48 protein-coding genes and 1 pseudogene (2 of these 49 cut by a window edge) are annotated in these 57,671 nt (G+C 55.4%); 28 read left to right on the top strand and 21 right to left on the bottom strand.

Annotated elements, in window-relative coordinates; all coding sequences use genetic code 11:
- The 4 genes in view from J1D76_RS13405 to J1D76_RS13390 are tightly spaced (at most 34 nt apart) and all read right to left on the bottom strand, a layout consistent with a single transcriptional unit that may run on beyond the window.
- A protein-coding gene (locus J1D76_RS13405) for a thiolase family protein (RefSeq protein WP_421138767.1) crosses the window boundary here: on the bottom strand, positions 1-837 show its 5' portion. It extends 345 nt beyond the left edge of the window; the window shows 837 of its 1,182 coding nt (coding positions 1-837); the start codon lies at positions 835-837; the stop codon falls past the left edge of the window.
- Positions 834-1,286: a Zn-ribbon domain-containing OB-fold protein gene (locus tag J1D76_RS13400; protein ID WP_421138766.1), complete on the bottom strand. Its 453-nt coding sequence runs from the start codon at positions 1,284-1,286 to the stop codon at positions 834-836. The genes J1D76_RS13405 and J1D76_RS13400 overlap by 4 nt, the downstream gene beginning before the upstream one ends.
- Positions 1,267-2,214, bottom strand: coding sequence for an NAD(P)H-dependent flavin oxidoreductase (locus J1D76_RS13395; protein ID WP_421138765.1), 948 nt, complete (start codon positions 2,212-2,214; stop codon positions 1,267-1,269). Before J1D76_RS13395 ends, J1D76_RS13400 begins: the two co-directional genes overlap by 20 nt.
- 34 nt (positions 2,215-2,248) lie before the next feature.
- Positions 2,249-3,448 carry a CaiB/BaiF CoA transferase family protein gene (locus J1D76_RS13390; RefSeq protein WP_421138764.1) on the bottom strand — a complete coding sequence of 400 codons (1,200 nt, stop codon included), beginning with the start codon at positions 3,446-3,448 and terminating at the stop codon, positions 2,249-2,251.
- 291 nt (positions 3,449-3,739) lie between these two features.
- Here J1D76_RS13390 and J1D76_RS13385 point away from each other — a divergent pair, with 291 nt between their 5' ends.
- Positions 3,740-4,651 carry a LysR family transcriptional regulator gene (locus tag J1D76_RS13385; protein ID WP_421138763.1) on the top strand — a complete coding sequence of 304 codons (912 nt, stop codon included), beginning with the start codon at positions 3,740-3,742 and terminating at the stop codon, positions 4,649-4,651.
- Between the two features lie 85 nt (positions 4,652-4,736).
- On the opposite strand, the gene J1D76_RS13380 is transcribed toward J1D76_RS13385, so the two are convergent.
- The 7 genes from J1D76_RS13380 to J1D76_RS13350 all read right to left on the bottom strand — a co-directional run bounded on the left by J1D76_RS13380 (position 4,737) and on the right by J1D76_RS13350 (position 14,880).
- Positions 4,737-7,214 carry an efflux RND transporter permease subunit gene (locus J1D76_RS13380; RefSeq protein WP_421138762.1) on the bottom strand — a complete coding sequence of 826 codons (2,478 nt, stop codon included), beginning with the start codon at positions 7,212-7,214 and terminating at the stop codon, positions 4,737-4,739.
- A 36-nt stretch (positions 7,215-7,250) separates the two neighbouring features.
- Positions 7,251-8,321: a WD40/YVTN/BNR-like repeat-containing protein gene (locus J1D76_RS13375; protein ID WP_421138761.1), complete on the bottom strand. Its 1,071-nt coding sequence runs from the start codon at positions 8,319-8,321 to the stop codon at positions 7,251-7,253.
- A 90-nt stretch (positions 8,322-8,411) separates the two neighbouring features.
- The gene (locus J1D76_RS13370; protein WP_421138760.1) at positions 8,412-10,133 is read right to left on the bottom strand and encodes a DUF1302 domain-containing protein; all 1,722 of its coding nucleotides are present in this window, start codon (positions 10,131-10,133) and stop codon (positions 8,412-8,414) included.
- Positions 10,134-10,410: 277 nt separating this feature from the next.
- The gene (locus J1D76_RS13365; protein WP_421138759.1) at positions 10,411-11,118 is read right to left on the bottom strand and encodes an SDR family NAD(P)-dependent oxidoreductase; all 708 of its coding nucleotides are present in this window, start codon (positions 11,116-11,118) and stop codon (positions 10,411-10,413) included.
- 61 nt (positions 11,119-11,179) lie between these two features.
- Complete coding sequence (locus tag J1D76_RS13360) at positions 11,180-12,133, bottom strand: DUF7065 domain-containing protein (RefSeq protein WP_421138758.1); 954 nt, start codon at positions 12,131-12,133, stop codon at positions 11,180-11,182.
- A 14-nt stretch (positions 12,134-12,147) separates the two neighbouring features.
- Positions 12,148-13,536, bottom strand: a complete 1,389-nt coding sequence (locus tag J1D76_RS13355; RefSeq protein WP_421138757.1) for a phosphotransferase family protein — start codon at positions 13,534-13,536, stop codon at positions 12,148-12,150.
- Entirely contained in the window at positions 13,537-14,880 is a 1,344-nt protein-coding gene (locus tag J1D76_RS13350) for a spinster family MFS transporter (protein WP_421138756.1), read from the bottom strand.
- A gap of 344 nt (positions 14,881-15,224) precedes the next feature.
- Here J1D76_RS13350 and J1D76_RS13345 point away from each other — a divergent pair, with 344 nt between their 5' ends.
- The 5 genes from J1D76_RS13345 (at position 15,225) to J1D76_RS13325 (ending at position 20,909) form a co-directional block, all read left to right on the top strand.
- On the top strand, positions 15,225-16,700 hold the full coding sequence (locus J1D76_RS13345) for an aldehyde dehydrogenase family protein (RefSeq protein ID WP_421138755.1): 1,476 nt from the start codon (positions 15,225-15,227) through the stop codon (positions 16,698-16,700).
- Positions 16,701-16,805: 105 nt separating this feature from the next.
- Positions 16,806-18,911: an acetate--CoA ligase family protein gene (locus tag J1D76_RS13340; protein ID WP_421138754.1), complete on the top strand. Its 2,106-nt coding sequence runs from the start codon at positions 16,806-16,808 to the stop codon at positions 18,909-18,911.
- A 47-nt stretch (positions 18,912-18,958) separates the two neighbouring features.
- A complete protein-coding gene (locus J1D76_RS13335) occupies positions 18,959-19,708 on the top strand; it encodes an SDR family oxidoreductase (protein WP_421138753.1) in 750 nt (249 codons plus the stop codon).
- Positions 19,709-19,725: 17 nt separating this feature from the next.
- Positions 19,726-20,157 carry a Zn-ribbon domain-containing OB-fold protein gene (locus J1D76_RS13330; protein WP_421138752.1) on the top strand — a complete coding sequence of 144 codons (432 nt, stop codon included), beginning with the start codon at positions 19,726-19,728 and terminating at the stop codon, positions 20,155-20,157.
- 2 nt (positions 20,158-20,159) lie between these two features.
- Positions 20,160-20,909, top strand: coding sequence for an SDR family oxidoreductase (locus J1D76_RS13325; RefSeq protein ID WP_421138751.1), 750 nt, complete (start codon positions 20,160-20,162; stop codon positions 20,907-20,909).
- Positions 20,910-21,112: 203 nt separating this feature from the next.
- On the opposite strand, the gene J1D76_RS13320 is transcribed toward J1D76_RS13325, so the two are convergent.
- Complete coding sequence (locus tag J1D76_RS13320; protein ID WP_421138750.1) at positions 21,113-22,732, bottom strand: AMP-binding protein; 1,620 nt, start codon at positions 22,730-22,732, stop codon at positions 21,113-21,115.
- A gap of 196 nt (positions 22,733-22,928) precedes the next feature.
- Positions 22,929-23,582, bottom strand: coding sequence for a TetR/AcrR family transcriptional regulator (locus J1D76_RS13315; RefSeq protein ID WP_421138749.1), 654 nt, complete (start codon positions 23,580-23,582; stop codon positions 22,929-22,931).
- A gap of 288 nt (positions 23,583-23,870) precedes the next feature.
- On the opposite strand from J1D76_RS13315, the gene J1D76_RS13310 reads away from it, so the two are divergent.
- Genes J1D76_RS13310 through J1D76_RS13300 form a run of 3 tightly spaced genes read left to right on the top strand, consistent with a single transcriptional unit; the run spans position 23,871 to position 27,114 of the window.
- The gene (locus J1D76_RS13310) at positions 23,871-24,743 is read left to right on the top strand and encodes an acyl-CoA dehydrogenase family protein (RefSeq protein WP_421138748.1); all 873 of its coding nucleotides are present in this window, start codon (positions 23,871-23,873) and stop codon (positions 24,741-24,743) included.
- A 27-nt stretch (positions 24,744-24,770) separates the two neighbouring features.
- Positions 24,771-25,961, top strand: a complete 1,191-nt coding sequence (locus tag J1D76_RS13305) for an acyl-CoA dehydrogenase family protein (RefSeq protein WP_421138747.1) — start codon at positions 24,771-24,773, stop codon at positions 25,959-25,961.
- 34 nt (positions 25,962-25,995) lie between these two features.
- Positions 25,996-27,114 carry a nitronate monooxygenase gene (locus J1D76_RS13300; protein ID WP_421138746.1) on the top strand — a complete coding sequence of 373 codons (1,119 nt, stop codon included), beginning with the start codon at positions 25,996-25,998 and terminating at the stop codon, positions 27,112-27,114.
- A 171-nt stretch (positions 27,115-27,285) separates the two neighbouring features.
- On the opposite strand, the gene J1D76_RS13295 is transcribed toward J1D76_RS13300, so the two are convergent.
- From J1D76_RS13295 to J1D76_RS13285, 3 genes are all read right to left on the bottom strand, one after another.
- Positions 27,286-28,617, bottom strand: coding sequence for an amidohydrolase family protein (locus J1D76_RS13295; RefSeq protein WP_421138837.1), 1,332 nt, complete (start codon positions 28,615-28,617; stop codon positions 27,286-27,288).
- A gap of 174 nt (positions 28,618-28,791) precedes the next feature.
- Positions 28,792-29,973, bottom strand: coding sequence for a thiolase family protein (locus J1D76_RS13290; RefSeq protein ID WP_421138745.1), 1,182 nt, complete (start codon positions 29,971-29,973; stop codon positions 28,792-28,794).
- Positions 29,974-30,049: 76 nt separating this feature from the next.
- Positions 30,050-30,745 carry a TetR/AcrR family transcriptional regulator gene (locus tag J1D76_RS13285; RefSeq protein ID WP_421138744.1) on the bottom strand — a complete coding sequence of 232 codons (696 nt, stop codon included), beginning with the start codon at positions 30,743-30,745 and terminating at the stop codon, positions 30,050-30,052.
- A 118-nt stretch (positions 30,746-30,863) separates the two neighbouring features.
- Here J1D76_RS13285 and J1D76_RS13280 point away from each other — a divergent pair, with 118 nt between their 5' ends.
- The 3 genes from J1D76_RS13280 to J1D76_RS13270 all read left to right on the top strand — a co-directional run bounded on the left by J1D76_RS13280 (position 30,864) and on the right by J1D76_RS13270 (position 34,036).
- Complete coding sequence (locus J1D76_RS13280; RefSeq protein ID WP_421138743.1) at positions 30,864-32,093, top strand: cytochrome P450; 1,230 nt, start codon at positions 30,864-30,866, stop codon at positions 32,091-32,093.
- Between the two features lie 84 nt (positions 32,094-32,177).
- The gene (locus J1D76_RS13275) at positions 32,178-33,134 is read left to right on the top strand and encodes a PDR/VanB family oxidoreductase (RefSeq protein WP_421138742.1); all 957 of its coding nucleotides are present in this window, start codon (positions 32,178-32,180) and stop codon (positions 33,132-33,134) included.
- 131 nt (positions 33,135-33,265) lie between these two features.
- The gene (locus J1D76_RS13270; RefSeq protein ID WP_421138836.1) at positions 33,266-34,036 is read left to right on the top strand and encodes an SDR family NAD(P)-dependent oxidoreductase; all 771 of its coding nucleotides are present in this window, start codon (positions 33,266-33,268) and stop codon (positions 34,034-34,036) included.
- Positions 34,037-34,073: 37 nt separating this feature from the next.
- Here J1D76_RS13270 and J1D76_RS13265 read toward each other — a convergent pair whose 3' ends face one another.
- From J1D76_RS13265 to J1D76_RS13250, 4 genes are read right to left on the bottom strand one after another with little or no spacing between them, the layout of a single operon-like run.
- Positions 34,074-35,282: an acyl-CoA dehydrogenase family protein gene (locus J1D76_RS13265; RefSeq protein WP_421138741.1), complete on the bottom strand. Its 1,209-nt coding sequence runs from the start codon at positions 35,280-35,282 to the stop codon at positions 34,074-34,076.
- A 22-nt stretch (positions 35,283-35,304) separates the two neighbouring features.
- Complete coding sequence (locus J1D76_RS13260) at positions 35,305-36,429, bottom strand: acyl-CoA dehydrogenase family protein (RefSeq protein ID WP_421138740.1); 1,125 nt, start codon at positions 36,427-36,429, stop codon at positions 35,305-35,307.
- Between the two features lie 13 nt (positions 36,430-36,442).
- Complete coding sequence (locus tag J1D76_RS13255) at positions 36,443-38,593, bottom strand: 3-hydroxyacyl-CoA dehydrogenase NAD-binding domain-containing protein (protein WP_421138739.1); 2,151 nt, start codon at positions 38,591-38,593, stop codon at positions 36,443-36,445.
- A gap of 28 nt (positions 38,594-38,621) precedes the next feature.
- Positions 38,622-39,830 carry an acetyl-CoA C-acetyltransferase gene (locus J1D76_RS13250; RefSeq protein ID WP_421138738.1) on the bottom strand — a complete coding sequence of 403 codons (1,209 nt, stop codon included), beginning with the start codon at positions 39,828-39,830 and terminating at the stop codon, positions 38,622-38,624.
- A gap of 136 nt (positions 39,831-39,966) precedes the next feature.
- Between J1D76_RS13250 and J1D76_RS13245 the strand changes: the two genes are divergently transcribed.
- From J1D76_RS13245 to J1D76_RS13170, 16 genes and pseudogenes are all read left to right on the top strand, one after another.
- Positions 39,967-40,794: an enoyl-CoA hydratase/isomerase family protein gene (locus J1D76_RS13245; protein WP_340053210.1), complete on the top strand. Its 828-nt coding sequence runs from the start codon at positions 39,967-39,969 to the stop codon at positions 40,792-40,794.
- Entirely contained in the window at positions 40,791-41,657 is an 867-nt protein-coding gene (locus J1D76_RS13240; RefSeq protein WP_421138737.1) for an alpha/beta fold hydrolase, read from the top strand. The genes J1D76_RS13245 and J1D76_RS13240 overlap by 4 nt, the downstream gene beginning before the upstream one ends.
- A 155-nt stretch (positions 41,658-41,812) precedes the next feature.
- Entirely contained in the window at positions 41,813-43,021 is a 1,209-nt protein-coding gene (locus tag J1D76_RS13235) for an acetyl-CoA C-acetyltransferase (protein ID WP_421138736.1), read from the top strand.
- A 32-nt stretch (positions 43,022-43,053) separates the two neighbouring features.
- Positions 43,054-45,201 carry a 3-hydroxyacyl-CoA dehydrogenase NAD-binding domain-containing protein gene (locus J1D76_RS13230; protein ID WP_421138735.1) on the top strand — a complete coding sequence of 716 codons (2,148 nt, stop codon included), beginning with the start codon at positions 43,054-43,056 and terminating at the stop codon, positions 45,199-45,201.
- A 10-nt stretch (positions 45,202-45,211) separates the two neighbouring features.
- Positions 45,212-46,369: an acyl-CoA dehydrogenase family protein gene (locus tag J1D76_RS13225; RefSeq protein WP_421138835.1), complete on the top strand. Its 1,158-nt coding sequence runs from the start codon at positions 45,212-45,214 to the stop codon at positions 46,367-46,369.
- A gap of 8 nt (positions 46,370-46,377) precedes the next feature.
- Positions 46,378-47,349, top strand: coding sequence for an NAD(P)H-dependent flavin oxidoreductase (locus J1D76_RS13220; protein WP_421138734.1), 972 nt, complete (start codon positions 46,378-46,380; stop codon positions 47,347-47,349).
- Between the two features lie 12 nt (positions 47,350-47,361).
- Positions 47,362-48,540 carry a lipid-transfer protein gene (locus tag J1D76_RS13215; RefSeq protein ID WP_421138733.1) on the top strand — a complete coding sequence of 393 codons (1,179 nt, stop codon included), beginning with the start codon at positions 47,362-47,364 and terminating at the stop codon, positions 48,538-48,540.
- A gap of 13 nt (positions 48,541-48,553) precedes the next feature.
- The gene (gene fadB, locus J1D76_RS13210; RefSeq protein WP_421138732.1) at positions 48,554-50,722 is read left to right on the top strand and encodes a fatty acid oxidation complex subunit alpha FadB; all 2,169 of its coding nucleotides are present in this window, start codon (positions 48,554-48,556) and stop codon (positions 50,720-50,722) included.
- Between the two features lie 66 nt (positions 50,723-50,788).
- Positions 50,789-51,640 (top strand): alpha/beta fold hydrolase, encoded by an 852-nt coding sequence (locus tag J1D76_RS13205; protein ID WP_421138731.1) that lies wholly within the window; start codon positions 50,789-50,791, stop codon positions 51,638-51,640.
- Between the two features lie 15 nt (positions 51,641-51,655).
- A complete protein-coding gene (locus J1D76_RS13200) occupies positions 51,656-52,423 on the top strand; it encodes an enoyl-CoA hydratase/isomerase family protein (RefSeq protein ID WP_421138730.1) in 768 nt (255 codons plus the stop codon).
- A 42-nt stretch (positions 52,424-52,465) separates the two neighbouring features.
- A pseudogene (locus J1D76_RS13195) lies at positions 52,466-53,251 on the top strand (HAMP domain-containing protein); the annotation flags it as partial.
- Complete coding sequence (locus J1D76_RS13190) at positions 53,231-54,109, top strand: methyl-accepting chemotaxis protein (RefSeq protein WP_421138834.1); 879 nt, start codon at positions 53,231-53,233, stop codon at positions 54,107-54,109. The pseudogene J1D76_RS13195 and the gene J1D76_RS13190, both read left to right, overlap by 21 nt.
- Positions 54,110-54,132: 23 nt before the next feature.
- Positions 54,133-55,194, top strand: a complete 1,062-nt coding sequence (locus tag J1D76_RS13185) for a phosphotransferase family protein (RefSeq protein WP_421138729.1) — start codon at positions 54,133-54,135, stop codon at positions 55,192-55,194.
- Positions 55,187-55,585: a DUF6285 domain-containing protein gene (locus J1D76_RS13180; RefSeq protein WP_421138728.1), complete on the top strand. Its 399-nt coding sequence runs from the start codon at positions 55,187-55,189 to the stop codon at positions 55,583-55,585. The genes J1D76_RS13185 and J1D76_RS13180 overlap by 8 nt, the downstream gene beginning before the upstream one ends.
- Before the next feature lie 2 nt (positions 55,586-55,587).
- Positions 55,588-56,361, top strand: coding sequence for a 2-phosphosulfolactate phosphatase (locus J1D76_RS13175; protein WP_421138727.1), 774 nt, complete (start codon positions 55,588-55,590; stop codon positions 56,359-56,361).
- Positions 56,361-57,518, top strand: coding sequence for an acyl-CoA dehydrogenase family protein (locus J1D76_RS13170; protein WP_421138726.1), 1,158 nt, complete (start codon positions 56,361-56,363; stop codon positions 57,516-57,518). Before J1D76_RS13175 ends, J1D76_RS13170 begins: the two co-directional genes overlap by 1 nt.
- Positions 57,519-57,603: 85 nt before the next feature.
- Here J1D76_RS13170 and J1D76_RS13165 read toward each other — a convergent pair whose 3' ends face one another.
- Positions 57,604-57,671, bottom strand: the final stretch of a protein-coding gene (locus tag J1D76_RS13165) for an acyl-CoA thioesterase (protein WP_421138725.1). The gene runs 814 nt beyond the window's last position; the window shows 68 of its 882 coding nt (coding positions 815-882); the start codon falls outside the window, past its right edge; the stop codon is at positions 57,604-57,606.

Raw genomic sequence — 57,671 nt, 5'->3', positions numbered from 1 at the left:
CCACATCGAGTCACACGCCCCGCGAATTAGCGGCTCATGATCAAGGTTACCCTGATCCCAGCTCCAGCGCTCGCTGGTCGCTGTTCCGATCGCCTCGATCTTTAAGGGATTGGGGCGTCGGGTGTCTAGAGCCGCATCAGCCCGTGACAACACGAGTGCCACGGCACCATCACAAGGCACATCGCAATCATAAAGTCCAAAAGGAGAGGAAATCATCCGTGCAGATAGATAGTCGTCCATCGACATTGGGTTACGGTAAATTGCTGATTCATTCAGTTGCGCATTAGCACGAGCGTTTAGAGCAATCGCGCCCAGTTGTTCACGCGTCGTGCCATAACGATGAAAATGTCGCGTTGCGTAGAGACTGATCCAGTTTGCCGCTGAGAATGCGCCGAAAGGCGCTCGCCATCGGTCATCTCCACAGATAATGCGGCTTGCGCTCTGCCCATCTCCGGCTCGTTGCAGACTTTGGGCGGTCGACTCCCAGGTCGCACGAAAAATAAGCGCATGTCGACACAAACCCGCCGCTAACGCGAGCGTTGCCTGTACCAGCGCGCCCGTATGACCAGCCATTTCATGGCCAGAGTTAAACCATCGGGGTTGAAAGCGAAACAGTTCTTCAATGTCGGAAATCCCGGCACCGCTATACCCATCAGCGCTAAGCGGCCCAGGGTGCGAAGACAACCCGTCAATATCCTTGCGCTCAAGTCCGGCGTCGCTGATGGCATTGAGACATGCCTGCGCTGCGAGCGCGCGGGGATCGCCACCCAGCCGGCGGCCGATTTTCGACATGCCGATTCCGGTGAGCCGGACCTCGCTTTCGACTTTTGCGCTCATTCGACCTCCGGCGTGAACAACGGGAGCCAGGTTGGCCCGACCTGTTCAAAGCAAACTCGCACGGGAAGCCCGATGCGAACCTCGGAAATTTCAACGCCAATCAATCGTGTGGTCAGACGCACGCCTGGCGCGTCATCAAACTCCACGATCGCGAGGATGTAGGGTGGAGTGAATGCAGGATGCCAAAGGTGGTGATTAACAGTGAAAGTGGCAACGTGGGCCCGGCCACTTACAGTAGTGAGTTCAACTTCATCACTCAAGCAGCGCGGACACAGCGGCGCGGGGGGATGGATGAAACAGCTGCAAGACTGACACCGTTGCAGCTTCAGTAGCCCCAGCGCGCCGGCGCTCCAGAACTCTTCTGTTCCAGCAGTGATCTGCGGGTAGGGACGTAATACGCTAATATCTTGATCACAGTGGGCCACGGGTTCAAAGGGTGGCTTGGTCATACTCACCTCGCAGACGCTCAACCAAACTCGCGACAGCTGGCACATCGTCGATTGAGCCAACTCCGTGCCCCGCGCTCCAGACATCCCGCCAGGCCTTGATTGGCTCAGGCAAATCAGGCTGAAACAAGCCTTTGCGCGGCGGCAGACTGTCCGGATCGAGCCCGGCAGCAATGATCGAGCCGCGCATGAATGTGGCGTTGAAGCCAGAAATGCATTCAGTGACCATCACATCTGCAGCTTGCTGTGAAACCAACAGCGCTTTGTATTCGGCTGACGCCAGCGATTCCTCAGTAGCGCTGAAACGCGTGCCCATGTAGGCATAGTCGGCGCCCATTATCTCGGCCGCTCGGATAGAGCGACCTTCGCTGATGCCGCCCGCGAGGACAATCACGCCCTGCCAGATACGCCTGACTTGCTCGACAAACGCGAAGGGATTCATTGTACCCGTGTGCCCACCCGCGCCCGCTGTCAACAAAATGAGCCCGTCAACCCCCGCCTCAATGGCTTTACGCGCGTGTTTCAGATTGGCAACGTCGTGAAACACCAGTCCCCCATAGGCATGTATTTTAGCGACGACATTTTTTGGGTCACCGACACTGGTGATGACAAGCGGTACTTTATGGCGTTGCACTGTTTCGAAATCAGCAATAAATCGCGGTTTGCTTTCATCGTGAACGACCAGGTTTACCGCATAGGGCGCAGAGGGTCGTTGTGGATGTTCACGTCGCTCTTGCTCCAGCGCGTGACGGATGTCCAGGATTGCTTGCTCGGCGTCTTCTGCAGAGCGCGCATTGGCGACTGGGTAAGAGCCGATGACACCTGCCTTGCAGGCGGCAATAGTCAGCTCGGTGCCAGAAACCAGAAACATAGGGGCGACGATGAGCGGAAGGCCCACGCTACCCCGCAGTGTTTGAGTATTTAAATTCATGATGATGCTCACGCCTAAGAGATCAGAAAATTGATCAGCGAATGGCCGAACGCGCCCGCAGCGCAGCAAGTTCAGCCTCATCAACCCCAAGTTCACGAAGTATTTCGTCGGTATGCTGCGCAAAACGGGGGCCGGCGCGTAATTCACCAATATGGCACTCATCAAATTGTGCGGGCGAGACTGCCGCCCGATAGCTCGCCCCATCGGAGCGGTCCACGGTACCAATGAATCCATTGACCAAAGACTGGGGATCATTCAGTGCTTCTAATGGCGTTCTGACTGGCGACCAAACTCCTTTGAGAGTACGTAGCCGGACGCACCAATCGTCCAGATCGCGACGCGCAAATATTGTGTTGAGTTCTGCCGTCAGTGCGTCCCGATGCGTGTGCCGCGCTTCGCTGTCAGCGAAGCGCGAATCATCGAGCAAATACAAGCTTTCTAAATGCGCCACCAAATCAGGCCACCAACTATCAAAAAGTACGCATAAAGATAACCAGCGCCCATCACGCGTTCGGTAATTGTTGGCAAGCGCCAGTGTTGGTGTCGCTTGTGGGCGAGTCGCCATAGGGGGCGCTCCAATTCCGGTCGCCAATAATGGCTGAGACATCAGGAACGTCCCCACCATGAGCAACGCGTTGTCAACAACAGCACCGCACCCGGTGCGCTCTCTTCGGAAAAGTGCAGCTGCGATAGCGCCAGCCAATGTCACGCCCCCTGTCAGGTCGCCGATGGAGCCAGGTTGCCAAGGTGGCGCCTCCCCCGAGTGAGTTTGCAAATGCGCCGCACCCACTCTGCACCAGGCACTGGGGTAGTCAAATCCCCCCGCATCCTTTAGCTCCCCGCGCAGCCCGTACGCCGTGCCGCGGGCATAGATAAGTCGGGGATAACGAGCCATCAGTGTGCCCGCTTCAATACCAAGTTTGAGACGCGCAGCTGTACGCATGTTTGTTAGAAAGACGTCTGCACCATCGAGCAGACGATGCAGTTGCTCCCGGCCTTCCGCCTGAGTCAGATCGAGCGCGATGCTACGCTTGCCTCGGTTGCCAACTTCGAAGTACGGGTTCACCTCACTGTCGGTGCCAGGCAGCTTGATGTAACGAGAAGCGTCGCCCCCCTGAGCTCTTTCGACCTTTATTACATCAGCCCCCCAGTCTGCCAGCACCATACCAGCAACAGGCACAAAGGTATGTTCGGCCACTTCGACAACTTTGATCCCTTTCATAACATCGTACATTTCATCCTCCTTCAGCTCGCCAGGCGTACGGCCACAGACCGCTGATTTTTATTGGTGGGGTCAGGATGATTTTCTCGGGGTTGGGGGAAACAGGCGAATAATTAGAGTGGATAAACTATAAGGATTTATTATGCGGGCCGGGTGCAGCCGCTTTTATGATTGACCCTCAATGAAATAACATGCAGCCTGCTTGAGATCCGTCGCAGTCACTTCGAACCAGCAATGCCCGCATTTAATTTTCTGATTTCCCACATAAACTGAACGCCCAAGTCATCATCAGGCACATTTCAAATGATTAAAGATGCACGCCTGCTTGTAGAGTTTGCCGCAGTTGCCGAAGCCGGGTCATTTACGTTAGCCGCTCGGGAGTTAGGCGTCGCTCAGCCTTGGTTATCGGCGCAAGTACGAAAATTGGAAGACCAGCTCGGTGTTCGCTTGTTTGATCGAACAAGCCGCCAATTAAAGTTGACTTCTTGGGGCGAAGAACTCCTGCAGGCGGCGGCGCCTCTGCGTCGGCAGACAGATATTACACTCGCCCAAGTTACAGCGTTGTGCAATCGGGCCAGAGACTCGTTATACGTCGGCTTGCCACCAAGCGGCGTAGACGAAGTGATTCTGGCAATTTTGCAGAGTGCACGACTCGGAGATCGATACGATGTGTCCGTGGAGCACGGAGTTTCAGAGAGTCTGATCTCGCGATTGCAACAAGGCGTTTTGGATCTGATATTTTTTATCGGCAGCTTCGACCTTGATGAAACCATCATCGAGAAGTTACCGATCTGCCAGGTCTACGTTCACTTAATCCTGGATCAGCGGGATCCCCTCGCCGCTGCGCCGCACGTTCGCATAGCGCAGTTGCGTGGACGTACACTCTCGGTATTTCCCCGGCGCCTGAATCCTGAACTCTATGACGATATCGCAAATCAGACATCGGCAGCGAACGTCGTCATTGGGCAGTTCCCCGAGGTTGATCTCCAGGAACCGGCCTCGAGCCCGGCCAGCAACTCGCCCATACGAATTGCTTTGGCTACTGTATTGGGAGGCTCGTCAGTTCCTCCCGGCTACAAGAGCGTACGTGTTATCGATATCGACGACTGCTGGTTACAGGTCGCACGCATGAAGAGCAATTCGTCCGGCCCTGTTCGGCGTACTTTCTGGCAAGCCGCACAGGCGTTAGTTCAAAGGCTGGACGATGAACGCTAGCACCGACAGCAGATGCACTCTGCTTTCCAGTTCACCAATATCGCCCGACTTGGCGTTGACTCAAAACGTAGTTCGGTCCGAAATTTTATGCCGTGCGAACCCTTCGCTGAATTTCTGTTGGCTTGACCTCCTCCAAGGAAGCAGGTGCTAAACATTCCGGTGGATTATCACCTACTCCTTTAAGCAAAAAATGCGAAAGAGCAGGAATAAGGATCAGTGCTCCAATCATGTTCCAAAGGAACATAAAGGTCAGAAGAATTCCCATATCTGCCTGAAATTTGATAGGCGACCATGCCCAGGTCACAACGCCCGCAGCCATGGTCAACCCCACCAGAGCTACGACCTTCCCTGTAAAATCCAGAGCTCCCCGGTATGAGTCGGCCAAGCTGACACCCCGTCGTTGGAGCATCAGCTGAACACCCAGCAGATAAAGGGCATAGTCCACACCCACACCCACGCCAAGCGCAATGACTGGCAATGTCGCGACTTTGATGCCAATGCCCAGTACGACCATCAAGGCTTCACATAAGAGTGATGTCAACACCAAAGGAATCAACGCCACAAGCGTTGCCCGCCAGGACCGGAAGGTTAAGAGACATAGAAGCGTCACAGCACCATAAAGGAAGAAATGCATCGTCCAGAACGAGTGTTTAACCACCATGTTGGTCACCACCTCGATCCCTGCCGAACCCGCTACCGGCAGAAACTGAATTTTGTCGCTGTCATGTTCGGCCGCGAACTTTTCTACCGTATCCAATACCCGAGTCAACGTATCGGCCTTGTGATCTGTGAGGTAGGCCACCAATGGGGTAATCGAACATCCCAAGTTAGTGATGCCAGGATCGGCCACGATTGCTGCAGATACTGCAGAATCATTGATACGTTGGTCACGACTGATGGTGAACCATTTCGGATTTCCCTCAAAAGACGCCGATGTTATAAGGCGTGTCATCCCAGCCAAAGACTGCGTCGTCTGAACACCAGGCGTCTGCCGCAGCAGCATCTCCAGTCGATTGATCTCTAACAGGTTCTCGTAAATTCGGCACCCTTCTTCCTGGGTTTTGATAATTACTGCGAACTGGTCGCTGGAAAGCCCAAAATGTTGGGTGATGAAGGCAATGTCCCCGTTGTAACGTGAATCCGACCTGAGTTCTGGGGCTCCTGCATCAAGGTCCCCAACGCGCAGCTCGGAACGGATTAGAAGCGCACCACTGCCCAGGCACGCGGCGACAACAATGGCCACGATTGCAAAGCGCCTTTCGGTAAAACGCGTCAGGATTGTCCAAAGCTTGCCTACCGGGTCACGTTCCCCTTGCTCTCTATGTTCCTGCCTTACAGCGCGCGCAGCAGCTTTCTCACTCACGCCGGTGTATGACAGGGCAACAGGAATTAGCACCAACTTTGTAAAAATCAACACCGTGACGCCAAGACTCGTCGTAATCGCCAAGTCCCGAATGACTGGGATATCGATGACCATCATGACGGCGAAACCGACAATATTGACCAACAAGGCTGTCAGTCCAGTGAAGAACAAGCGCCGAAATGTATAGCGAGCAGCTATGTATCTATGCGTCCCCCGCCCGACATCCTGAAGTATCCCGTTCATTTTCTGAGCACCATGGGATAGGCCTATGGCAAAAATCAGAAATGGCCCCAGGATCGAATAGGGATCCAGATCGAATCCAAAGAGCCGCATCAGGCCAAGCATCCAAACGACGCCTAGTAACGAAACTACCACCAACAGTACGGTACTGCGAACGCAACGCGTGTAGGCATAAACAAAAGCGCTGGCTATTGCAGTCGAAATGGCGAAAAAAGTCAAAACCTGAAAAAGACCATCAATCAAGTCACCCACCAACTTGGCAAATCCAACAATGTGAATCTTCACAGTGTCAGTTTCCAGCGAGCGAACCCGCTGTTCCAGCAGAGTAGAATACTTGCTGTAATCCAGGGGTTGACCTGTAGTAGGATCACGTTCCAACAAAGGAACAATGACCATGCTGGAACGGCTGTCATTAGAAATCAGCGAACCAATCAGTCCTGCATTTTCGACGTTTCGACGCAAACTATCGATGCTTTTCGCATCGCCCTTGTAAGTGGCCGGCATCACTGGACCACCGGAAATGCCTTCCTCAGTCACTTTGCGCCAACGGACGATTGGGGTCCAGATGGATCGCATCCATGAACGATCCGAACCAGGTGTCAGGAAAATGCTGTCATTGACCTGTCGCAAGACATCCAGATATTCGGCGTTATAAATATCACCGGCACGGTTTTCCACCACTACCCGAATATTGTTTCCCAAGCCGGGAAGCTCGCCTCGGTTATTGAGATAGTTTTGGATGTAAGGATGTGAGCTAGGGATAACACGTTCGAAACTGGCATTGAGTTGAATTTGCGTTGCGAAATAGCCGAGGAGACCACTGACCACAACGCAGAGGAATATCACCACCGGTCGGTGGTTGAAGACTAATCGTTCAAACCAGCTGCCGCTGTTGACATTGAATGCTGCCAAATTTTCAAGCACTGGAAAGGTATTGGTGTCTTTCGTTCCGAGAGCCACGCTGATTTCCTCAAGACAATTGGTTCAAGTAATCGCTCAGCTATCGCTAAACGGAAACGCAATGGCACCCGCAGGGCCGACGATGACGACGCTTGATGCTCCAGGGATTAGCGTCATTGAAAACGCGGGAATGGAGCCCAGCGATGGCAACTTCGACAATTCACTAGCGACTGCACGGTTCGAGAGCAGTTTTCCGTCCTGATCCATTAGCAGAGCCGAACCATCCGCCAGATATTGTCCAGCCACTAGGCTGGTCTCTGAAGGATTAATCAATTTTTGCCAGTTCCGCCCAGCATCATCGCTTTCGTAAGCATTGCCACGCAGGCCGAAAGCGAGAACTTGTTGATCTTTCACGATCAGCCCAAAGAAGCTTCCTTTGTAGGGAGACTCCAGCGCAGTAAAACGCTGGGTGTTCTGATCGAGCCGTAGAAGCAATCCAAGCTCACCTGCGATATATAACTCATGCCCGTCGCCCCGAATGGAATACAGATGGTAGCGCTGCGGATTGTCGGTCCGCTCCATCCAAGGCTCCCAGCTCACCCCACCATTTTGAGTATGTAGAATGAGGTTGAATGCTCCGACGATAAAACCCTCTTGATCGTTGCGAAACCAGACGTCCAAAAGTGGAAACGCCGGGGGCTCTGAAGCCAGCGCGGTCATCTCGTCGATTACCCGAACCGACGAGTCGTCACCGTCATTAGCTCGCGCTTGATAATAAGGCACTAATAATGTCGCGATAGCGCGTCCATCCAACTGCTGTTTCCATGTTAGGCCACCATCGGCGGTATGAAGTACCACACCATCGTGACCCACAGCCCACCCCGTTTTAGCAGTAGGAAATGACACAGCGGTCAAATCACTACTAACGGGACTATCGACTTGGCGCCACTTTATCCCTTGGTCCTCGGACAGCAGAATCCGCCCCGCTGGACCAACAGCCACCACCGTCGAACCAGCGACCGTAACGCCCATGAGCATGTCCGTCGACGCGGTTCTGCTGGAGGAGGAAGGAAGATCCAATGGATCGACAAAACGAGCAGTTTCGGCTACTGCCGGAACAGCAACGAGTCCCGCCAAGCAAAATGCTAATGCTAGCCGCAGCGTCATGGGAGATCTCCGATTCTAATTATTGTAATTTTCATGGCGAATGTGACTGGAGCGTTAAAAGCCTCGTTCCAGCCACATGGGCCAAACCGATCAGAAACCAGTTTTCAGCGTCAGCGAGACATAACCCCGGTCAGTCAGGCCCACGCTGCCATTACCTCCAGTCACATAGCCCGTGGTGTCGTCATATTTCGTGTGGGCGTACTGATCGGTGTAGCGCAATGTCACTTCATGACGTTGATCGTAAATTGCGCGAATCCCGCTAGACCAGGTCAGCGCTCCCTGGTTGCCACCGCCCGCGGCGGCGTTGCCGTATATGCCGTAATTCACAGTCAATGGTAGTTCAATGTCGACGCGAGGAAATACCTGAAGCCATTGTGGGGTGAAATTGCTAGCCACTGCGACGAAATTCCGGGTGGCACAGCCGTCCCATTTGTCCTTTCCAGCACAGCTGGCATAACCGTCGCCATTGAACAGATTCTTGTTTTCGGTAACTTTGTCTAGGTGGCTAACTGCAAGTTCGGTTTGCCAAGTACCTGTGTCATACAAGGCGGAACGGGATAACAGCTGGATGGCACTCAATGACATGTGCCAGGTATTACCAATCGCCGGTTTGTTGTCAGGCGAAATACCCGAGCTAACCAACCCCGTACCCTGACGGTACGAAAGATCCAAACCTACCGAAGTTGAGCCGATCTGCTTGGCCGCACTGATCCCGTAAAGCTTGGTGTTTTCCACATAAACGAAACGATAGCCTTCCGGGATACCTAAACCGAGAAAATTCCCCACCGTTTGCAGGCCACCTGGGTTGTAATCATCGAATACCCGATAGTAGAAGCCAAGCGTCGTGTCGATCGCTTCTGCGTTCCAACGCAACGCCACACCCCAGTTGCCTGCGTTGCTTGGCTCTTTAGGATCTAACCGACGAGCACTATATGCACCTAACGGTGAGCCTGAAGGAACCAAAGGAAAGCGATCAGGACCAGCTAACGCAAAGTCAGTACCACCAAGGTAGGTTCCGCCCTCGGGTGCGCGAGTAGACTCCCATTCATAAAAATATTGTGCGGCCACCGAAACGTTGCTGGTTAGCTGAGCCTGCGTGGAGATCTGCCCGACAGGCAGGAAAACTTCTTTGGTTTCGGAGCCCGGGGTAGCTGCCGCCTTACGACCATCAATTGGAGCTTGCGAGTAAGAAATCGCGTGCCCTGGAAACAGGAGACCTTCCCCCCAATAAATGGTATGACGGCCAGCTTTGACGTTCACAGGAACATCCCCAGCGTTGAAGCCACCGAATACAAATGCGTCCAAGATCTCCCCTGAGACACCCCGGTAGTACCGCTCGGTCGTACCTGAATAGTTATTGTTGTCGTAGCTAGTTTGCAGGCCATTACCCGAATAGGCTTTGACGTTGTCATTCTTGTAGGCATCGTCATACCAGCTGGCGGCGCTCACGCGAAACCCCAAATTATTTTTGTAGACCATGTCCATTTCTGTCAGAACGTCGACGCGATTCTGGACCATGTCACCACGGTCAAACTTCAGATCGCCCTCGTCATAGAGACCTGCCCTGTTCCTGACAATATCCTTGTCCTGCTTTTCGACACGTACGCTGGCGTTATAACGAATCGTATTGTCGAGTCGCAGACTAATATCGGGACTGCCTGTATCGATCGTGAACGCCAAGGCTTGGCCAGAGCCTACCGCAGCAATAGTCATTGCCAGCAGAGAAGGCAAGGAAGCGACCGAGCGGTTTGGGCACAGAAGATTACGACGCATAGGAACCTCATTGTTTTTTTTATTGAGGATAAGGAGCAACCGTTCGCTCCGTTTCGTTCCGCCCCGGGTCACCAGAGCAACAAGCCAAAACATATATACGATTTAGATAATTATCATGATTAAACCCAGCTGGCAACCTGTCAGCTAGAAATCCTGACAATGTTTAATTACTGCTCGCTCAGCGAAACGGTGACTCAACGAAATGCCTACGGAAATGCGCTGCCCGCCCCTTTTGGAAAACGAGCTGGGCAGATATTTCACGAAAAAAAGCGGACGAGCTTTGAACGCGTTTCAAGATCGATTAGGGGCCGGATGCTTAGACCCGGCCAGAAACAGGAATTAGCGCGCCGGTGACGGCGCTTGCTTGAGGGGAAAGCAAAAATGATATTACTGCCGCAAGATCGTTGGGCTTAACCCAGCGATCAAATTCGGCGTCAGGCATATCAGCACGATTTTGTGGAGTGTCGATGATGCTTGGCAACACGGCGTTGACGGTGATGCCCTTATCTTTCAATTCTTCGGACAAACTCTCGGTCAAACGAGCCACGCCCGCTTTGGAGGCTGCGTAGGCGCCCATCCCCATGCCGGACTTCAACGCGGCGCCCGCACCTATATTGACGATTCGCCCAGCGCTCGACTTAAGCAGCGCTCCAAGAGCGGCCTTACTTGCCGTCGCGGCGGTCCGCAAGTTGATTGCGTAGAGAAAATCCCAGCTGGCGAGATCCCCATCAGCCAAGGTTTCCCAGCGAAAACCACCGGCGATATTGACCAAAGCATCCAAGGCGCCTAGCTCCGAGACAATTTGACCTATGGCTTTCTGCGCTGACTCGTAGGAAGTTAAATCGATATTTCCTAGTAGAAGCGCATCGGCCAATAGTGCTGGCAATATCCCGGCAGGTTCGACCGCTCGGTCAATCATGGCTACCCGGCCACCTTGCCTGACTATTTCCTCAGCAACTGCCATACCGAGTATGCCGAAGGCCCCTGTGACTGCCACGATTTGCCCATCCAACTTCAAACTCATAAGTCCTCCTGCTCACATTTTCTCGAGGGTAATGCTCAGGGTTTTCACCGCTGGCAACAGATCACTTGCGCAAGGCGCCTATCGCAGTTCGCCATTGGTCATAGCGCCAGACATCCTGATCCTCGCCGTGCCCATGCTGGCTCACTCCGTCAATGCTCCAGGACAGGAATGTATTCAGGGTGGTGCCACGCGGCACGCTCATCATCATTCGCGATAATGCGGTGCCATGCGCAACGAGCTCCCTGCCCTCCTCGTCCAGCGCACGGATATGCATGGCGGTAATGTGATTAGTCGAGGGGTCGCGCTGAACCGAGCGCGACCCGCTGACTATTCTGGTGCGACGCCCATCGCGTAACAGGTAACCGTGGTAGATGACCTCGAATCCATCTGCGTCCAGCTTTGCAGGCAGCACAAATACGCAGAAACCTTCGCGTTCGGAAATGGTGCCGAAGGAATAACCGAGTCTGCTGCCTCGGTGATCAAGGCGCGGCCCCCACGAGCGATCTCGAACGCCAATGCAATCAATCGCGATTCGCTCGCCGCGCAGCATCATTTCTCCTGTCACGCGGCCGGCCTGGTCGAAATGAGAAGAGCTGACGAAAGGCGGGTCCCCCATAGGGAACGGATGGGGCTCCATGATCGCGTCAAATTGAAGATCCAGACGGATATGTTCGCGATCCTGATAGTGCAGCTCATAGCGCTTGAGCGGCTCGATCATCTTCACCGAATAGTTTTGCGGAAACGTAAAGTCGCGCAAATCCCTCTCTTCTTTCAACGGCTGACAGTGCTGATACTGGAAGTAAGGCAACTCCCAGGGGCTGACGCCACTGGGATCATAGACGAACACTCCGCCGCCACTATTTTTCATATTTGGACGGATCCAGGCGTACATCCACCCGGCCATCGCGCGCTCAGGAACGTTAAACGAAAACCAGCAGGTTTCGGTCTGCCAAGGGTCATCGCCTGGCGCATGGAAATCGTCATCGAGCGCCGTAACGAGGTTCTGATCGTTCATACAGTCTCCGAAATTCAGGTCAGTGTGGCGAATTGGCGGGTTGAAAGTGCACCCATGGCCGGAGCCATCAGGGCGGTATCACGCTGCACACGCAAAGCCAGAAGACGAACGATGCGAGCCTCATCAATAGTCCGTGCGCGGATAGCTTCGACAAATGCTTGGCGAGCTTCACGCAAGTCTGAGAATGGAGTGTCGAGTGCTTCGGCCAACTCGTTCATCTCGGCACGTTCAAACTGAGCCCCAAAGCGGTCGCAGGCTTGCCAGAACTTGACCAGCCGGGCCATTGATTTGATGCGATGGGCTGCAACTTCGTCAGTGACCCGCGGAACCACTTGCTCCCTGAGCTCAAGCAACGCGACAGCATAAGAACGGTCATGCTGACCCGGTGGGCAGTCCGGCAGTACCAAGGCCGGCAGATCAAGACCGAGCGCCTCGGCAATACCCTCAACCAGCACACGACAATGCAGCGTGTAATACATAAGGTAATTGCCATAGATGCCGGTGAAAGCACCTTGGTTTTGCACAAGATCGGCGTGAGTGTCGATCACCAGATTAATCAGCGCATATGCACGGTGATACCGAACACGAGGAATATCCATAGCCGCATCCGAGGCGCGTACGTACTCGGCGAAACACTCTGGAAGCGCTACAAATGGTTGGAAAAGATCACGGACGGCAATCCAGGCGAGATCCTCCATAGGATCGCCAAGATGGGTCATTTCCCAATCAAGGATCGCAGTCACTTCACCTTCATGGTGCAGGAAGTTGGCCGGCCCGGCATCTCCGTGAACCAGCACGGTGCGCGTCGGCTCTTGCGGTACATTGTCCTCAAGCCAACGCAGCCCAAAGACCAGTAATGGATCCTCAGCTCCCTCAGCGTGCTTGGCTGCCAGAGCCTTGAGCCGTTCGCGGATCTGAATCGACACTGACGCAGGTTCGACAAACCCTCGCAGTGGTAATTGTGTGACGTCCATGGCGTGGAGAGCCGCTAGTTGACGCATGAAGTCAAAGGCAACCTGGCGACGGGATGCCTCATCAATTAGCACATCAAAGCGCGCCTCTCCCGGCACTCGCGCCGTCAGCATTGCCCGACGCCCCACATCGTAGGCCAGCAACTGCGGCACAGTGACGGCCGTGCCTTGCATGGCACTGATGGCGGAAGCCTCCGCTTCAAAGCCGGCGAGCCGGGCAGCGTTTTCCGGGTCTCGGAGATCATAAGTCAGGTAGCAATCTGTTTCGCCGGTTTGCGCGAACGAAACGCGCAGCATGGCACCTTCACGGGATGCCCCGCCGCCCGCCCGCGGTGCTACCGACAAGATTCGCGCTCCCAGGTCTTCCTCTATCCACTGCACAATGCTGATCGGCAGGAGGTCTTTTTGGTTCGATTCAGTACTCGCGGGCATTTAATGCGCTCCTTGAAATTGTTGCTGCTCACCCAACTCTCGCTCTACTGTGCGGCCAGCTCGATAAAAGTGAAACATTGCCCATAGGTGCCCTATAGCCATGATGGACATACCGTAGGCAAGGGACTGGCTACCAAACTGAGGTGCGAGCACGTCGCTCAGTAAACCCACCACTTGCGGGCCAAGCCCGGCACCGATCAGGTTTGTGAGCAGATATAGAACACTGGCCACCGTTGCGCGCTGGCGCACGCCGACCAATGATTGGGTAAGCGCATAGGCAGGCCCGTACCAGAGGGAAGATAGAATCGCCCAGGCGGCGAAAGAGGCGAGCATCAAAAAGGTGTCGCGAAACAGCAGAGTTCCCAGCAAGGTCGGAATAGAGAACAACGCCGCCAGGGAAAGAAGTCGCGTGCGCCACACTTGACCAAGCCGTGACAGCCGGTCAGCAATGAACCCACCCCCTAGTACCCCCAGAACACTCACGGCACCATAGAATAAACCGACCACCAGGCCCGCGTGAGCGACCGGCATTCCGTGTGAGCGCAATAAAAAGGGTGCGCACCAAATGAGAATCGCCGCTGAAACCATCGCATTCAGTGTAATACCCAGCGTGAGGTTGCGTAGCGCTGGCGCTCGTGACATCCGCACCACGACGGCCCAAAGGTGAACAGCGGGCGCATTACGGGTGATGACGGTCGAGTCTTCCTCGCGCTCGCGCACAGGCTCGCGCATCAGAATCAGCACTGCGATCGCCAGCACCACGCCTGGCAGCCCCGCAGCCAAGAAGGTCATGCGCCAGCCAAAATGGCCTACCAGATAGCCGCCGACAACGAATGTAAGAATGATGCCAACCGGCGTTGCCAGGTAATAACAGGACAAGGCTCTGGCACGCTGTCGGTCCGGAAATAGATCGGAAATCATCGACATACCGGCGGGGCCACTGCCGGCCTCCCCTGCTCCGACGCCGATCCGCGCCAATAAAAGATGTACAAAGCTTTGCGCGGCACCGCACAAGGCAGTCGCGAGGCTGAAGGCCAGCAGACTGCCGGCTATAATGCTGCGTCGGTTAATGCGATCGGCCAAAATCCCCAGCGGAATGCCAGCGGCGACGAAGAAAAGCGAAAAGGCCAGAGGCAGCATGCCCAGTTGTGAATCGCTGAGCGCAAACTCAAGCTTGATCGGTTGGAGAACGACCGAGATGATCGCTCTATCCAAGGCGACACAGGTGTAAGCAAGCGTCAACAGAATAAGCGTGATGACGGCGCGGCGACTTTCGAAACCGCGCCCTGTATCCAGGCTGGCCGCGGCTAAGCCGCCTGAGGCTGCACTGCTTTTTTCAGACATGATCCGTCCTTTTCGCGCTCATATTTTTGTTTGAAGCCGAGCTAGCGATAGCTAAAGCTATGCATATCGACTTAAGCTTTGCGCAATCATAATAATCATATAGATGTATTGTTCGCTTTGCCAGCGGTCAGTTCACACCGGAGCGCGCAGCGGACATTCGCTCAAATCACCGGCGGCAGGCGGGTATTACTGCAGCCCTCTTTGAGGTCGCGGCGCAAAAGTGCAGCTCAAGTTTTTAGCTGCCGCCCCTTGCAATCATACTAATCATTTATATACTTTCACCACCGCCTGCGGCAACGTATCTGCCATCCACTAATTTCAAGAACAAGAGAGTCGGGGTTCATATGGTTCAGCCACTAAGCGCATCGCTTTATATTGGAGGGGACTGGGTTCACGAAACCGCATCCCGGATCGAGATCATCAACCCTGCAACTGAAGGGGTGATCGGCCATGCAGCGGTCGCCGATAAGGTCATCTGTAACCAAGCCATCGGAGCTGCCCGGGAAGCTTTTGACAGCGGGATCTGGCCGCGCATGAGCACTCGTGAACGGGTCGATGTGTTGCAGAAGATGCACGACTATCTGATGAGCAAACGCAGCGAAATTGTAGACTTGGTCATCCGCGAAGCTGGTGCCACCCAAATGCTCGCTGATTTCCTGCACTTCGGCATCGCAATGAAGCACGCTTCCCATCTCATGGGTGAGGCGCTGCGCATCCAACCGAGCCTTACGCCTATCGAGCTCACCCCGTCCATGGACGGCACGACGGTGATGGGGACTTCGGTCACTGTTTACGAACCCATTGGCGTGGTAACGGCAATCACCGCGTACAATTTTCCGTTTTTTCTGAACGTGACAAAAATTTTCCATGTGTTGACCATGGGCAACACTGTCGTCCTCAAGCCTTCCCCCTATACCCCGATGCAAGCCAGTATTCTGGGTGAAGCGGCCGAAGCTGCGGGCCTGCCCAAGGGTGTCCTGAATATCGTCAATGGCGATGTGGAGACCGGCGAACAGCTCACAACCGACAAGCGTGTCGACATGGTCACGTTCACGGGTTCCGATAAAGTGGGCGCTATGATCATGGCGCAGGCAGCCCCAACCTTGAAAAAGGTACATATGGAGCTGGGTGGCAAGTCTGCCCTCATCGTCCGGGCTGATGCCGACCTCAAGAAAGCAGCACAAACCGGCTTGGGCAGTTTCACTGTGCAAGCGGGTCAGGGATGTGCCCTGACAACCCGCCACCTCGTACACAATTCTGTGCGTAAAGCGTATGTGGAAACGCTGGCTGCGATGGCCGCACACATCAAAGTGGGTGACCCTGCTGATCCAGCCACTCAAATGGGACCACTGATTCGCGAAGCTGCACGTCAACGCACCGAGCAATTTGTCGGTTATGGACTGGACGCCGGTGCTCGCCTGGTTTTTGGTGGCCGCCGTCCACAGGGGCTTGATCGCGGATTTTTCCATGAGCCAACGCTGTTTGACGATGTGCACAACGACATGCAAATAGCCCAGCAGGAAATTTTTGGCCCGGTGGGAGTCGTCATTGGCTATGACACCGATGAGGAAGCGATCAGTATTGCCAACAATTCGGACTTTGGCCTGCACGGCAGCATCTATTCTGCGGATGCTGGCAAGGCCTACCAGATAGCTCTGCAAATTCGCACAGGCGGCATGTCAATTAACGGAGGCGGAGGGACCATGCTTTCGGATGCCCCGTTTGGCGGCTACAAACGGTCCGGTCTGGGTCGCGAATATGGCCGGGAAGGTCTTCTGGAGTTTACTCAAATCAAATCGGTGAGCTTCCACGCAGGGTAATAGTGTTTCAGCCGGCCGCCGCGAGTGTTGCAATTCCCCCGACACTTGCGGGTCGGCCGGCGCCTGTCAAATAGTGTTCTTGCTTATCCGTTGAAAGGAAATCTCATGCCTTCCCAGCGACTGAACAACTTCTTTTCTCCCCGCAACGTCGCGCTTGTTGGCGCATCGGAACGCTCCATGTGGTCGCAAGGCATCGTTGCGCGGTTCAAGGAATACGAATACGAAGGCCAGGTCTATGCGGTCAACCGCACGGGTGCGCCAGCCCATGGCTACCCAGGCTTTACCCGCTGCCAGGACATTGGTGAGCAGATTGATGCAGCGTACATCTTCGTCCCAGCGGCCAGCGTATACGAAGCCCTGGTAGACGTTGCGGCAGCGGGCATCAAAGCAGTCGTCATTCTAACCTCCGGTTTTGCTGAAGCAGGCGAAGATGGCAAGCGATTGCAGGATCAGATCTGCGCCTATGCTGATGCGAAAGGTATCGCGCTCCTTGGCCCCAATTCCTTGGGATTCGCCAACATTGTCCAACGTAGAGTCCTTTCGGTTGTACCTGCACGGCTACCCATCATTGATGGTGGAATGGGCGTAGTTTCACAAAGCGGCGCAGCACTCGGCGACATAACGCGATTCGCTCAACAGCAGGGTATTGGCATCTGCTTCCAGGCCGCCACGGGCAACGAAGCTCAACTGAGTGTCGCCGACATTATCGATTACCTGGTGGATATGCCCGAGTGCAGAGTCATCGCCGTATTTGCCGAGTCAATATGCCACCCACAAAGGCTGCGTGAAGCGGCGCTTCGTGCAAGAGCGATAAAAAAGCCGATTGTTATCTTGAAGGTGGGAAGGAGCGAAGTCAGCGCCAAAGTAGCCCAAGCCCACACAGGCTCTTTGGTCGGCGACGACATTGTCTTCGACGCCGTTTGCAAACAACTCGGAATAATCCGGGTGAACTCCATTGAAGAGCTCCTGATCACTGCAGCGCTCCTGGAAAAAACCGGGCCGCTGAGTGTGCCGGGGGTGGCTCTGGTATCGCTCTCTGGAGGTGCATGCGGCATGTTTGCCGACCATGCACAAGCGTGCGGTTTGGACCTGCCAACGCTCAGCGATGCCACCCAGGCAGCGCTGCGCAAGGTGCTGCCAGAGTACGCCTCGACGCTGAATCCGTTGGATATCACTGGGGGCGCCATTCGCGAACCTGAACTCTGGGAAAAAGCTCTTCCTCTCGTGGGAGCCGATCCGTCCGTTGGTCTCGTACTGGTGTCCAGCGCAGTGCCCGCACAGCCATCGGAGAAGCACACCCAAATTGCACAAGGCACCAGCATCGCGCGTGGTCTCGCCCTCAGCCCTGTTCCTGGGCTCTTGATGAGCCAGACGCTTCAACCGTTCACTGTCACCACGGGTGAATTCCTTGAAGAAACCGGCGTACCGGGGCTGTCGTACAGCATTGAGTATACCGCTCTCGCAGTCAGCCACTTGTGCCGATGGTCCAAGCAGCTCGCCAAAGGTGGCGCAGCCCCCACCCCTGCGACTTGTCAGGCGAGTGAAACGCCGCGCTCTGAAAGCGAAGTGCTGCGGTTTCTGCACAGCCAAGGAGTTCCAGTGATTCCTTCGGTTATCGCCTCCGTACGACAAGACGCCGTAGATTACGCCCGTACACTGAACAGCCGTGTAGCCATGAAGATTGCATCGCGCGACATTGCACACAAAACCGAGGTCGGTGGCGTGAAGCTCAATGTTGAAGGCGATGACAACGTCTCTGCTGCTTACGACAGCATTCTGAACAGTGCCCGGCGCAACGCACCCCACGCTCAAATTGACGGTGTGCTGGTAGCCCCGATGCGTGATGCCGGAATCGAACTCTTCATAGGCACCACGCTTGACCCTCAATGGGGGCCCGTTATCGCTGTCGGCCTCGGTGGCATCTGGGTTGAACTGCTGAAAGACACCAGTGTTCGCTTGCTGCCCGTAAACCATGAGGATGCATTGGACATGCTCATCAGTCTGCGAGGAGCCAAGTTACTTCAGGGATTTCGCGGCAGTCAGGCGGCAGATTTGGAGCGCATTGCCGATGTCATCGTAAAGGTCGGAAATGCTGCCGTCGCTCTGGGCCCGGATTTGCAAGCGCTGGAAATCAATCCTTTGCTAGTTAATGGCGCTGATGTGGAGGCCCTCGACGGTCTTGCGATATGGCGTGATCAGGTACCAGCGTAAATCCAGGAATTACTACTTTTGCGCTTTAAACCAGCGAGAACAATAATATGAAAACGCTAGAAGGCAAGGTCGCATTCGTTACCGGCGGCTCAAGGAGCCTGGGCCTTAGCATCGCCCGCGTCTTGATAGATCAGGGCGCCCATGTAGTTATCACCGCCCGCAACCATGCAGCACTGAATCGTGCCCGCATTGACCTGGGTGACAAGGCGCTGGCGCTGCAAATGGATGTGCGCGATTCTGCATCCATAAAGGCGGCTTTCGCGGCGACCCATGAACGCTTCGGACGACTCGACATTCTGGTAAATAACGCAGCAGTTGGCTGCTTGCACCGTATCGATCAAGCCAGCGATGAGGACCTCAAAACTCAACTCGAGACCAATCTGCTGGGTGTGATTTATGCCATCCGTGAGGCTGTCCCGCTTATGCGCCAATCCGGAGGTGGAGACATCGTGAACGTTTCATCGGAATCCGTTCGATTGCCGTTCCCGATGCTCAGTGTTTACGCCGCGACCAAGGCGGCCGTTGAATGTCTGACCGCCGGCTTGCGCGACGAATTACGTCCGGATCATATCCGGATCGGCACGCTGCGCTGCGGCAACATTGCGGAAAACAGCGGGTTCGGCGACAGCTGGTCACCCGAAGTGAAAGCCGATGCCTTCGAACTGTGGCAAAAGACCGGGCACCTTGCATTCGCGGGGCAACCCATACCGCAAGAAGTCGCAGCCAATGCGTTGCTCGCCATGATCAACACACCCGCCAGCGGCGGCCTCGACCTGGTAGAAATACGAGGGCGGTAACCCGAAAGGAAAACGTCATGAACGAGACCACGTTCCAACGCATCCTGCCGCAAGTGACGGCGCTGAATCAGCATTTCTGGGGCGGCGGCGAGGACGGGAAACTTCACCTATTGCAGTGTCAGGCGTGTAAAAAACACGTGCACCCGCCCCTGCCCATCTGCAATCGCTGCCGCTCCCGCAACCTTCAAGTTGTGACCGTCAGTGGCAAAGCGCAGGTGGCCAGCTTCACGATCAACCATCAGCCGTGGTTTCCAGGCCTGGCAGTGCCATATTGCGTGGCCATCGTCGAGCTTAATGAAGAACCAGGTTTGCGCCTGACCACGAACATCGTGCACTGCGCGCCAGAAGAAGTGCGAATCGGAATGCCCGTATGCGTCACCTTTGAACAACACGAAGATGTCTGGCTGCCGATGTTCGAGCCAGACACAAACCCTACCTCTGGAGAATAATAATGCGCTTTAACAACAAAGTTGCCGTCGTGACCGGTGCCGGGCAAGGCATCGGCGAAGCCTACGCGAAAGCCCTGGCCGCAGAAGGCGCCACGGTGGTCGTAGCCGAGCTCAACGAAGAGCAAGGCCGCCGCGTGGTGAGTGAAATCGAAACCTCCGGCGGCAAGTCGATATTCGTCAAAACTGATGTCTCATCGCAAGAGTCGTGCGCTGCTCTGGCCGCTGCAGTCAAGGAAAGTGTGGGTGGTGTCGACTATCTGGTCAACAACGCCGCCATCTTTGCCGGCATGCGCTTTGATTCGCTGACCAATGTGGATCTGGACTACTACTTCAAGTTTTTCGCAGTGAACTTGCACGGCGTACTGTTGGTAACACGTGCGCTCCTCCCGCTCATTGAACAGCAAGGGGGGGGCAGTATCGTTAACCAGTCCTCCACCGCCGCGTACTTGGCGGGCAGTTATTACGAGATCAGTAAACTGGGTGTCAATGGGATGACTATTGGTCTTGCCAAAGAACTGGGACCCAAGAACATCCGTGTCAACGCTATCGCCCCGGGTCCGACGGATACAGAGGCTATGCGCGCAGTCCCGAAGGCCATTATCGATAGCATCACCAGTGCTTTGCCACTTGCGCGCCTCGGCACTACAGATGACATTGTCAACGCCCTGCTCTTTCTGCTTTCAGACCAGGCGAGTTGGATCACTGGCCAGATCCTGTGCGTGGATGGCGGCATGATCCTGCGCGGTGCTTGATCGCACGGCTGACTGAACAAAGCGGCGCTTAGGCGCCGCTTTTTTTCACCGGTAAAAAAAATCAAGTCTTGCTGCTGTATCAACTCGGACCATATCGTTTGTGTAGATGCAAAAAAATCGCCTCCTGGAGACGATTATTCAGCCTGAACCAGCCGCAAACCATAAGGCTGAGCTCGCCGTGAGACGAGCGCCCGCCCAATGAATCATCTTTTCTTAAGCACCATTCCTGATGCCTCGCGATCCCAAGTCGCAGCAGTAACGCCCTGATCCCGAAGTTCATACTTCAACACCCTTCCAACCGGGTTACGCGGCAGCTCCTGTCGAAACTCGATGAAGCGAGGCACAGCAAAATACGGAAGCTGATCGATAGCCCAAATACACAGCTCCTCTTCGCTTAATTGAACACCGGGTTTGAGGATCGCGGTTACCTTGACTTCGTCTTCGGTGAACTCTGACGGCACGGCATGGACGGCTACATCCTCAATAGCCGCGTGGGCGCGAAAGCTGGTTTCCATCTCATAGCTGGAGATGTTCTCACCCCGTCGGCGCAAGTAGTCTTTCTTGCGGTCGACGAAATAGAAATAACCTTCTTCGTCAAATTTTCCGATATCGCCCGTGTGAAACCACAGATTGCCCATGACTTTAAGCGTGTCGGCCGGACGGTTCCAATAACCCTCGAACATGACATGTGGTTGGCGTGGGCGGACAATGACCTCGCCGGACACTCCTGCGGGTTGTTCAACTTCGTTATCATCAACGATTCGAACATCAAACCAAGGATTACGCTTGCCCGAGGAGCCCGGCGGCGAAGGCTCACCGAAGACTGCCGAGGTCAACAGCGACGCTTCTGTCAGGCCATAACCTGGCACCACGGTGCTTGGCGTGCCAAAGCGTTCTTTCCATGCTGCTTGCAATTCAGCAGGGAAAGGAGCCGCACCCACGTGACGAATCTGTCCGTAGCAACGCTTCATCACCTCAGTCTCAGGGGCGTTGAGCAACAGAGGTACCATCGAGCCCAAAAGGTTGACGTCATTGGCGCCAGTGCGCTCGATCTCTGCCCAGAAATTGGACACTGAGAACCGCGGATAAACCGCAACCCGCCCGCCCACCATCATTTGCGCCAGTACACTGGTAGACGTGGCATTCATGTGGAATAACGGTAGCGGAGTCCAGTTGATGGTGTCGGCGTTCCGTCCATTCGCTATGGCCGCTTGACGGGCCAGGCTGCAGGCATAGTTGTGGCTGACCATGCAGCCCTTCGACGGACCGGTGGTACCGCCGGTATAGATAAGCATTGCCAGGTCGGTAGGCAATACCTGAACGTCCGGAGCATGAGTTTCCTCAGCGCGGATTTGGTCAATGTGCAGCAATTTCAGCTGGCTGTCGGTAGGTGGACGCTCACCGCGGTAAACCAGTGTGGTCGCCTCGGACAAACCGCTTGCGATGGCTTGCACCCGTTCTGCGTAATCGCTTTCGGTGATGATGACCCGGGCACCCGCATCAGCCAGCTGATGCCGCAGGAACTCGCCTTTATACGCCGTGTTGACCGGAACGCTGACAGCGCCAAGTTTGTTAATGGCAAACCAGAGGAAAACGGCATCGATATTGTTGTCAACGATCGTGACGACTGTCTGGCCATGCTCAACGCCCAAGCCGCGCAGACCGTGTGCAAGGCGTGATGACTCTCTGTCCAGGTCTGCATAGGTGAAAATCTCCCCGAGCAGATCGATGAAAGGTTTGCTGCCATTGGCGCTGACGGCCCGCTGCAACACAGCGCAGACTGTGTCCTGCTCACCGAGACCGGAGACATTCGCTTGATTCATCTAGCACCATCCTATTTTTGTTTTATGCCTGTAGCGATGAGCCGCTGGACGCAATATTCCGCCCTTTATGACAAACCGCACCTCTCACTGACCCTGCTCCGGCAGCCATTGAAATGACATCGAAAGCAGGCTTAATCATATCTATCATATATACATTTAAGAACCATTGAAACACCGCTATGGGACGGCCCTGCCATTAATTCGCCTTGTCAGTTGCGTCATCGGTCGGCGTATCAACACAGTGCTTGAGCATCGCCCTGGCACCCAACCGCCAGTGCTCATAGGTGTGCGCGGCCTCGGAGCTAGATTGACGCGCCATGTGTCGAAAGGTTGCCGTGCTCAGTTCAATCAAAAGGCTTACCAAATTTGCCAGTGCCGCTGCGCTCCATGTCGAACCCAGTTTGCGCAGGATGTCGACGATGATCTCTGTCATTTCTCCAAGATAACGCCGTTTCGCCTCTTTTAGTTCAGAGGAGCTATCCATGATCGGGCCCAGTCGTAAAACGATCCTGGCATTAGTGATATCGCTAAATAAATCGCTGCGATTATCGGCGAGAAAATCAAGCAAGCTGCAGGCAGATTCGGCATCAGCACACCTTTTTTTGAGCACCTGAATCGCATCTGTCGCCCACTGGCGGTAAATGCAGAAAGCAATCGCTTCTTTATTTGGAAAGTACTGATACACGGAGGAAACGGGTACCCGGGCTTCTTTGGCAATTGCATTGGTACTCATCCGCTCCTCTCCCTTTTCAAGAAGCCGGATATAGGCCGCGATGATGTCATCCACACGCTGCTCTGAGCGTTGCTGTGACGGCGCCTTGCGCAGTTTCAAGGTTGGAGGATTGTCCATGGTGGTTCGCGCCTCTTCGAGATCACAGCATGTTCGGGCTTTACAATGTGAGCAAGTGTTCATATTCTTGTAAGCATATAGATCATTTATATGAATAACATCAACCCCTCATGAGGTTAAGCGATGAAAATCCCCCCAACCAGCCTGACCCTTAGTGAACGCGAACAGCTGTCAGGGTCAGTTCGGCTCCTTTTGGAGCGAAGTGGATCCGATTCAAAGGAAACCTGGCGAAGCCTTACCGAATTAGGACTTTCCCAAATCGGCCGTCCTTCCGGTGCAGGGGGACTGATGGAAGGCAACGAATTACTGCAGGAGATAGGCAGGTCTGCTTCTTCAGCGCCTCTTACAGGTGCAATTCTGATTAACCTTGCTGCCGCGCTGACGGGCAACGAGTCCGACTTTGCAGCACTGCTGGAGCTTCTGGACACCGGCAACGCAGGTGTGGTGTTTGCATTTGGGAAGCACGATGGCGACGTAAACGCCGGACAGGCCACCTTTTCCAATAATCAGCTTTCCGGCGAGGTAGCTTTCGTCGAGGCAACGGCGGCAGTAACCGATTTAGTGGTGGCTGTCGAGGGAGGCTTGGCCTGGGTGAGTCTGAAGGCCGACACTCTGACCGTCACAAGCAGCAGAGCGCTCTCCACTGAAGAGCTGCAATCGTTCAAGTTCGATAATGCGGATGCGACTTTCATTCCATTGCCTGAAGGCATGATCGCCGATCTTGTATTGATTGCCCGCTTTTGCTCAACCGCCTATGCATTGGGCGCAGCGCGTGCCGGCTTCGAGGAGGTCCTTGAGTACGTCAAAATTCGCAAGCAGTTCGGGCAACCGATCGGGCGTTTCCAAGCGATCCAGCACAAGCTCGTCAATTGTCACACCCAGTTGGAAGCCATTCGATTATCCACTTCCCACGCTGCGGAACAGTTCGATCTCAACTCACCGGACTGGCGTTTTTTTGCGGCGGCCACGTGCGCCTTTGCCAATCAGGCGCTGCGTCAGGTCGCATTGGAGTGCCATCACACCTTCGGAGCCATTGGCTACTCGGAAGAACACACGATGCCTCGCCATTTCCGCCGGATTCACACTTCCGTCCTAAAGCACGGCGGGTTACGTAACGCTCGCGAGTTGCTGGCGGAGCAGTTACTCGGCGCTGTGATCTAAAACAAAATCTGATCAAGGAATTTTATAATGGCCGCATTACCGGAATACACAGTAACTCCCGAGGTCGCACAGTTCCGCGCCGAAGTTCGCGAATGGTTAAGCATCCACTGGCCCGCGGAGCGTAAAGCTGCACACGACGCTTTGCCATCGAAGCAACGTCTGTGGGATCCGGGTTTTTCAAAAGAACTTGGCGAACAGGGATGGATTGCCTTGTCGTGGCCGAAACGGTTTGGTGGTCAAGCGCGATCCCCAATGGAGATTTGGGCTTTTGCAGAGGAAATGCGTCGCGCCGGGGCGCCCTTGCGTTACCACGGCGTGGCATCGGGCGTTGTCGCAGGCGCCTTGATGTCCTTCGGCACTGAAGAACAGCAACAAGAATGGCTGCCGCGTATCCGCGAGGGCCGCGTGTCATTTTGCCTTGGCTACAGCGAACCAGGCTCTGGCTCGGACTTGGCGTCCCTTCGCACTCGCGCCGAACGCGACGGCGATGAATGGGTGATCAATGGCCAAAAGATCTGGACGACATTCGCAGAGGATGCTGATTACCTGTGGCTCGCTGCACGTACAGACGCAGAGGCAACGCCTCAGCATGCCGGCATCAGCATTTTTATCGTGCCAATGAATGCCGCCGGAATAACGCTCCAGCCCTCTATGGCGATGTATGGTAAAACTTTTGCCAATGAGTTTCTGGATAACGTTCGGGTAACGAACGAAGCATTGATAGGTCCAGAGAACGGCGGCTGGAAGGTGATAACCGGTGCCTTGGCGGATGAACGTATCAGCATGGGTGGTTTCGTTATCGATGCCCAGCGGGTTTTCGATCGCATCGTTGACCATATTCTTATATCGGAACTGAATGGTCGGCCGATGAGCAGCGATCCGCTGGTTCGTGATCGTGTCGCAGGCCTTGCTGCGGAAATCGAAATGGCCCGCCAGCTATCACGCAATGCGGTACAGCAGATCGAGCTAGGCCACTCAGGTTTGACAGAAGCCGCCATGAGTAAAACGTTCACCGGCGAACTGATGCAAAGGCTTTGCGAAGCGGCGCTGGACATCCTCGGCATGGGTGCACTGCTCAGCAAGGACAACCCAGGATCTCTGGTGGGTGGCGAGGTCGAATATTCACTTCGTGAATCGATCATGTTGGTTATAGGCGGCGGCACCAACGAGATTCAGCGCACGTTGATTGCCCAACGCGGGCTTGGCCTGCCCCGGTAAGCCAGCCCTGAAATCACAATAAGGAGCACGTCGCATGAAAACTCCTATTTGCCATTCGCTTGGCATCGACATGCCGATTTTCGCTTTTTCCCATTGCCGCGACGTCGTCGCCGAAGTGACCAAAGCGGGTGGCATGGGCGTACTGGGCATCTCCGGGTTTACTGTGAAGCAACTTGCCCAGGAGTTGGATTGGCTCGATACACATACCAACGGTTTGCCCTATGGTGTAGATCTGTTGATGCCAAATAACTACCAGGATGTGGGACATAAAAAGCTGGATCGCGACGCGATCTTGCCGAAGGATGTCGTAGACTTCATGAATCGCAAGCTCGATGAAGCCGGCATTGCCCGTCTTCCCGAGAACGAACGTGATGCAATGTTGCGCAGTGAAGATGAGCACACAAACGTCGGCACAGCAGAAGCGGGGAAACTGTTTGATCTCGCACTGCAGCATCCTCGCGTGAAGTTGGTCGTGAGTGCCCTGGGCACACCATCCAAACATTTCATCGACCTGGCTCATGAGCACGGCGTACTCGTGGGCGCACTGGTTGGCAAGGTCGAGCATGCCCTGGCACAGAAAGCCGCCGGTGTGGACCTGCTGATTGCTCAGGGAATGGAGGCTGGCGGACACACCGGAAGCCTGACTTCGATGGTGTTATGGCCTCAGATTGTCGACGCCGTTGCACCCATGCCCGTTTTGGCAGCGGGAGGCATTGGCCGCGGGCGGCAGATGGCGGCAGCTATGGCGTTAGGTGCAGAGGGCGTATGGTGTGGCTCGGTATGGCTGGGCACTCGAGAGAGCGAGCTGCAACCGGGCCTCAAGCAACGGTTGTTCGACGCCCATAGCGAAGATGCGTTGCAGACCCGTGCTCACAGTGGTAAACCGATGCGGGCCCTGCGCAGTAAATACAGTGACGTATGGAACGAATCAGGTGCACTTTCGCCGCTGGCGATGCCACTTCAGTTCATCCTTAACCATGAGTCCACGTTACGCATCAAACGAGCTGGCGCCGTCGATTGGATGTCCTACCCGGTGGGACAAATCGTTGGAGACATGAAGCACGAAACCAGCGTACGCCAAGTGATTCATGAGTTTTTGGAGGAGTTCATCACCACCACGGACAGACTGCAAGCATTGCTGGCCGAAGCCTAAGCACTCAAAAAGCCGGACAGGGTATTCCCTTTCCGGCTTTATGTCGGTTTGACCCGTTGAGCCCAACGTGTTGATGGACCGCTTCCCTAAGTCCTGACAACAAATCAAGTCCATGGACATCGCGGTGGTGTGGAGCGCATTACGACTTACGCACTCCACGCCTTGAGTGGGTCAGGCTTCGGCGGCGACAGCCCCATCTTCTTTGGCAACTGCGTCGAACATTTTGACGATATCACCTGAAGTGACGCGACGACGAACCTCGCCTTCAGCCAGTGGAGCCGGACCGCCGTAGGATACTGGACGAGTATCGACATCCTTGGCTTTAGCGCGTAAAGCGCCGGCCGTGCAATTTTCGCGCCCTCCCATCATGCCAAAGGCATCAAAGTTGAATAGACGAAGAGCATTACCGTGGGTGATCTTGTCAACTACCGACCGAGGCAGATGATGAACGGTTTCAAAGAATCGGTCAGCCGACTCTGGCCACACGGTATCGGAGTGCGGGTAATCGCATTCATAGGCCACATTGTCTTCGCCAATCTCGTCAAGATTCTTCAAGCCAAATCGATCATCGATGAAGCATGTCAGGAAGTGCTCACGGAAAACATCGCTGGGTCTTTTGTTGCCAAAGTCGGCGTAGGTCCAGGCTTTATGGTGTTCATGGGTGAAATCTGCACGCTCGAGAAAATATGGAATCCAGCCGATGCCGCCCTCCGACAACGAAATTTTCAGATCTGGATACCGCTGCAGAGCCTTGAGGTGTAACCAGTCAGCCGCAGAGTTTACGATCGAGATCGGCATGGTAATGATCCAGGCGTCGATCGGGGACCCCATGGAAGCATGCGGCGCTGAAGCACCTGAGCCGATGTGAATGTTGATCACAACTTTGTTTTCAGCACAGACCTTCCACAACGGCTCCCAATGTTCATCATGAAGACTTGGCTGCCCACGCAGTGAAGGATTGTCAGTAAAAGAAATAGCGTGGCAACCCTTGGCGACGACGCGTTTGATCTCTTCTACGGTGGCCTTGATATCCCAGTACGGAACGATAGCGTTGGGAATATTGCGACCAGGATAGCTACCGCACCACTCATCGATGTGCCAATCGTTATAGGCCTTGAGTAGTGTGAGCGCATTTTTCATGTTATCGAATTTATGAAAAAGGCTGCCGTCGAACGTCACCACACTTGGGAAGTTCAGCGATGCCAGCAGACCATTCGCATTCATATCATCGATGCGTGAATGAATATCCCAGGCGCCTTTGCGCATCTGATCGAAGGAAACCGGCTCGCAACCGTATTCTTCGCGCATCCGGCCCACCACGGCATTAAGACCGATGTTGCCGGCGCGTCTGCCTTCGAATAGCCAGTAATCCGCGCCGTTTTTATCTTTCAGTACTTTGGGCGCAAACGCCTTCTGCGCAACAGTGAGGTGTTGGTCGTACATGGTCGGGGGTTCGACGATATGGTCGTCCACGCTCACCAGAATCAGGTCATTGACAGTCATAGACATGGTGCATCTCCTCCGCTAGAGCGACTCCAGGCCGCTTCCGGTTGGCCCGCTAAGGGCTGTTCTTGTTCTCGCACACAGACACGGTAATGCTTTTGCCCACGGCACTCAATAAATAACCGAATCTTTTTCGGTTATTTACAAAAATGACTTCCCCGGCTCTTTCAATTTTCACATGCGACTCAGTAATGCGCAGGACGCCAACGGTCCGCCGCCGTTAGCAACCAGGGCCACCTGCGCATTGCTGACTTGCCGAGCACCGGCCTCGCCACGAAGTTGCAGCACTGCCTCATGTAGATGACCGAACCCATGCAATCGACCAGCCGATAACTGGCCTCCATGGGTGTTCAAAGGAAGTTCACCGTTCAGCGCGATACGCTGCCCGCCTTCCACGAACGCTCCTGACTCACCTGGACCGCAAAAGCCCAAGGCTTCCAACCAGGTCAACGTGAGAAAACTGAATCCGTCGTAAAGCTGCGCAACATCGACATCGGCAGGTCGCAGGTCTGTGCGTTGCCACAACCGCTGGCCCGCGTCGCGTGCAGCCATCGTCGTCAAATCCGGGTATTGGTCCCAACCACTGTTGCCATACAGGGCGCCGCAAATCGCCTCGACGCGAACAGTTGGGCAAGCAAGATCCTTCGCCGTATCGACATGGGAAACGATCACTGCCACCGATCCATCAACGGGAATGTCACAATCGAGCAGACACAGCGGTGTCGAAATCATCCGCGCATTCATGTAGTCGTCTAACGTTAACGGTTCGCGGAAGATTGCATTCGGATTGAGCCCGGCGTTGCGCCGACCGGTAAGGGCAATCTGAGCCAGCTGTTCGCGGGTCGTGCCAAATCGGTGAAAGTGCGCCTGCGCAAACATCGCTGTCCATATCGCGGCCGAAGGTGCATTAAACGGTATCTGCCATTGAAACATCCCGTCGATACGTTGCCCGACCTGCCCGGTACGACTGGCTCCATGGCCCGCAGCGGCAGCGGTGGATTCTGTAAGGGTACGGAAACACAGCACATGACGAGCCTGACCGGTTGCCACCGCCATACAGGCGTTCATGACTGAACTCAACTGCGCCGGACCTTCGGCCCCACCCGCATACCAATTGAGTTTTAGATTCAGTGCATCGCGCAGCTCGAAGATGTGAACCGGGGACATGCCCACTGGGACAGCTTGCTGACCGGGCCAACAGGCCACCCCATCGATGTCATCGGTCGTCAGACCCGCGTCCGCCAGCGCCAGTTCGACAGCTTCCAGCGTGAGGTCCAGACCGGTCCGGCCAAGACGCCGACCCACCGCGGACATGCCAATGCCCGATATGCAGGCTTTTCGCTCTAGGATGTCCATGACAGTTCCTTATTCTCAAGTCGTGCGCCCGGATTTAAGTTTTGAGCGCCGAGAAACATAGGTATCATATATACGATTATAGTTTTTTGAAAGGCGTCTCTGCGCGATCAACTTCACCGAAGCCGCCATACATTAGAAAATCCACCGCTCGTTCGACCATCCTGTCGACCTCGTCAAAATCCACCTCTCCGCCTGTGAGCGTCATCAAACGTTCTGTTTCAGACGTCAGGGAGTGCTCCACTGCAAGCGCAAAATGCAAACGCCACCCGAGTTCCACGTCGTTCAAGTGGGGCATCAACTCTCGCAAAGCTTCGTGAAATGGACGCAGGCTTGCCACCTCCATCTTCATCATTTCCCGCACCCGCGCAGGTCCATCCAAGCGCATCCGTGCCAGGAACGGCGTAAAGAACATGCGTGTTTCGGGACGTCGGTTCCACCTAAGAACCGGCTCAATCAACGCGTGCAACACCGCCTTTATCCGGTCGTATCGAGTCCCTTCAAGGCGCTGGACCCACTGTAGCTGAATCAGGCGCTCTTCAAGCAAGGCAGGCGTGATGCGATCACACAGCGCCTCTAACAGCCCGTCCTTTGAACCAAAGTGATAGTTGATGCTACCTACGGAAACACCCGCCGCTTCGGCGATATCCCGGATTCCTACCTGCATGAAATTGCGGTGCGCAAATAATCGTTGCGCCGCTTCTAGCAACACTTCACGCGTTTCGCAATTGTCGGATGGGGGCCGTCCCCGGGGGCGTCGCGCTTCTTCAATCATAATCTGGCTCGTTAACCGCTTGACATTTATAATCATATATATGATTTTATGAACAAGCGATCAATTAATTAATGCCTTCCACTGGCAGCCGACCCCTCAACAACACAGGGCTATAGAGATGACAACAAGCGCCCCTTCCGCTGGGAAATGTCCTTTTCACGTTCCAGTAGAACTTCAAACTGACTTTGATGTGTATCTGAACCCCGGCCACACTGAAGATCCCTTCAAGGCACTCGCAAATGCGATTGAGGGGAAGCCCCGTGTTTTCTGGTCCTCCAGCAACCCTATGGCAAAACAGCCAGGCTCCTGGATACTGACGCGTACTGAAGATATGCGTACCGTAATGCGCAATCCGAAGCTGTTTTCCAGCGAGGAAAACGCGGGCTTCTCGAAATTGCTGGGTGAAAGCTGGAGCCTGGTGCCATTGGAAGTGGACCCACCGCGCCACGGTGCACTGCGCGCGTGGGTTAACCCATTCTTCGCGTCCAGCGTCATCCCCGCCATGGAGCCTGCCATACGCGAGACCTGTGTCGGACTCATCGAACAATTCCGCGCCAAAGGGCGTTGCGAGTTCGTCAACGACTTTGGCCGGCCGTTCCCTGTCACTGTGATTCTTCAGTTGCTGGGACTGCCGGTCTCAGAGCTGAGCCGTTTCCTGGATTGGGAAGATAAGCTGTTACACGGCTCGGATTTCCCGACCAAGATCGCTGCTGCCCGGCAGATCAAAGACTACCTGCTGTCCCAGATTGCCGATCGTCGCGCCAACCCTAAAGATGATCTTTTTACCAAAGCCGCACACGCTGAGATCAATGGCGAGCCGCTGAGCGAAGATGACATTCTCGGCTTCTGCTACCTGATGTTCGTGGGTGGGCTGGACACAGTCGCCTCCTCTCTGGGTTTCCATTACCAGTACCTGGCCGAGCATCCCGAGCTGCAGGCGCGTCTTCGAAAAGATCCCTCATTGATCCCGCAGACAGTGGAAGAGTTACTCCGTCGATTCAGTATTGTGATAACACATCGCCGAGCCACTGAAGACACCGAGATTGCGGGTGTTCAAATCAAAGCAGGCGACTGGATCACCATTCATACGCCGATCTCCGCTCTCGACGACACAATTCACCAATCTCCAACTACGGTGGACATTGATCGTCCGAACAAAATGCATATGACCTTCTCCTTTGGGGCACATATCTGTTTGGGGATGCATCTGGCACGTCGCGAGCTAATCATCGCACTCGAAGAATGGGTAAGCCGCGTGCCTGACTTTCGCATAACCGAGGGTGCTCCACTCCGCACTCACGGCGGTGGTGTCTATGGTGTGGACGAACTCCATCTGGAATGGAACTGAGCGTAGATCACATCACGGCGAAATCAGGTTTCGCTGATCGAACATCTAAAGGCAGGCATTGCCGGCCCCAACAGGTAAAGAAGCATGATCGAAGCGATCGTCGTCTCCCGCCGCTTGGAAGCGGAGGATATTTTCAGTTACGAGTTGGCCCGCAAAGACGGTGAGCCCCTGCCATCGTTTGCGGCTGGCGCCCATATCGATGTGGAAGTCAGGCCGGGATTGATTCGCCAGTACTCGCTGTGTACAGCTGCAAAACACCCGCATCGCTATCTGATCGGTGTGCTCAAAGACCCTGGCTCGCGTGGCGGCTCCCAGGGGATGCACGACAACGTACAGGAAGGAAGTACGTTGCTTATCAGTGAACCTCGTCTTCTATTTCCGCTGGAGCGCAGCGCTCGACGCTCGCTACTATTTGCGGGCGGGATCGGTATTACGCCGATTCTGAGCATGGCCGAACGGCTTGCCCAGGGATCGACTGATTTTACCCTGCACTACTGCGCGCGCTCTCAGAGTCGGATGGCGTTCCGCGAACGCTTGCTTGATTCATCTTTTGCATGTCGAACGCACCTGCACTTCGATGACGAATCCGACGCGCAAAAGTTGGATGCTCACAAAGCAATCGGCGCGCCTGAGGCTGACGTTCATCTTTATGTATGCGGCCCTACCGGTTTTATGGAATACATCATAGAGACGGCGCGCAACCTTGGTTGGGACGAGCCTCATATCCATCGAGAGTATTTCTCTGCGCCACAAGTGACGTCCCCGGTTCAGGACGACCGATTCGAAGTCACCATAGCGAGCACGGGGCAGGTTTTCGAAATCCCTGCTGGCGTCGCTTGCGTCCAGGTTCTGAACGAGGCAGGTCTGAACGTACCTGTGTCATGCGAACAAGGTGTCTGCGGAACGTGTGTAGTGCGCGTGCTCGACGGCATGCCCGAGCACAGGGACCTTTTTCTCACCGATGCGGAGCATGCGAAGAACGACCAGTTCACTCCATGCTGCTCACGCAGTAAAAGCGGGAGCCTGCTGCTGGACCTATAATTGCTCCTTTCGGCTTCGGGATTATCCCCTTTTCCGAGCCCCCTTATGGGGGCTTTTTTACGCCCTGATTTGCAACCATAGAGCACGCAATGCACGCAAACAACGTTAATCAATCTGGAGACGTATTACCGATGAAATCCTTGTCATTCTCGCTCGAAAATCGAGTTGCGCTCGTGACGGGTGCATCCAGCGGCCTGGGTCATCACTTCGCAGGCACACTTGCTCGTGCAGGCGCGCGTATTGCGGTTTGCGCGCGCCGGATTGAAAAGCTGGAAGAGTTGGTCACGCAGCTTCGTCAAAACGGTGCTGAGGCGGTCGCGATCGCTATGGATGTGTGCGATGCAAACTCAGTGCGTATGGGATTCGACAAGATTGAAGCGTCATTGGGTGTGGTCGACCTGATTATTAATAATGCTGGCATCGCCTCAACCCAGAATTTCTTGGAGCACGACGAAGAGACTTGGGATCAGGTGGTCGATACAAATTTAAAGGGCGCGTTCCTGGTCTCTGGGGAAGGTTCTAGACGTATGGTGAAAGCAGGATGCCAAGGCTCTATTGTCAATATCGCGTCGATCCTGGGCGAGCGAGTCGCAGGCGGCGCCTCCTCCTATGCGGCATCCAAGGCAGGACTGATTCAACTGAGCAAAGCAATGGCGCTGGAGTTGGCCCGTCACGGTATCCGAGTCAACGCGCTAGCACCGGGGTATGTTGCCACTGATCTGAATCGAGAATTTCTGGCCAGTGAAGCCGGCCAGCGTCTGATGGCGCGAATTCCCCAGCGCAGAGTCGCCACTCCCGATGAACTGGACGGCCCCTTGCTTCTTCTGGCAAGTGATGCAGGCAGCTACATCACGGGCGCAGTACTGGCGGTTGATGGCGGCCACCTCGTCAGCTCTCTCTGAACGAAACATCCCCGGCTATGCCGGGGATGACTGTTCGTCAAGCCTTGAGTTGATTAAAAGGCGTGTTACGGTCAGGACGGTCTTCAGCAGGTAGCCCCAACACCCGCTCAGCAATAACATTGCGCAGTACTTCGTCGGTCCCACCGGCGATTCGCAGACCAGCTGACCACAGGTACCAAAACTTGAACATTCGAGCAGGGCTGTCCTCTGCATCCGACAACCCACCATCTTCAAGCATCTCCAACGCGTAGCCGCACATATCCTGCAGCGTCTTCGCCATCACCAATTTGCCGATGGACGCTTCCGGACCTGGTACTTGTCCTCGAGATACCGCTGTAGTCGAGCGCAACCGGGTCAGAGCCATTCCCTCATCGGCGACGTAAAAACGTGCGAGAGTCTCCGCCACAGAAGAGTCGCGGATTGCATCGCCTCCTGATAGCGATCGCGAAAGCTGCAACAAGCTACGCAAATCCGGAGACTGAGCCGGTCGTCCGCCTACCGCCAGACGCTCAAACATCAAAGTGGTCAAGGACACTTTCCAACCCTCGCCGATCTCACCCAGCCGCTGGCTGTCAGGGATGCGAACGTCAGTAAAAAAAACTTCGTTGAATTCCGCGTCTCCGAGCAACGTCTTGATCGGTCTTACTTCAATACCAGGGGAACGCATGTCCAAGTAGAACATCGTCAACCCTTTATGCTTGGGAACACTTGGATCAGTGCGAACCAGCACGATGCCGAAGTCAGCGGCATGGGCGTAGGAAGTCCAGATTTTCTGGCCATTGACGACCCATGCCTCTCCATCACGTATCGCACGAGTGCGGACAGCTGCCAAATCGGAACCGGCGGCGGGCTCGGAAAAAAGTTGGCACCAGATTTCCTCACCACGTACCGCTGGCGGCACATAGCGCTGTGCGACTTCAGCGGCGCCATGAGTGAACAGGGTCGGCAGACACATACCCACGCCAACCTGGAAAGGCACCGTGGGCAGACGATACTGCTCCTCTTCCTGGTGAAAGATGATGTGTTGAATCGGCGTACCACCCTGCCCGCCCACTGTAGTGGGCCACATGATGCCGACAAAGCCTGCGGCGGCCTTGCTGGCTTGCCAGGTACGTGCAAACTCCATGAAGTCATTCTCGGTCAATGCCCGATCTTCAGGCACCTCATGGCGGGGGGCGTGTTCTGCAAGCCATGCTTTAACATGACCGCGGTAGCTGGCCTCTTCAGGGCTATCTTCAAAGTCCATCAATACAACCCTCTTAACCGATTCATTGAGATGGCGCCTGATTATCGACCAGCGCCTCAATCAGCTGCCGCGACCAACGCGGCCGACCACCAATGTTTGCGGCAAGCAGACGGGCACGCCGATAGAACAATTGGGCATCGCCCTCCCAGGTAAAACCGATGCCGCCGTGCAGCTCAACACATTCTTCGGCAGCGAAGTTGAACGCTTCTATCGCCGCCAGGCGCGCACCTGCGGCCGCTAACGAAAGCTCGTTTGACTGATGTGAAAGAGCCCATGCGCCGAAATACGCATGACTTCTCGCTAGCTGATTCTTGACGTAGACGTCTGCCAAGCGGTGTTTAACCGCCTGATAGCTGGCCACAACTCGACCGAACGCGTGTCGGGTACGGGTGTAATCAACCGCCATAGCGAGCGCTGCTTCCGCACCACCCAGTTGTTCAAAGGCGGTCAACACGGCAACCACGTTCATCAGACGACGGGCCATATCAGCGCCTGTTCCAGGCGCACCAAGACGAATCGCCGTGGCGTCAGCAAATTCGATCCGAGCATGCTTGCGCAACCGATCGATCGCGAGATCTGGCTGACGACTGACACCCGCTTGCGCCAGTCGAACCAGCCACCAGCCGAAACCGTCGCCATCCTCCTTAGAGCAAGCAGAGACCACTGCTATATCGGCCATAAGACCATCAGCTACCGGAATTTTGATACCAGTCAAGCGTCCGTCAACAACTTTCGCTAGAGGGCGATCGCTCCAACTTTTGCCGGCCTGCCCTTCTGCAAATGCCACGGTGGCAACCAGCTCGCCAGCGGCTAACAACGGCAGCCACTCACCAGCTTGGACTGCATCATCAGCCAATTTGATTGCTTCACTTGCTTGGAGCACTGAGGACATAAAGGGAACGGGAAGCAGTGTCGCGCCGAACTCTTCGGCAAGCACGCACAGTTCCAGGTAGCCCAGACCAAGTCCGCCAAATTCTTCCGCTATCGCAGTAGCGGTCCATCCCATCTCGACTATGGCACCCCACAATTTGGCGTCGTGAGTCAATTCGCCATCCAGTACCGCACGGCGTGCGCCTCGGTTTTCAGTGAGAAACCGCTGGGCTTGTCGGCGAATTTCTTCTTGCTCATCAGAAAAATCAAAGTTCATTGCAAGACCCCATTCATACCGCTACTGGGTAGAAGCGCAGGGCTTGAGCCGCACGCGCCTTGAGCCAGGCACTAGGACGCCAGCGTTCACCAAATTGATCCGCCAGCGCTTCGCAGGTTTCCACAAATTGGTTTATGCCAACTGTGTCGATCAGTGAAAACACGCCGCCGGTATAACTTGGATAGCCAATGCCCAGCAATGAGCCGACGTCCCCTTCGGACGCATCCGTAATCACCCCTTCTTCAAAGCAGCGGGCAGCTTCCAAGGCCTGGATATAGAGCATGCGTGTTCCCAGTTCGCTGACCGAGGGTTGCGGTTGCTGTGGCGGATACACTTGAGCCATCCCGGACCAAACCTGCCGTTTTCCTTCAGGATAATCATAAAATCCTGCACCGGATCGACGACCCCGACGATCCAGTTTCTCGACGAACAGTTTCTGTACCTTGTAGCCCACTGGCTCGACCCAGTCGTCACCCAAATCTGCCCGCCCTTGGTTCATCGCGGTCAAGCCGATTTCGATGGTGACTTCGTCGGTAAGCGCCAATGGGCCAACAGGGAATCCGGCTTGTCGAGCAGCGTTGTCGATCAACACGGGTGAAATGCCTTCAGCCAGCATTCCCATGCTTTCATGCAAATAACTGCTGATCACACGAGTGGTGAAGAAGCCGCGAGCATCATTAACGATGATCGGCGTTTTGCGCAGTGCTTTGATGAAATCCAGAGCGTGAGCCAAGGTCTGCTCTGAGGTTTGTTTGCCTTTGATAACTTCTATCAGCGCCATACGGTCAACTGGCGAGAAGAAATGCAAGCCAATAAAGCGATCAGGTTTGCCAACTCCAGCTGCCAGGCCCGTGATGGGTAACGATGAAGTGTTCGAAGCGATAATGGCATCCGGACGAAGCACGGCCTCAAGCTTTTCAAATACCGCCTGTTTTACATCTCGGCTTTCGAACACCGCCTCAATAACCAGATCACAATCGGCAAGGTCGGCATATTCGGAGCTTGGCCTGATTCGAGACAGAATTGCATCGGCCTTCTCCTGGACCATGCGGTTCTTGCCGATGAGTTTGGTAAAGCCGTCGGCAAGGCGCTGTTTTCCCGCCAGTGCCTGTTCAATGCTCGCATCGAGCATGACGACGTCAAAACCTGCCAAAGCGCTGACATGTGCAACACCGGCCCCCATCAGTCCGGCACCGACAACACCAACCCGCTTGATCACAGCTCCAGCGATACCCTGCGGTCGCCGTGCCAGTTTATCCAGGTCGCTCTTGCTGACAAACAGCGTGCGCATCATGTTGCGCGCCACCGGGTTCATCAATAATTTGGCGAACTCGCACGATTCGATATGCAGTGCGGCGTCCATCGGCACTGCGGTACCGTGGGCCACGGCCGTTAGCAAGGCGATGGGAGCTGGATAGTTGTACTGGGTTTCGTTGGCAAGGCGAGTTGCAACGAGGTTGAATGTATTGCCTGGTTCAGCCTCCATAAAACCCGAGCCACCTGGCAACTTGAAGCCCTTGCGATCCCAAGGCTGGCTGGAGTCTTCAGTTTCCAGCACCAGCGTTTGTGCGGCCTCAAGTAACGTCTGCGCGTCCACAACCCGATCAACCAGCCCCAGCTCGAGTGCCTGTTTGGGCGTCAGACGTTCGCCCTTCAGCATCAACGGCAACGCCTTGGCAATCCCGATCAGACGCGGCAGGCGCTGGGTGCCGCCGGCGCCTGGAATAAGGCCCAGCGTCACTTCCGGAAGCGCGAGCAGCAACTTCGGATCGTCGACCACCACGCGGCGATGGCACGCAAGGGCCAGCTCAAACCCGCCACCCATTGCCGACCCATTGAGCGCGGCCACGAAAAGCTTGCCGCTGGTTTCCAGTCGCCGTAACAGCGGTTTGAACTGATTGGCCACCGCCAATGCTTGTTCGGCTGTGAGCCCCTGATCGAACAGAGTCATCATCTGCCTGAGGTCGCCACCGGCCATGAAGTCCGACTTTGCGGAGGACAAAACGGCCCCTTTGACTGCCGAATCGTCAACCACCCTATCGATGGCGCTGGCCAAATCATCGCGAAACTGCAACGACATCACATTCGCGGAGTTGCCGGGAATATCAATAAGTATGTGCGCGACACCCTTATCGCTGACGCTGTACTTGAGCGTTTGATACATCTCGATTGCCTCTTGTTATTGTTGGCGCTTACAGCCGCTCAATGATGGTTGCAGTACCCATGCCGATACCGACGCACAAAGTAATCAACGCGGTGCCCTTGCCGGTGCGCTCCATTTCATCGAGCACGGTTCCCAACAGCATCGCGCCTGTAGCGCCCAACGGGTGTCCCATGGCTATCGCCCCGCCATTCACATTGATCCGGTCGTGGGTTATATCCAGGACGCGCATGTATTCAAGCACCACCGAGGCAAACGCTTCATTGAGCTCGAATAAATCAATATCACTCACCGTCATACCAGCGTTGCGTAGCGCCTTGAGGCTAGCCGGCGCCGGGCCGGTGAGCATGATTGTCGGCTCCGAGCCCACCGAAGCAAACGAACGAATACGCGCCCGCGGCTTCAGGCCGAGCCGTTCGCCGACCTCGCGGTTACCGATGAGTACTGCAGCGGCGCCATCAACGATGCCGCTAGAGTTGCCGGCGGTGTGGACGTGATGTATCGAATCCACTTCCGGATAGCGACGGATGGCAATACCGTCATATCCACCCAGTTGGCCCATTTGGGCAAATGCAGGCTCGAGGCGGGAAAGCGACTCGACCGTGGTTTCGGCGCGAATATGCTCATCTTGCGAGAGCAATGGCAGGCCAAGTGAATCCACCACCGTCAGCACGGAACGCGAAAACCGCCCTTCCTGCCAGGCCTGAACGGCCCGGCGCTGGCTTTCGGCCGCGTACGAATCAACATCGTGACGTGTGAACCCCGAGCGGGTTGCAATCAGGTCAGCGCCAATGCCCTGAGGCGCGAAATAAGTCGCGTAAGCCACGGCCGGGTCCCTCGCCCACGCGCCGCCGGCCGATCCCATGGTTACTCTGGACATCGATTCGACACCGCCGCCAATCAGCAAACTGGCCTGACCGCTCATCACTTGAGCGGCGGCATTGTTGACCGCTTCCAGTCCTGATGAGCAGAACCTGTCCAGCTGCAATCCAGGCACACATTCATCGAAACCTGCGATCAGAGCGGCAGGTCTCGCGATGTCCGCGCCTTGCTCGCCAACCGGTGTCACCACGCCCAACACGACATCTTCAATCAGGCGGGTGTCGATCTGATTGCGATCACGCAACGCTCGAAGCACCTGGGCGGCCAGTTCAACGGGTCGCACGGTATGCAGAGCACCGGTATTGCGTCCTTTACCCCTCGGGGTTCGGACATGGTCATAGACGTATGCTTCGGCCATGCTGGCTCCTCATGTTGTTCTGCTTATTAGGGCAACGGCTGTACGGGTAGCTTGACGGGACAATCATATCAATCATATATATATTTACAACCCGCGTGATTGCGCTCGTCGATCTTCACCGGCGATTGCATACTGCATGCACGACGACAACAACAATTCGAGGCCGACCGTGACCTACCAAACCCTGATCTACGAAACCACTCCCGATCATGTCGCTACTATTACCATCAATCGTCCGGAGGCATTGAATGCTTTTACCGCGCAAATGCGGCGTGATTTTGCAGACGTATGGCGGCGTGTTCGCGAAGACGATCATGTCCATTCGGTCGTGTTGCGCGCGGCCGAAGGTCGGGCGTTTTCATCGGGCGCCGACGTCAAGGTCGCTCAGACAGAAAACGTTTTGCTATCTGACAATCAATGGAATGCGACCGATCCCGGTGAAAGTCTTGGCCCCCGCTCCAATCACGTCTGGAAGCCGGTCATCACCGCAGTGCACGGCATTTGCTGCGCCGGGGCTTTTTATTGGCTTAACGAAAGCGACATTATCCTCTGCTCTGAAGATGCACAGTTTTTTGACCCACATGTCTCGTACGGGTTGGTCTGTTCGGTCGAGCCGGTAGGCCAGAGCTATCGCCTGCCCCTCCAAGAGGTATTGCGCATCGCCCTGCTGGGCAATGATGAACGAGTCAGCGCTCAGACAGCCCTGCGCATTGGCCTTGTCAGCGAGGTGGTGGCGACTAGGGAGCAGCTTTGGACCCGGGCTCATGACCTGGCAGCAAAGATTGCAAATAAACCTCCGATGGCCGTTCAAGGCACCGTCAAAGCTATATGGGAGTCGCTCGACATGGGTCGTCGCGACGCACTAAATATGGCGTTCAAATCAGCACAGATCGGGTTGACGTTGCCGCGCACGACTGAACACCTGGCTGCCATGAAGCAAGAACGCTCGTACGAAATCCGATGAAACCGTCCAGATCGGAATTCGTCGAAATCAATGGCCTGCGTCTGCATATCAGACGCTGGGGCGATCCTGACGCACCACTGCTGCTCATGCTGCATGGCTGGATGGATATGTCAGCCACTTTCCAGTTTCTGGTCGACGCACTGCAGGACCAATGGAACATCGTGGCACCGGATTGGTCAGGTTTCGGGCAGAGTCAATGGAGCACTAGTGGCTATTCCATGCTGCAGTACGTTGTTGAGCTAGACGCCCTGCTCGATCATTTAAGCCCGCACGATCCGGTCAATGTGGTAGCGCACAGCATGGGAGCGAATGTTTCCAATATCTACTTTGGTGCCCGGCCACAACGGCTCAAGCATTACGTCAACATTGAAGGCTACGCCCCTGTGCCCGGATTTTTTGAAGGAACGCTGGGTAATGTGGTTGGCCGATGGCTGGGTCAGTTGCGGAAACCATCACAGGGTCACCCCTACCGCGATCAGGACCATCTCGCCCAACGGTTACAGCAAAGCAACCGAAACCTGCCGGCTGAGCGTGCGGAGTACCTGGCCAGCCAATTGGGCGTTCTGGGAGCTGACGGCCTGCTACGAATTGCGGCCGATCCCAAGGCACGCTTTGTATCTCCGATTTCGCTGCATACGGAGCAAATCATGGAGTTGTGGAGGGACATCAAGGCACCCGTTTTATGCGTTCGAGGGGGCAGGTCGTTTGTCTCCCATGCTTTTGAAAGCTGCCCACAAGACCTGCAAGTACGCTTGGCGGCCCTTCCGAATGGCAATGAGCTCGTGATACCCGAAGGCACCCACAATCTGCATCACGAAGTGCCTGAGAAATTAGCCGAGCTGATCGAGACCTTCCTGCGTTGAAATCGTGAGCCGTGCACGTTCGCCGGCTCTCTTTCCCTGACTTTTCTCCCCACATGCTTAGATCTAACGCTTGCGGCCTAAACATGTATATGATTAATATGATTGAATGATTTATTTAACGCCGCGACTGGCGCTCCTAATCTGGAGAGGCATTCATGCATGACGCTTTTATTTACGACCACGTTCGTACGCCCCGTGGCAGAGGCCGGGCTGACGGCGCGTTGCACGAAATCACACCTATCCATCTGACTACTCAGGTGCTGGCCGCTTTGCGCGACCGCACTGAATTAAACACCAATCTGATTGAAGACGTACTGATGGGATGCGTAATGCCCATTGGCGAGCAAGGTTGCAACATTGCTCGCGTTGCGGCGCTTCAGGCGGGTTATGCCGAAACGGTCGCAGGGTTTCAGCTGAACCGGTTCTGCGCGTCGGGCCTGGAAGCCGTGAACCTGGCCAGCGCCCGCGTGATGTGCGGTGAATTGGACGCAGCAGTCGGCGGTGGCGTTGAGTGCATGTCCAGGGTAGCGATCGCCTCCGATGGAGGTGCCTGCTACAGCGATCCGCAAACCAACTGGCAGACCTGGTACATCCCGCAAGGCATCGGTGCTGACATGATTGCGACGCTTGACGGTTTCAGTCGTGCAGACGTCGACGCATATGCGGTCGAAAGTCAAAAGCGCGCCGGAATTGCCAGATCGCAGGGCTTTTTCAAAGGCTCACTGACCGAAGTGCACGATATCCTCGGGCAGGTCATGCTTGCTCAAGACGAGGCTATACGTCCGGCCACGACGCTTGAGGATCTCGCCAAGCTCAAACCCGCGTTTGTTACCCTCGGAGAACAATCAGGTTTCGACGGCGTCATGTTGCAACGCTATCCACAAACCGAACGCATTGAGCACGTCCACACTGGCGGCAATTCAAGCTGCATCGTCGATGGCGCTGCTGCGGTATTGGTGGGCAACAAATCATTTGGCGAGCGCACCGGGCTCAAGCCTCGCGCCCGCATAAGGTCCTTTGTTTCCTTGGGAAGCGAGCCAGCAATTATGCTGACGGGCCCCGCCGCCGCTAGCCGTAAAGCGCTGGCCAAGGCCGGTATGACTGTCTCAGACATTGATCTTTTCGAAGTCAACGAAGCCTTCGCCTCGGTCGTTATGCGGTTCATGAACGAACTGGATGTGCCCCACGAGAAGGTGAATGTCAACGGCGGCTCCATTGCTATGGGTCATCCTCTGGGCGCCACCGGCGCGATGCTTCTTGGAACGGTATTGGATGAACTGGAGCGACGCGGCCTGAGTACCGCGTTGATCACTCTCTGTGCGGCTGCCGGCATGGCGACCGCCACCATTATCGAGCGGGTTTGACCCGGCAACGCATCCTGAACGGAATTGAAGCCATGAATACCCTCAAATTTGACGTCGGCGATGACGCAATTGCTGTAATCAGCCTGGATTTGCCCGATTCTTCAGTCAACGTCTTCACGCCTGAACTGGTGGCTGACTTGGAGGCTGCCGTAGAGCGAGTGCTCAATGAAGATTCGATCAAGGGCGCCGTATTGACCTCGGCAAAGTCGACGTTTCTCGTCGGTGCCGATCTCAAGGCACTCGTTCGGGCCTATGACACAGGCGTGACCGCTTCCGAAGCCTCGCAGCGATTTGCACGCGAGAACTCGCTTTTCCGTCGGATGGAAACAGGCGGCAAACCATTCGTCGCGGCAATCAATGGATTGGCGCTAGGTGGTGGCCTGGAAATCTGCCTGGCTTGCCACTATCGCGTACTCCTTGACGATCCTAAAGCGAAAGTCGGTCTACCTGAGGTGACAGTCGGCCTATTACCTGCTGGCGGCGGAACGCAGCGTCTGCCACGGCTTCTTGGAATCGAGGCGGCTCTGCCGATCCTGCTGGATGGCAAGCCAATTGCCCCGAAGGAAGCACTGAAGCTCGGGGTAGTGGACGAACTCGCCACCACCGAGCAGCTTATCGAGCGGGCACGGCAGTGGGCGTTGGCGCACCCGCAAGTGCAGCAACCCTGGGATTGCAAAGGTTTCCAGGTGCCTGGTGGCGCTGGCCCGCTGGCTCCCCATGCGCCACGGACTTTTCGCGATGGCACAGCCATTCTGAAGACGAACACCCAAGGTAATTACCCGGCCCCTCTGTCAATTCTTTCAGCGGTTTACGAAGGCACGCAAAGCAGTCTGGATGTCGGCCTGCGTATCGAAGCCAAGTATTTCGGTCTGCTGCTTTCAGGCCCAGTAGCACGTAATCTCATGCGCACCCTGTTTATCAACAAGGCCTCAGCAGACAAACTGGAAAATCGCCCTAAAGGTTTTGCTCCATCCAAGGTCAAGCGCCTGGGTGTGCTGGGGGCAGGCATGATGGGTGCCGGTATCGCCTATGCGGCGGCATCGGTAGGTATCGAAGTTGTGCTAATCGACGCCAGTCTGGAAAATGCCGCGAAGGGCAAGCAGTACTCCCAAAACATTCTGGAAAAGCAACTCGCGCGGGGTCAGAACAGCCAGGACGGCATTGATGCGCTGCTGGCACGGATAACCTGCACGATTGACTACGCCTTGCTTGATGGCTGCGACCTGGTCGTCGAAGCCGTATACGAAAGCCGCGACGTGAAAGCAGATGTCATCGGTAGAGCCGAGGCAATGCTGGGCCGCGATGCGATTTTTTGCAGTAATACCTCAACGCTGCCGATCTCCGGCCTGGCCGAATACGCACAACGTGCTGAACAATTCATCGGCATGCACTTCTTCTCGCCGGTCGAGCGCATGCCGCTGGTGGAAATCATCGTCGGTAAACGCACCAGCGAAAAGACTATTGCCTACGCTCTGGACTTTGTCGGGCAGTTGAAGAAAACCCCGATCGTGGTCAACGACAGCCCGGGGTTCTACACCAGCCGCATTTTCTGCACGTTTATTGACGAAGGCATGGCGATGCTAGCCGAAGGCGTAACTCCGTCTTTGATCGAGAACGCCGCGCGCCAGGGCGGGATGGCCACTGGACCTCTGGCGGTGACCGATGAAGTCTCGCTGGACCTGCAGCTCAAGGTTGCCCTTCAAGCGAAGGAAGACGGTCTCGACGACAAATTCCAGCGCTTACACGCATTGCCGGTCATCCGACGATTTAATGAATTGGGTCGACTCGGGCGCAAGTCCGGCGGGGGCTTTTACGAGTTCCCCTCCAATGGAAAGAAGCACCTATGGGATGGCTTGAGCAAGCTCTACCCGCTGGCAACCGAACAACCTTGCGTCGATGAAGTCCGTGATCGTTTGCTTTACATCCAGGCCTTGGAAAGTGCGCGGTGTGTCGAAGAAGGCGTCATCGACCGTGCCGGCGACGCCGATCTCGGTTCGGTTTTGGGTATCGGATTTCCTGGCTGGACGGGCGGCGCCCTGTCATTCATCGATACCGTAGGCCTGATCCCGTTTATCGAGCGTTGCGAACAGCTTGCTCAACGCCACGGGCCACGCTTCAGACCTTCAGCCTGGCTGTGCGAACGCGCCAAGCGCAATCAGACATTCCACGGGGCCGAATAATATGCAGCAGATGCCAAGAACGCTGTTTGATTCCGACCATGAATTGTTCCGTGACTCTGTCCGGCGCTTCATGCAAAAGGAGATAGCACCTCATGTGGAGCGCTGGCGCGAGCAAGGTCAAGTTGACCGCGATGCTTATCTGAAGGCTGGCGAGCAAGGCTATCTGCTGATGTGGGCCCCGGAAGAATTTGGTGGGTCAGGCCTGGAGGACTTTCGCTACGAGCAGATTCTCTATGAGGAAAATCTGCGGCATGGCGATTACGGATTTTACATCCAGCTGCATTCTCGGATGGTCGCCAAATACCTGGGTAAGTTCGGTAACGATGAGCAGAAACTTCGTTTCCTGCCGGGTGCCGCGCGCGGTGAAATTATTCTTGGCGTGGCCATGACTGAACCCGGCACCGGTTCCGACTTGGGCAACATCCAGACCCGAGCTGAAGATCGGGGCGACCATTGGCTACTCAATGGCGCCAAGACCTACATATCCAATGGACTGATCGGCGACCTTTTTGTGGTCGTTGCACGCACCAGTGCTGCGGGAGAGAAACCGACTTTTGGACTGTTCCTGGTCGAGAGAGGTATGGAAGGTTTCGAGCGTGGACGCAAGCTGGACAAGATGGGGTTGCATTGCCAGGACACCGCCGAGCTGTTCCTCAACAACGTGCAGATTCCCAAGAGCAATGTGCTGGGTGATCCGACCAAAGGCTTTGTGCAGCTAATGCAATGCCTGGCGGAGGAGCGGCTGATCATTGCCACCTGCTCAATAGCCCACTGCCAGGTGGCTTTCGATCTCACGCTTGAGTTCATCAAAGAACGCAAAGCATTTGGCCGCCCGATCGGAACCTTTCAGGACGCTCGCTTCAAGATGGCTGATATGCGTGCTCAGATCGACGCAATCCAGGCCTTCGTCGACCAGTGCGTGATGCTTCACAACGACCAAAACCTTAGCGCCGAGCTGGCTGCGGAAACCAAGTATCTGGCCACCGAACTTGAGGGTCGGGTTTTGGATACTTGCGTGCAGTTGCATGGCGGCGCTGGCTACATGAATGAATACCGTATCTGTCGCATGTACACCGATGCCCGGGTCACCCGCATATTCGGAGGAACGACGGAAATCATGAAAGAAATTATCGGCCGCTCGCTCGGCCTGGACGACCGTAAAATTTAGGGGTTTGCATGAAGACTCAAGTGACCGAACTGCTGGGCATTCGTTACCCGATCATTCAAGGCGGCATGCAGTGGGTCGGCCGCGCCGAACTTGCCAGTGCAGTCTCGAACGCCGGTGGCCTGGGAATTATCACCGGGCTCACCCAGGGCAGCGCACAAGCGCTGGCGGAAGAAATCGCCCGCTGCCGCGTGATGACCGACCGTCCCTTCGGCGTGAACATGACAATTTTTCCCACCATCTCGCCACCTCCCTACGACGAGTACATCGACGCCATCATCGAAGGAGGTATCAAGGTTGTTGAAACCGCAGGCAACAAAGCGCTTGAATACATCCCCAAGCTGAAGTCGGCCGGGATCAAGATCCTTCACAAATGCGTGGCTGTACGTCATGCCTTGGCCGCAGAGCGGCTAGGCGTCGATGCCATCAGCATTGACGGCTTCGAATGCGCAGGGCATCCAGGCGAAGAGGATATCCCCGGTCTGGTACTGATTCCAGCAGCCGTGCGACAGCTGAAAATTCCCGTGATTGCCTCCGGTGGTATCGCCGACGGCCGTGGCATGGCCGCCGCGCTGGCCCTAGGCGCGCAAGGCGTGAACATGGGGACGCGCTTCGTCGTCACTCAGGAAGCCCCCGTTCATGAAAACATCAAGCAAGCCTTGGTCAATGCTACCGAGCGCGATACCAATCTGATCTTCCGCACCATGAAGAACAGCGCGAGGGTGTTCAAGAACGCCATCTCCGATGAAGTCGTGGCTACCGAACGTCGCGCCGGTGGCTGCGAGTTCGCTGACATCCGGCCGTTGGTCGCTGGCGTGCGTGGGCGTGTCGCGCTGGAAGCAGGTGAGATCGATGCAGGAATTATTACTGCAGGGATGGTCATCGGCCTGATTAACGACATACCGACCTGCGCCGAACTGCTTGAGCGCATGGTTGGCGAATGCCGTGCGGAGCTGGATCGCGCGCGCAGCTACTTCATTTAAAGGTAAAAACTCATGAGCGCAGTAGTAGTTGCAGGTGTCGGCATGGTGCCGTTCAGTAAACCTGGCAAGAGCGAAACCTATGACGTAATGGGAGCCATGGCTGTTCGCCAGGCCCTGGCTGATGCAGGGCTGGAATTCGCGAGCATCCAGCAAGCCTATGCAGGTTATGTGTATGGCGATAGCACCTGTGGCCAACGGGCCCTCTACCACGTGGGGATGACAGGCATCCCAGTGATCAATGTGAATAACAACTGCGCATCTGGCTCCACCGCGCTGTTTCTCGCCCGCCAAGCGGTGGAATCGGGCATGGTCGACTGTGCTTTGGCTTTCGGCTTCGAGCAGATGATGCCTGGTGCCTTGCCGACCATCTACCAGGACCGGCCAAACCCACTGCAAAATTGGGTCGACCTTTCTCAGCAGTTACAACCGACACCCGGAGCCTATCCAGCCCCCCATCTTTTTGGCGGCGCAGGTATTGAACACGCACAGCGCTACGGTACCAAGCCAGAAACGTTTGCGCGCATTGCGGTCAAGGCACGCCAACATGCCGCTAACAACGACAAAGCGTTATTCCGTGAACCGCTGACACTTAAACAAGTACTTGAGGCACCTTCGATCTATGGCTTCATCACGCGATTACAGTGCTGTCCACCCACCTGCGGTGCCGCAGCTACGGTGATCTGCTCAGAAGCTTTCGCCAGGCGCCACGGCATCCGCACCGACATTAAGATCCTGGCTCAGGAACTCGGCAGCGATTTTGCCGATGCGTTCAGTGCTGGCTCAATGATCACTGCCGCAGGCTTCGACATATCCCGCAGCACTTCGCAGAAGGTTTATGAAAAAGCTGGCATCAGTGCACAGGAAATCGATGTTTGCGAACTGCACGACTGCTTCACTGCGAATGAATTGATTACCTACGAAGCACTCGGTTTTTGCCCGATCGGCGGCGCTGAGCAATTCATTGAAGATGGCGACAACACCTATGGCGGGCAAGTGGTGACAAACCCCTCCGGCGGCTTGCTTTCCAAGGGCCACCCGTTAGGCGCAACCGGGCTCGCCCAATGTTACGAATTAGTCGAACAGTTACGCGCAAATGCGGGTCCGCGCCAGGTCGAAGGCGCTCGATTTGCGCTCCAACATAACATTGGCTCAGGTTCGGCCTGCGTCGTCACCCTGTTCGGCAAGGTTTAAGAAGGAACACGAAATGTTCAAAGGCCAATCACTGAGCTTGCTGCCGCTTGAAGGCGGATTCTTCGAAATGTGCTTTGACCGCCAAGGCAAGAGCGTAAACACGCTCGATGCGCAGACGCTCAATGAAATCAGCGAAGCGCTTTCAATATTGCGTGCCGAGCCGTATGGCAAGGGGTTGCTTGTCAGCAGCGCCAAAAATAGCTTCATCGTCGGTGCGGACCTCGGTGAACTTGCGACGCTCATGCGCAGTGACGTGGCCGAAATTGCGCGGGTCAACGGAGGTCAGGCCGCCATCCTCACGAAATTCGAGGAACTGCCCTTCCCCACCGTTTCCATGCTTGATGGCTTGGCGCTGGGGGGCGGATTTGAACTTACCCTTGCCTGTGACTATCGCATCCTTTCCACCAAGGCTCAGGTAGGGCTTCCTGAGGTAGGTCTCGGGTTATTCCCTGGCTTGGGAGGCAGCGTTCGGTTACCCCGATTATTGGATGAAGTAACGGCTCTGTCCTGGATCGCCAGTGCACGACCGCAGAAAGCTGCAGCGGCTCTGGCCGTGGGTGCCGTTGACAGTGTGGTAGAAAGCGACAATTTGCGAGAAACTGCCCTGCTCGAACTGCGTAGCAGTGTTTTGAGTGGTGAATGGAAAGCTCGACGTCGCAAACGTCTGGAGCCACGTGCGAACAGTCAGCCTGTTGCCTACGAGCAAGCCCGGGAAACGGCCGACAAGACTCAACCACACAGCGTCGCTACACGCACCGTCATTGATCTGATTGAGCAAAGTGTCCAGCTGGATCGGACCGGCGCGTTGCGCCTGGAGGCTGCGGCTTTCGCCCGTGTACTGAAAAGCCAGAACGCAGCGGCGCTGGTGCAGGTATTTCACAATGAGCAACTACTCAAGCGTAAAGCTCGTGAATACGCACATATCTGCGCTAAGCCAAAACACGCTGGTGTGTTGGGTGCCGGCATCATGGGCGGCGGAATCGCTTACACCAGCGCCGCTCGCGGCATCCCAGTAGTAATGAAAGATATCGCGACACAAGCTCTGGATCTGGGCATGGGTGAAGCCCGCAAGCTACTCGACAAGCAGGTCACCGCAAACCGTCTCAGTTCCGAAGATGCCAATGAGGTGTTTCGGCAGATCTTACCCGTTCTGACCTACGAGCATTTCGACAAGCTCGACATTGTTGTCGAAGCCGTGGTGGAAAACCTCGTGATCAAAAAGCAGGTGCTCGCCGAAGTGGAGCGACAACTGCCACCCCATTGCGTCATCGCTTCAAATACCTCATCGCTGTCAATTGAACAGCTGTCCGAGGCAATGGAACGTCCACAGCAATTCGTCGGAATGCACTTCTTCAATCCGGTACCGGTGATGCCACTGGTGGAAGTCATCCGTGGTCCTAAAACCAGCGAGCAATCATCCGCTGCCGTTGCCAGCTATGCCAGCGCCATGGGCAAGACACCCATTGTGGTCAGAGACTGCCCGGGTTTTCTGGTCAACCGCATCCTGACCGCCTACATCCTCGGTTTCCTGCGACTTGTCCGGGACGGCGCCGATTTCACCCAAGTTGATCGGGTAATGGAAACGTTCGGTTGGCCCATGGGCCCCGCTTATCTGCAGGACGTGGTGGGTATGGATACATCCAGCCACGTCATTGAACACATCGCCAATAGCTACGGCGAGCGCCTGCAGCCGGGCTATGAGCACGCCGTGCAGCGCATGGCAAGCTTGGAGCGACTGGGACAGAAAAGTGGTGTCGGGTTCTACCGTTATGAAAATGATCCGAAAGGCCGCCCATGTAAATCAGTCACTCAAGACACCTACCCATTACTCGCAGAAATTCAGCCCAATGGCAGCCATTTATTCAGTGATGAAGAAATTGTGCAGCGCATGATGCTGCCACTGATTATCGAAGCAGCACGCTGCCTTGAAGAAAACGTCGCGGACAGCGCGGCAGAAATCGACATGTCACTGATACTCGGCATTGGTCTACCGCGTCACCTGGGCGGTGCGCTCGTATACGCCGATTGGCTTGGGCTGCCGGAACTGCTCCGACAATGCGCCGCCTATACCGCGTTGGGTGGACTCTATAAACCAACGGAAACGATGCGCAGGATGGCAGAGCAAGGGCAAGGTTTTTATAGCAGTAAAACGTCCGTACCCACGAGTACCGTCAACACTTGAGCGTGCCTGAAAAAAACCGGTCACACCTGTCGTCGGGCTTTGGCGGCAGTGACTAAGGAGATATAGATGGACTTACATCCTACTCGGTTCACTGGTTATCAGGGTCTTGGCTTGTGCGCTGATGTCGGCGGAGATCCAAGCCAGCAACCGGTCATTTTGCTCCACGGTGGTGGCCAGACTCGACACTCCTGGGGGAAAGCCGCACGCGAACTGGTCAAGCGAGGTTATTACGTCATCAATCTCGACCTGCGTGGACATGGGGATAGCGAATGGTCTGCGCACGGCGATTATGGTTTGAGCGCTTTTGTCGACGATCTCAAAGGGGTGATTGCCACATTGACTCGCCCGCCTGCTTTAGTCGGCGCATCGCTTGGTGGTGTCATGTCATTGCTCGCGATTGGCGAAGACAATGCCCCAGCGGTCAGCGCACTTGTACTGGTAGATGTAGTGCCACGTATGTCAGCGGAGGGGATCAAGCATATTGGCGACTTCATGAGCGGCAACCTCGATGGGTTTTCCAACATCGATGAAGCAGCCGATGCCGTAGCGAAGTATCTGCCAGGACGCGCTCGCCCGAGTAATCCAGATGGGCTGATGAAGAATCTGCGTCGGAAGGGAGATGGTCGTCTTTATTGGCACTGGGATCCTGCCTTCCAATCCGATCGTAACAATGTTCGGGGTGAGCTTTTCCAACGTTTGGAGACCGCATCGAGACACGTCAAGGTTCCGACATTGTTAGTGCGTGGTAAGCAGAGCGAAGTGGTCACCCATGAGGGGGCAGCTCACTTATTGGAGCTGATACCACACGCTGAGTTTTTAGATATTGAAGGCGCAGGGCACATGGTCGCGGGTGACAAAAACGACCAATTTAACGCTGCCATCGAGCAATTCCTTGAGCGCAACCTGCACGCTGCATGATCCGGAGTCAAAACAATGAACAATACTGTACTGATGGAACGCCGAGGGGCGGTTGCTTTACTGACCCTAAACCTGCCTGAAAAGCGTAATGCGCTGGCCCAAAACCTGGTACAGGAACTGGCTGCACAGCTGTTGGCGCTTGAGGATGATCGCAGTTGCCGTGCGGTGGTCATTACTGGTGGACGACATTTCTGCGCGGGTGGCGAGTTGGACAACCTGCAATGCCCTTCGCAACTTATCCGCGCCAACATGCGCGAAGGCCATCGAGTGATCCGCCAAATCGTTTGCGGCCGCCTGCCGGTAGTCGCAGCGGTTCAGGGCGCAGCATTCGGCGCGGGACTTTCACTCGCATCGGCCTGCGACTTCGTAGTCGCCAGTCCGGCCAGTCAGTTCGGGGCAGTCTTCGCCAAGGTCGGCGTCATGGCTGATTGGGGTTTGCTTTGGACACTGCCGCACCGCATCGGCAACAACCGTTGCAAACGTATGGTGATGCTCACCGAAGTGTTAAACGGTAGTAAGGCTCGTGACATTGGACTGGTTGATGATCTGGTCGAAACTAACGATGAAATCTTGCCCCATGCGCTTGAATTGGCACAGCGGTTAGCCGCTGCTGCGCCGGGGCCGTTGAGTGGTACTAAAACCTTGATGGCACGAGCAATGGGCCTGGATGCGCTGCTCGATTGGGAAGCTGACACCCAGGCGTTGCTGATTTCGTCCGAAGATTTCGCTGAAGGGCGAGACGCATTTTTTGCCAAGCGTACGCCTGAGTTCAGCGGACGCTGAAGCTTGCCTGCCCCTTCAGACGCAAAAAGAGATAACAAAAAAATGCGCTGGATCACAAACTGCTCTATCGCCACAAAACTGCAACTCGCGCCTGCTGTGGTTGTGTTGTTATTGATGCTCTGCGCTGCCACTGCGTACAACGGGATTGCGCAGCAACGGACTTTGCTGCAAGACATCCATGGACTGCGCCTTGTGCAGTATCAGGAGGCATTCACAGGCGTCGCCTTCGCTCAATTGTTAATACGAGATGCCTATGCCAACGTGCAGCGCTTAATTGACCTTGGAGCCAGCGCCGTTGGTGAGCTTCCTGGTTTACGGGACGAGATGATTGCCCAATCGGACGATCTTCTCTCCCACATCCGCAAGAGTGGGTCAGCCGCCCGTTTAAGTGTCGAAGAAAAACAGATCTACGAAGAACTCGATACAGAAGCACTAGCGCTCAAAGTTTCTGTGGAAGAACTTTTCGCGAACGCATCGGCCGACCCTCACATGCTGGTCACAGGGGTCAATAACACACGCGCACAATTCAACTATGTCGATACCCTTTACAGCAAACTGGTCGATAAACAACGCGAATTGACGCAGGAAGCGTTTGTGTCTGCGCAGCGCCAGGCGCAATGGACATTGCAGGCATTACTCGGCCTGACGGTCATTGCAGTAATACTCGCGGTCTTCGTCAGCGTATTTGTTGGCCGACAAATTAGAGGATCTATCGAGCGCATTCGTATCGGCGCCACGATGCTGCGCGATGGCAACCTGACCCAGCGCGTTGTAGTTGTTGGCAACGACGAAATCGCGCAGACCGCGATGGCATTTAATGCCCTTATCGACAATTTTCAAGACGCCGTAAGGCATGTGATTGAAGGCAGTGACCGATTAGCGTGCTCCGCACTAGGGCTGCACAAGTCGACTCAATCAATCGTCGACAGCACCCATCAGCAGGCCATTTCGGCTGTCAGCGTTTCCTCTATTGTCGAGAGCATGGACCTGAACATTCAATCACTGGTCAAGAGCTCTCGCTTCGTCCGTGAATCAGCAGCACGAAGCCTGACAGACACCCTGGCAGGCGCTGGCGCATTGGACCTATTGCGCAACGCATTGCTGCGCCTTGAGGATGCCTTTTCATCGATAACTGTCGCGGTCAATGAGTTTGTCCGTCGTACCTCCTCAATCACGGACATGACAAGTCAGGTCAAAACTATCGCAGCACAGACTAACCTGCTCGCACTCAACGCAGCTATTGAGGCCGCCCGGGCAGGCGAACACGGTCGCGGTTTTGCGGTAGTGGCTGGCGAAGTTCGGCAATTGGCTGAGATGTCATCCGATGCCGCCAATCGTATTGATGAAGTCACTCTTGCTTTGGGCAACCAGTCGACTGATGTCGAGCGTTCGCTGACGGCGGGGGATTCAGCGCTGTCTAGTAGTACCGAACAACTGGAACTGTTGGAACAGTTGTTCAGTAACGTCCGGCAATTGGTAAACGAAGTGTTTCAGGGAATTGAGAGCATTTCTGGCTCGGTCGATGAACAGAGCGTCGGCAGTCGTGACATTGCCAGCCGCATCGAACACATCGCCAGTAGTGCCGAAGCCAGCAAAAATATCTGCCACACCACTTTTAGTGCCTCCGAGGAACTTCGTGTTCTGGCCAATTCGTTGCAAGCCAGCGCGGCACGCTTTTCTGTCTGATTGGTTATCTGTGAGGCTTCACTATGTCCACCAACAAAACCCACCATCCTGCCCCAGAGGCCTTGAAGTCATTTGTCCATGATTTCGTTGCCCGACATTCAAACGCCCACCATGTCGACGTACTCGGCATGGAGCGTCTGGGTGGCGGCGCCATCCAGGAAAATTACGCGCTAGACCTGCGGCTGCAAGGCGGCACCTTCGACGGCAATCAGCAGTGGGTGCTGCGAACTGATTCACCATCACGCTTGCCAATGAGCTTAGGACGCGCAGAGGAGTTTTCCATTCTCCGAGAGGCTTTCAAAGTAGGTGTCAAAGTTCCCGAGCCGCTTTTCCTGCATCGAGACGAAGGCGAACTTGGTAAAGATTTCTACTTGATGCGACGCGTTGCCGGTAATGCGGGCGGTAAAAACCTGGTGCGTATCGAGCGCACTCAAAAACAGCGGGCACAATTGCTAGGCGAGCTCGGAGCTTCATTGGGGCAACTTCATTCCATTACTCCGTCGTCCGTGTCATTAGGATTTCTGGGGATGCCCGCCGGGAACCCAGCTTTGTACCGAGTCGAAGAGTATCGAACGTTGCTCGATCGTCTCGGCAAACCGCAACCCACGCTTGAATGGGCGCTGCGCTGGCTAGAGCTAAATGCTCCAACGGACAGTAAGTGCAGTCTTGTACATGGCGATTTTCGCACTGGCAATTACATGGTCGAACAACACCGTCTGACCGGCATTCTCGACTGGGAGTTCTCAAGTTGGAGTTCGCCGCAAGAGGACATCGGCTGGTTCAGTGCCCGCTGTTGGCGCTTTGGTGCCTTACAACAGGACGCCGGCGGTATCGGGCCCCTGGAAGAATTGTTGACCGGTTATCGCAGCATTACAGGCGCTACTCTGAAGGACGATACGCTTCCCTATTGGAGAGTCATGGCAGCCGTACGTTGGGCTGTCATCGCGTTATTCCAGGCCCAGCGCCACCTTTCCGGTGAGCAAACTTCCTTGGAGCTCGCCTTGACGGGGCGAATGCTTCCGGAAATCGAATTGGATGTGGTCGACGAAATTGCGGCCGTGGAAAAGGCGTACTCCCATGCATGATCAACCTCCTGCCTCTGACTTGCTGACCACCGCTCGCAGCGTACTGCTCGATCAGTTGTTGCCTACCCTGGCTGCGGAACAGCGTTACACAGCACTGATGATCGCCAATGCCCTGATTATCGCCAGTCGCGAACAAATTGCCGGTAGCGCACTTAATGATGCACGGCAATCGCTGCTCAGTCGTGTTGATTTAGACAGCGATGCTGTTCCTGTTGACGAGGAACAACTCTGCCGGGCGCTACGAGCGGGCCGGCTGGACAACCAACTACTACAGCTGTTGGATGCCTTTCGCGACGACATAGTTGCGCGCCTGAGCGTCAGTAATCCCAAATATCTACAACAAGTTGATTCGCTGCAAAAAAGCCGTACTGCCGCCATACAGGAGTGCTAGTCATGGCAAAAATTAACGTGTTAATGCGCAAGGAAGATATCGCACCTTTATTTCTGCATGACAAAGTGGTTGTGGTGATCGATACGCTTTTTGCGACTTCCACTATCGTCACCGCCCTACACCAGGGGGCAAGTGAAGTCTTGCCAATGGCCTCGTCCGAAAAAGCGTGTGAAGTTGTCCGGACTCTTCCGAAGGGCAGCTACGTGCTTGCGGGAGAAAGCCAGCTACAGCAAATTTCGGGGTTTTCCAGCTATTCCCCACTCGCGCTCAGTCAAGAAAATCTTGCCGACAAGAGCCTGGTGTACACCACCACAAATGGTGCTGTCGCCTTGAATTTCGTTACCAGTGCGCGTGTTGTCTATGCAGCGTCGCTGCTTAACGGCCCGGCTATCGTCCAACAGCTGCTGCGCCATAAAGACATGTCAATCATTCTTGCGTGTTCCGGGTCCGCGGGGCGGATCAACCTCGAAGATGTTTTCACCGCAGGTTACTTAGTCGAGCAACTCAGCGCGATAGCACCGGATGCGTGGGAACTAACCGACACTTGTGAAATAGCTCAGGCTGTCTATCGCCAGCATGCTGGGCAACCAGAAAGCTGCCTATGCAACAGCCAGCTTGGCAAAACATTGTCCAGGATCGGGATGGAGCATGAAGTCTGCTATGCGGCAAAGATCGGACTGCTCGACATCGTACCGACGATGCAGGGTAGTCGCATGATATCGCTCGCCAACCGCCCTCTTTTATCCAACTCGGGCGCTATGCCCGGAGGCTATTGATGAATTTTCAGCTTTCCGCCGAACTTCTCGATTTACAAAAACGTACCCGGCACTTCATCGCCGAAAAAGTGATCCCAATGGAGCAAGATCCACGCCAGGATCGCCATGGCCCGAGTGATGAACTACGGCGCGACCTGATCGATCTTGCCCGGGACGCGGGGCTGCTGACTCCGCACGCATCCCTGAAACTTGGCGGTCTAGGACTTAGCCACATTGCCAAGGCCATTGTCTTCGAAGAAGCGGGATATTCACCGCTGGGGCCGATTGCACTCAATATCGCAGCGCCGGACGAAGGCAATATTCACTTGATGGAGATCGTGGCCACTGAAGAGCAAAAGGTTCGCTGGTTGCACTCACAGGTCGCCGGGGAGACTCGCTCCTGCTTTTGCATGACAGAGCCGGCACCCGGCGCAGGCGCCGATCCGTCGATGATGCAAACATCGGCAGTACTAGACGGCAGCGACTACATCATCAACGGCGTGAAATGGTTCATCACGGGCGCTGTGGGCGCACAGTACGCAATTATCATGGCGCGCATGGAAGACGGTAACGCCACGATGTTTTTGGCCGATATGAATAGCCCCGGTATCACTATTGAACGAAAAATGGACGCCCTGGACAGTTGCTTCGCAGGCGGGCACGCTGTGGTGCGCTTCGAAAACTTGCGTGTCCCGGCCTCCAACGTACTTGGAGAAGTCGGCAAAGGCTTCCGTTATGCCCAAGTGCGCTTAGCCCCTGCACGGCTGACCCATTGCATGCGTTGGTTGGGTCAGGCTCGCCGCGCCAATGATATCGCCAAGCAATATGCACGCGAGCGCTTCGCTTTCGGCAAGCCATTGGGTGAGCATGAGGGCGTTGGATTTATGCTTGCAGACAACGAAATGGATCTGCATACGTCACGTTTGGCGATCTGGCATTGCGCCTGGGTTCTGGACCAGGGACATCACGGCAAGCATGAGTCGAGCATGACCAAAGTGATTTCATCAGAACAGCAATTTCGAGTACTTGATCGCTGCGTCCAGATTCTCGGTGGTCGCGGCGTCACGGGTGAGAGTATCGTCTCGAGGATCTGGAGTGACATGCGTGCATTTCGGATCTATGACGGTCCATCGGAAGTCCATCGCTGGAGCCTCGCCAAGCACTTGCTGAAAGCTTGAGTTGAATAACGAGTTTAGATGATGCCCCTGACTCGATCACACAATGGGATATCGAGTCAGGGATTGTAACGATCTATGACAAGCATTAGATTTGACGAAACAACGCGTGCTGAGCAGCGTTGGCAATTAGTTTCCCCGAGCGGTCAAAAATAT

Origin of the sequence: Pseudomonas sp. NFX15 (genome assembly GCF_049132105.1) — a bacterium.
Taxonomy (GTDB): Bacteria; Pseudomonadota; Gammaproteobacteria; order Pseudomonadales; family Pseudomonadaceae; genus Aquipseudomonas.
The sequence above is the reverse complement of the archived record's forward strand: the minus strand, read 5'-3'. Positions and strand labels throughout refer to the sequence as shown.

What these genes read in the sequence shown, in the direction of transcription:
- J1D76_RS13400 (WP_421138766.1), bottom strand. Translation starts at nt 1,286, where the DNA reads ATGACCAAGCCACCCTTTGAACCCGTGGCCCACTGTGATCAAGATATT.
- J1D76_RS13395 (WP_421138765.1), bottom strand. Translation starts at nt 2,214, where the DNA reads ATGAATTTAAATACTCAAACACTGCGGGGTAGCGTGGGCCTTCCGCTC.
- J1D76_RS13390 (WP_421138764.1), bottom strand. Translation starts at nt 3,448, where the DNA reads ATGTACGATGTTATGAAAGGGATCAAAGTTGTCGAAGTGGCCGAACAT.
- J1D76_RS13385 (WP_421138763.1), top strand. Translation starts at nt 3,740, where the DNA reads ATGATTAAAGATGCACGCCTGCTTGTAGAGTTTGCCGCAGTTGCCGAA.
- J1D76_RS13375 (WP_421138761.1), bottom strand. Translation starts at nt 8,321, where the DNA reads ATGACGCTGCGGCTAGCATTAGCATTTTGCTTGGCGGGACTCGTTGCT.
- J1D76_RS13365 (WP_421138759.1), bottom strand. Translation starts at nt 11,118, where the DNA reads ATGAGTTTGAAGTTGGATGGGCAAATCGTGGCAGTCACAGGGGCCTTC.
- J1D76_RS13360 (WP_421138758.1), bottom strand. Translation starts at nt 12,133, where the DNA reads ATGAACGATCAGAACCTCGTTACGGCGCTCGATGACGATTTCCATGCG.
- J1D76_RS13355 (WP_421138757.1), bottom strand. Translation starts at nt 13,536, where the DNA reads ATGCCCGCGAGTACTGAATCGAACCAAAAAGACCTCCTGCCGATCAGC.
- J1D76_RS13350 (WP_421138756.1), bottom strand. Translation starts at nt 14,880, where the DNA reads ATGTCTGAAAAAAGCAGTGCAGCCTCAGGCGGCTTAGCCGCGGCCAGC.
- J1D76_RS13345 (WP_421138755.1), top strand. Translation starts at nt 15,225, where the DNA reads ATGGTTCAGCCACTAAGCGCATCGCTTTATATTGGAGGGGACTGGGTT.
- J1D76_RS13340 (WP_421138754.1), top strand. Translation starts at nt 16,806, where the DNA reads ATGCCTTCCCAGCGACTGAACAACTTCTTTTCTCCCCGCAACGTCGCG.
- J1D76_RS13335 (WP_421138753.1), top strand. Translation starts at nt 18,959, where the DNA reads ATGAAAACGCTAGAAGGCAAGGTCGCATTCGTTACCGGCGGCTCAAGG.
- J1D76_RS13330 (WP_421138752.1), top strand. Translation starts at nt 19,726, where the DNA reads ATGAACGAGACCACGTTCCAACGCATCCTGCCGCAAGTGACGGCGCTG.
- J1D76_RS13325 (WP_421138751.1), top strand. Translation starts at nt 20,160, where the DNA reads ATGCGCTTTAACAACAAAGTTGCCGTCGTGACCGGTGCCGGGCAAGGC.
- J1D76_RS13320 (WP_421138750.1), bottom strand. Translation starts at nt 22,732, where the DNA reads ATGAATCAAGCGAATGTCTCCGGTCTCGGTGAGCAGGACACAGTCTGC.
- J1D76_RS13315 (WP_421138749.1), bottom strand. Translation starts at nt 23,582, where the DNA reads ATGGACAATCCTCCAACCTTGAAACTGCGCAAGGCGCCGTCACAGCAA.
- J1D76_RS13310 (WP_421138748.1), top strand. Translation starts at nt 23,871, where the DNA reads ATGGAAGGCAACGAATTACTGCAGGAGATAGGCAGGTCTGCTTCTTCA.
- J1D76_RS13305 (WP_421138747.1), top strand. Translation starts at nt 24,771, where the DNA reads ATGGCCGCATTACCGGAATACACAGTAACTCCCGAGGTCGCACAGTTC.
- J1D76_RS13300 (WP_421138746.1), top strand. Translation starts at nt 25,996, where the DNA reads ATGAAAACTCCTATTTGCCATTCGCTTGGCATCGACATGCCGATTTTC.
- J1D76_RS13295 (WP_421138837.1), bottom strand. Translation starts at nt 28,617, where the DNA reads ATGACTGTCAATGACCTGATTCTGGTGAGCGTGGACGACCATATCGTC.
- J1D76_RS13290 (WP_421138745.1), bottom strand. Translation starts at nt 29,973, where the DNA reads ATGGACATCCTAGAGCGAAAAGCCTGCATATCGGGCATTGGCATGTCC.
- J1D76_RS13285 (WP_421138744.1), bottom strand. Translation starts at nt 30,745, where the DNA reads ATGATTGAAGAAGCGCGACGCCCCCGGGGACGGCCCCCATCCGACAAT.
- J1D76_RS13280 (WP_421138743.1), top strand. Translation starts at nt 30,864, where the DNA reads ATGACAACAAGCGCCCCTTCCGCTGGGAAATGTCCTTTTCACGTTCCA.
- J1D76_RS13275 (WP_421138742.1), top strand. Translation starts at nt 32,178, where the DNA reads ATGATCGAAGCGATCGTCGTCTCCCGCCGCTTGGAAGCGGAGGATATT.
- J1D76_RS13270 (WP_421138836.1), top strand. Translation starts at nt 33,266, where the DNA reads ATGAAATCCTTGTCATTCTCGCTCGAAAATCGAGTTGCGCTCGTGACG.
- J1D76_RS13265 (WP_421138741.1), bottom strand. Translation starts at nt 35,282, where the DNA reads ATGGACTTTGAAGATAGCCCTGAAGAGGCCAGCTACCGCGGTCATGTT.
- J1D76_RS13260 (WP_421138740.1), bottom strand. Translation starts at nt 36,429, where the DNA reads ATGAACTTTGATTTTTCTGATGAGCAAGAAGAAATTCGCCGACAAGCC.
- J1D76_RS13255 (WP_421138739.1), bottom strand. Translation starts at nt 38,593, where the DNA reads ATGTATCAAACGCTCAAGTACAGCGTCAGCGATAAGGGTGTCGCGCAC.
- J1D76_RS13250 (WP_421138738.1), bottom strand. Translation starts at nt 39,830, where the DNA reads ATGGCCGAAGCATACGTCTATGACCATGTCCGAACCCCGAGGGGTAAA.
- J1D76_RS13245 (WP_340053210.1), top strand. Translation starts at nt 39,967, where the DNA reads ATGCACGACGACAACAACAATTCGAGGCCGACCGTGACCTACCAAACC.
- J1D76_RS13240 (WP_421138737.1), top strand. Translation starts at nt 40,791, where the DNA reads ATGAAACCGTCCAGATCGGAATTCGTCGAAATCAATGGCCTGCGTCTG.
- J1D76_RS13235 (WP_421138736.1), top strand. Translation starts at nt 41,813, where the DNA reads ATGCATGACGCTTTTATTTACGACCACGTTCGTACGCCCCGTGGCAGA.
- J1D76_RS13230 (WP_421138735.1), top strand. Translation starts at nt 43,054, where the DNA reads ATGAATACCCTCAAATTTGACGTCGGCGATGACGCAATTGCTGTAATC.
- J1D76_RS13225 (WP_421138835.1), top strand. Translation starts at nt 45,212, where the DNA reads ATGCCAAGAACGCTGTTTGATTCCGACCATGAATTGTTCCGTGACTCT.
- J1D76_RS13220 (WP_421138734.1), top strand. Translation starts at nt 46,378, where the DNA reads ATGAAGACTCAAGTGACCGAACTGCTGGGCATTCGTTACCCGATCATT.
- J1D76_RS13215 (WP_421138733.1), top strand. Translation starts at nt 47,362, where the DNA reads ATGAGCGCAGTAGTAGTTGCAGGTGTCGGCATGGTGCCGTTCAGTAAA.
- fadB (WP_421138732.1), top strand. Translation starts at nt 48,554, where the DNA reads ATGTTCAAAGGCCAATCACTGAGCTTGCTGCCGCTTGAAGGCGGATTC.
- J1D76_RS13205 (WP_421138731.1), top strand. Translation starts at nt 50,789, where the DNA reads ATGGACTTACATCCTACTCGGTTCACTGGTTATCAGGGTCTTGGCTTG.
- J1D76_RS13200 (WP_421138730.1), top strand. Translation starts at nt 51,656, where the DNA reads ATGAACAATACTGTACTGATGGAACGCCGAGGGGCGGTTGCTTTACTG.
- J1D76_RS13190 (WP_421138834.1), top strand. Translation starts at nt 53,231, where the DNA reads ATGGCATTTAATGCCCTTATCGACAATTTTCAAGACGCCGTAAGGCAT.
- J1D76_RS13185 (WP_421138729.1), top strand. Translation starts at nt 54,133, where the DNA reads ATGTCCACCAACAAAACCCACCATCCTGCCCCAGAGGCCTTGAAGTCA.
- J1D76_RS13180 (WP_421138728.1), top strand. Translation starts at nt 55,187, where the DNA reads ATGCATGATCAACCTCCTGCCTCTGACTTGCTGACCACCGCTCGCAGC.
- J1D76_RS13175 (WP_421138727.1), top strand. Translation starts at nt 55,588, where the DNA reads ATGGCAAAAATTAACGTGTTAATGCGCAAGGAAGATATCGCACCTTTA.
- J1D76_RS13170 (WP_421138726.1), top strand. Translation starts at nt 56,361, where the DNA reads ATGAATTTTCAGCTTTCCGCCGAACTTCTCGATTTACAAAAACGTACC.